General features: G+C 44.5%; 52 protein-coding genes and 1 other RNA gene (2 of these 53 running past the window's edge). 26 read left to right on the forward strand and 27 right to left on the reverse strand.

Going from position 1 to position 57,671, the window contains the following annotated elements; all coding sequences use genetic code 11:
- The 3 genes from ACHUFQ_RS02550 to ACHUFQ_RS02560 form a co-directional block, all read right to left on the reverse strand.
- Positions 1-879 carry the 5' portion of a sugar porter family MFS transporter gene (locus tag ACHUFQ_RS02550; protein ID WP_394172685.1) on the reverse strand. The gene continues 537 nt to the left of window position 1, outside the view, so 879 of the gene's 1,416 nt are visible here — the first part of the coding sequence; its start codon is at positions 877-879; the stop codon falls past the left edge of the window.
- A 220-nt stretch (positions 880-1,099) separates the two neighbouring features.
- The gene (locus ACHUFQ_RS02555) at positions 1,100-2,137 is read right to left on the reverse strand and encodes a LacI family DNA-binding transcriptional regulator (protein ID WP_394172687.1); all 1,038 of its coding nucleotides are present in this window, start codon (positions 2,135-2,137) and stop codon (positions 1,100-1,102) included.
- A 433-nt stretch (positions 2,138-2,570) separates the two neighbouring features.
- Positions 2,571-4,130, reverse strand: a complete 1,560-nt coding sequence (locus ACHUFQ_RS02560; RefSeq protein WP_394172688.1) for a sugar porter family MFS transporter — start codon at positions 4,128-4,130, stop codon at positions 2,571-2,573.
- Positions 4,131-4,576: 446 nt separating this feature from the next.
- On the opposite strand from ACHUFQ_RS02560, the gene xylB reads away from it, so the two are divergent.
- The 5 genes from xylB to ACHUFQ_RS02585 all read left to right on the forward strand — a co-directional run bounded on the left by xylB (position 4,577) and on the right by ACHUFQ_RS02585 (position 16,829).
- The gene (gene xylB / locus ACHUFQ_RS02565) at positions 4,577-6,055 is read left to right on the forward strand and encodes a xylulokinase (protein WP_394172689.1); all 1,479 of its coding nucleotides are present in this window, start codon (positions 4,577-4,579) and stop codon (positions 6,053-6,055) included.
- A gap of 54 nt (positions 6,056-6,109) precedes the next feature.
- A complete protein-coding gene (xylA, locus tag ACHUFQ_RS02570; protein ID WP_394172690.1) occupies positions 6,110-7,429 on the forward strand; it encodes a xylose isomerase in 1,320 nt (439 codons plus the stop codon).
- Between the two features lie 463 nt (positions 7,430-7,892).
- Positions 7,893-9,902, forward strand: coding sequence for a transketolase (gene tkt / locus ACHUFQ_RS02575; protein ID WP_394172691.1), 2,010 nt, complete (start codon positions 7,893-7,895; stop codon positions 9,900-9,902).
- 19 nt (positions 9,903-9,921) lie between these two features.
- On the forward strand, positions 9,922-11,562 hold the full coding sequence (pgi, locus tag ACHUFQ_RS02580; protein ID WP_394172692.1) for a glucose-6-phosphate isomerase: 1,641 nt from the start codon (positions 9,922-9,924) through the stop codon (positions 11,560-11,562).
- A gap of 179 nt (positions 11,563-11,741) precedes the next feature.
- Positions 11,742-16,829, forward strand: coding sequence for a PAS domain S-box protein (locus ACHUFQ_RS02585; RefSeq protein ID WP_394172693.1), 5,088 nt, complete (start codon positions 11,742-11,744; stop codon positions 16,827-16,829).
- Between the two features lie 166 nt (positions 16,830-16,995).
- Here ACHUFQ_RS02585 and rnpB read toward each other — a convergent pair.
- Positions 16,996-17,392, reverse strand: an RNA gene (rnpB, locus tag ACHUFQ_RS02590) — RNase P RNA component class A.
- 58 nt (positions 17,393-17,450) lie between these two features.
- A complete protein-coding gene (gene rsmI / locus ACHUFQ_RS02595) occupies positions 17,451-18,302 on the reverse strand; it encodes a 16S rRNA (cytidine(1402)-2'-O)-methyltransferase (protein ID WP_394172695.1) in 852 nt (283 codons plus the stop codon).
- Positions 18,303-18,661: 359 nt separating this feature from the next.
- Here rsmI and ACHUFQ_RS02600 point away from each other — a divergent pair, with 359 nt between their 5' ends.
- The 4 genes from ACHUFQ_RS02600 to ACHUFQ_RS02615 all read left to right on the forward strand — a co-directional run bounded on the left by ACHUFQ_RS02600 (position 18,662) and on the right by ACHUFQ_RS02615 (position 22,196).
- Complete coding sequence (locus ACHUFQ_RS02600; protein ID WP_394172696.1) at positions 18,662-20,599, forward strand: penicillin-binding protein activator; 1,938 nt, start codon at positions 18,662-18,664, stop codon at positions 20,597-20,599.
- On the forward strand, positions 20,562-20,966 hold the full coding sequence (locus ACHUFQ_RS02605; RefSeq protein ID WP_394172698.1) for a YraN family protein: 405 nt from the start codon (positions 20,562-20,564) through the stop codon (positions 20,964-20,966). The genes ACHUFQ_RS02600 and ACHUFQ_RS02605 overlap by 38 nt, the downstream gene beginning before the upstream one ends.
- A gap of 2 nt (positions 20,967-20,968) precedes the next feature.
- Entirely contained in the window at positions 20,969-21,559 is a 591-nt protein-coding gene (locus ACHUFQ_RS02610) for a phosphoheptose isomerase (protein ID WP_394172699.1), read from the forward strand.
- Between the two features lie 70 nt (positions 21,560-21,629).
- A complete protein-coding gene (locus tag ACHUFQ_RS02615; RefSeq protein WP_394172700.1) occupies positions 21,630-22,196 on the forward strand; it encodes a BON domain-containing protein in 567 nt (188 codons plus the stop codon).
- 86 nt (positions 22,197-22,282) lie between these two features.
- Here the strand turns inward: ACHUFQ_RS02615 and ACHUFQ_RS02620 are convergent, their stop codons facing one another.
- From ACHUFQ_RS02620 to zapE, 8 genes are all read right to left on the reverse strand, one after another.
- Entirely contained in the window at positions 22,283-22,684 is a 402-nt protein-coding gene (locus ACHUFQ_RS02620; protein ID WP_394172702.1) for a ClpXP protease specificity-enhancing factor, read from the reverse strand.
- Between the two features lie 30 nt (positions 22,685-22,714).
- On the reverse strand, positions 22,715-23,356 hold the full coding sequence (gene sspA / locus ACHUFQ_RS02625; RefSeq protein WP_394172704.1) for a stringent starvation protein SspA: 642 nt from the start codon (positions 23,354-23,356) through the stop codon (positions 22,715-22,717).
- Positions 23,357-23,498: 142 nt separating this feature from the next.
- Entirely contained in the window at positions 23,499-24,251 is a 753-nt protein-coding gene (locus ACHUFQ_RS02630) for a cytochrome c1 (protein WP_394172706.1), read from the reverse strand.
- 2 nt (positions 24,252-24,253) lie between these two features.
- Positions 24,254-25,516, reverse strand: a complete 1,263-nt coding sequence (locus ACHUFQ_RS02635) for a cytochrome b (RefSeq protein ID WP_394172707.1) — start codon at positions 25,514-25,516, stop codon at positions 24,254-24,256.
- Positions 25,516-26,106: a ubiquinol-cytochrome c reductase iron-sulfur subunit gene (gene petA / locus ACHUFQ_RS02640; RefSeq protein ID WP_394172709.1), complete on the reverse strand. Its 591-nt coding sequence runs from the start codon at positions 26,104-26,106 to the stop codon at positions 25,516-25,518. Before petA ends, ACHUFQ_RS02635 begins: the two co-directional genes overlap by 1 nt.
- A 486-nt stretch (positions 26,107-26,592) precedes the next feature.
- The gene (rpsI, locus tag ACHUFQ_RS02645; RefSeq protein WP_394172711.1) at positions 26,593-26,985 is read right to left on the reverse strand and encodes a 30S ribosomal protein S9; all 393 of its coding nucleotides are present in this window, start codon (positions 26,983-26,985) and stop codon (positions 26,593-26,595) included.
- Between the two features lie 3 nt (positions 26,986-26,988).
- The gene (rplM, locus tag ACHUFQ_RS02650) at positions 26,989-27,417 is read right to left on the reverse strand and encodes a 50S ribosomal protein L13 (RefSeq protein ID WP_136734097.1); all 429 of its coding nucleotides are present in this window, start codon (positions 27,415-27,417) and stop codon (positions 26,989-26,991) included.
- 256 nt (positions 27,418-27,673) lie between these two features.
- Complete coding sequence (gene zapE / locus ACHUFQ_RS02655; RefSeq protein ID WP_394172713.1) at positions 27,674-28,789, reverse strand: cell division protein ZapE; 1,116 nt, start codon at positions 28,787-28,789, stop codon at positions 27,674-27,676.
- A gap of 224 nt (positions 28,790-29,013) precedes the next feature.
- Here zapE and ACHUFQ_RS02660 point away from each other — a divergent pair, with 224 nt between their 5' ends.
- The 3 genes from ACHUFQ_RS02660 to ACHUFQ_RS02670 all read left to right on the forward strand — a co-directional run bounded on the left by ACHUFQ_RS02660 (position 29,014) and on the right by ACHUFQ_RS02670 (position 32,170).
- Positions 29,014-29,430, forward strand: a complete 417-nt coding sequence (locus tag ACHUFQ_RS02660; protein ID WP_394172714.1) for a YhcB family protein — start codon at positions 29,014-29,016, stop codon at positions 29,428-29,430.
- 187 nt (positions 29,431-29,617) lie between these two features.
- Positions 29,618-30,970 carry a Do family serine endopeptidase gene (locus ACHUFQ_RS02665; protein WP_394172716.1) on the forward strand — a complete coding sequence of 451 codons (1,353 nt, stop codon included), beginning with the start codon at positions 29,618-29,620 and terminating at the stop codon, positions 30,968-30,970.
- A gap of 138 nt (positions 30,971-31,108) precedes the next feature.
- Entirely contained in the window at positions 31,109-32,170 is a 1,062-nt protein-coding gene (locus ACHUFQ_RS02670) for a trypsin-like peptidase domain-containing protein (protein WP_394172717.1), read from the forward strand.
- A gap of 83 nt (positions 32,171-32,253) precedes the next feature.
- Here ACHUFQ_RS02670 and murA read toward each other — a convergent pair whose 3' ends face one another.
- The 8 genes from murA to ACHUFQ_RS02710 form a co-directional block, all read right to left on the reverse strand.
- Positions 32,254-33,519 (reverse strand): UDP-N-acetylglucosamine 1-carboxyvinyltransferase, encoded by a 1,266-nt coding sequence (gene murA / locus ACHUFQ_RS02675; RefSeq protein ID WP_394172719.1) that lies wholly within the window; start codon positions 33,517-33,519, stop codon positions 32,254-32,256.
- Positions 33,520-33,543: 24 nt separating this feature from the next.
- Complete coding sequence (locus ACHUFQ_RS02680; protein WP_394172721.1) at positions 33,544-33,801, reverse strand: BolA family protein; 258 nt, start codon at positions 33,799-33,801, stop codon at positions 33,544-33,546.
- A gap of 15 nt (positions 33,802-33,816) precedes the next feature.
- A complete protein-coding gene (locus ACHUFQ_RS02685; RefSeq protein ID WP_394172723.1) occupies positions 33,817-34,128 on the reverse strand; it encodes an STAS domain-containing protein in 312 nt (103 codons plus the stop codon).
- Positions 34,128-34,805: an ABC transporter substrate-binding protein gene (locus ACHUFQ_RS02690; RefSeq protein ID WP_394172724.1), complete on the reverse strand. Its 678-nt coding sequence runs from the start codon at positions 34,803-34,805 to the stop codon at positions 34,128-34,130. Before ACHUFQ_RS02690 ends, ACHUFQ_RS02685 begins: the two co-directional genes overlap by 1 nt.
- Before the next feature lie 9 nt (positions 34,806-34,814).
- Positions 34,815-35,291, reverse strand: a complete 477-nt coding sequence (mlaD, locus tag ACHUFQ_RS02695) for an outer membrane lipid asymmetry maintenance protein MlaD (protein WP_394172726.1) — start codon at positions 35,289-35,291, stop codon at positions 34,815-34,817.
- A 58-nt stretch (positions 35,292-35,349) separates the two neighbouring features.
- On the reverse strand, positions 35,350-36,129 hold the full coding sequence (mlaE, locus tag ACHUFQ_RS02700) for a lipid asymmetry maintenance ABC transporter permease subunit MlaE (RefSeq protein ID WP_394172728.1): 780 nt from the start codon (positions 36,127-36,129) through the stop codon (positions 35,350-35,352).
- Between the two features lie 2 nt (positions 36,130-36,131).
- On the reverse strand, positions 36,132-36,929 hold the full coding sequence (gene mlaF / locus ACHUFQ_RS02705) for a phospholipid ABC transporter ATP-binding protein MlaF (RefSeq protein ID WP_394172729.1): 798 nt from the start codon (positions 36,927-36,929) through the stop codon (positions 36,132-36,134).
- Positions 36,930-37,288: 359 nt separating this feature from the next.
- Entirely contained in the window at positions 37,289-38,050 is a 762-nt protein-coding gene (locus tag ACHUFQ_RS02710; protein ID WP_394172731.1) for an outer membrane protein OmpK, read from the reverse strand.
- 282 nt (positions 38,051-38,332) lie between these two features.
- Here ACHUFQ_RS02710 and ACHUFQ_RS02715 point away from each other — a divergent pair, with 282 nt between their 5' ends.
- The 13 genes from ACHUFQ_RS02715 to ACHUFQ_RS02775 all read left to right on the forward strand — a co-directional run bounded on the left by ACHUFQ_RS02715 (position 38,333) and on the right by ACHUFQ_RS02775 (position 48,080).
- A complete protein-coding gene (locus ACHUFQ_RS02715; RefSeq protein WP_394172733.1) occupies positions 38,333-39,310 on the forward strand; it encodes a calcium/sodium antiporter in 978 nt (325 codons plus the stop codon).
- A 24-nt stretch (positions 39,311-39,334) separates the two neighbouring features.
- A complete protein-coding gene (locus ACHUFQ_RS02720) occupies positions 39,335-40,309 on the forward strand; it encodes a KpsF/GutQ family sugar-phosphate isomerase (protein ID WP_394172735.1) in 975 nt (324 codons plus the stop codon).
- A 2-nt stretch (positions 40,310-40,311) separates the two neighbouring features.
- Positions 40,312-40,872, forward strand: coding sequence for a 3-deoxy-manno-octulosonate-8-phosphatase KdsC (kdsC, locus tag ACHUFQ_RS02725; RefSeq protein ID WP_394172736.1), 561 nt, complete (start codon positions 40,312-40,314; stop codon positions 40,870-40,872).
- The gene (lptC, locus tag ACHUFQ_RS02730) at positions 40,869-41,429 is read left to right on the forward strand and encodes an LPS export ABC transporter periplasmic protein LptC (protein ID WP_394172738.1); all 561 of its coding nucleotides are present in this window, start codon (positions 40,869-40,871) and stop codon (positions 41,427-41,429) included. The genes kdsC and lptC overlap by 4 nt, the downstream gene beginning before the upstream one ends.
- Before the next feature lie 19 nt (positions 41,430-41,448).
- Positions 41,449-41,997, forward strand: coding sequence for a lipopolysaccharide transport periplasmic protein LptA (gene lptA / locus ACHUFQ_RS02735; protein WP_394172740.1), 549 nt, complete (start codon positions 41,449-41,451; stop codon positions 41,995-41,997).
- A gap of 1 nt (position 41,998) precedes the next feature.
- Positions 41,999-42,727, forward strand: a complete 729-nt coding sequence (gene lptB / locus ACHUFQ_RS02740) for an LPS export ABC transporter ATP-binding protein (RefSeq protein WP_394172742.1) — start codon at positions 41,999-42,001, stop codon at positions 42,725-42,727.
- Between the two features lie 49 nt (positions 42,728-42,776).
- Positions 42,777-44,252: an RNA polymerase factor sigma-54 gene (locus ACHUFQ_RS02745; protein WP_394172744.1), complete on the forward strand. Its 1,476-nt coding sequence runs from the start codon at positions 42,777-42,779 to the stop codon at positions 44,250-44,252.
- A 28-nt stretch (positions 44,253-44,280) separates the two neighbouring features.
- On the forward strand, positions 44,281-44,568 hold the full coding sequence (hpf, locus tag ACHUFQ_RS02750; protein WP_394172746.1) for a ribosome hibernation promoting factor: 288 nt from the start codon (positions 44,281-44,283) through the stop codon (positions 44,566-44,568).
- Positions 44,569-44,581: 13 nt separating this feature from the next.
- Entirely contained in the window at positions 44,582-45,037 is a 456-nt protein-coding gene (ptsN, locus tag ACHUFQ_RS02755) for a PTS IIA-like nitrogen regulatory protein PtsN (protein ID WP_394172747.1), read from the forward strand.
- Positions 45,038-45,047: 10 nt separating this feature from the next.
- A complete protein-coding gene (gene rapZ / locus ACHUFQ_RS02760; protein ID WP_394172749.1) occupies positions 45,048-45,896 on the forward strand; it encodes an RNase adapter RapZ in 849 nt (282 codons plus the stop codon).
- The gene (locus tag ACHUFQ_RS02765) at positions 45,893-46,168 is read left to right on the forward strand and encodes an HPr family phosphocarrier protein (RefSeq protein ID WP_394172750.1); all 276 of its coding nucleotides are present in this window, start codon (positions 45,893-45,895) and stop codon (positions 46,166-46,168) included. Before rapZ ends, ACHUFQ_RS02765 begins: the two co-directional genes overlap by 4 nt.
- Before the next feature lie 169 nt (positions 46,169-46,337).
- Entirely contained in the window at positions 46,338-47,696 is a 1,359-nt protein-coding gene (gene mgtE, locus ACHUFQ_RS02770; RefSeq protein WP_394172752.1) for a magnesium transporter, read from the forward strand.
- A 120-nt stretch (positions 47,697-47,816) separates the two neighbouring features.
- Positions 47,817-48,080 carry a hypothetical protein gene (locus ACHUFQ_RS02775; RefSeq protein ID WP_394172753.1) on the forward strand — a complete coding sequence of 88 codons (264 nt, stop codon included), beginning with the start codon at positions 47,817-47,819 and terminating at the stop codon, positions 48,078-48,080.
- 9 nt (positions 48,081-48,089) lie between these two features.
- Here ACHUFQ_RS02775 and pmbA read toward each other — a convergent pair whose 3' ends face one another.
- Positions 48,090-49,433 carry a metalloprotease PmbA gene (gene pmbA, locus ACHUFQ_RS02780; RefSeq protein WP_394172754.1) on the reverse strand — a complete coding sequence of 448 codons (1,344 nt, stop codon included), beginning with the start codon at positions 49,431-49,433 and terminating at the stop codon, positions 48,090-48,092.
- A gap of 126 nt (positions 49,434-49,559) precedes the next feature.
- Here pmbA and yjgA point away from each other — a divergent pair, with 126 nt between their 5' ends.
- On the forward strand, positions 49,560-50,084 hold the full coding sequence (gene yjgA, locus ACHUFQ_RS02785) for a ribosome biogenesis factor YjgA (RefSeq protein ID WP_394172756.1): 525 nt from the start codon (positions 49,560-49,562) through the stop codon (positions 50,082-50,084).
- An 11-nt stretch (positions 50,085-50,095) separates the two neighbouring features.
- Here yjgA and ACHUFQ_RS02790 read toward each other — a convergent pair whose 3' ends face one another.
- The 5 genes from ACHUFQ_RS02790 to rng all read right to left on the reverse strand — a co-directional run.
- A complete protein-coding gene (locus tag ACHUFQ_RS02790; protein ID WP_394172758.1) occupies positions 50,096-50,425 on the reverse strand; it encodes a hypothetical protein in 330 nt (109 codons plus the stop codon).
- A gap of 221 nt (positions 50,426-50,646) precedes the next feature.
- Entirely contained in the window at positions 50,647-52,086 is a 1,440-nt protein-coding gene (gene tldD, locus ACHUFQ_RS02795) for a metalloprotease TldD (RefSeq protein ID WP_394172760.1), read from the reverse strand.
- Between the two features lie 455 nt (positions 52,087-52,541).
- Positions 52,542-53,450: a carbon-nitrogen hydrolase family protein gene (locus ACHUFQ_RS02800; RefSeq protein WP_394172762.1), complete on the reverse strand. Its 909-nt coding sequence runs from the start codon at positions 53,448-53,450 to the stop codon at positions 52,542-52,544.
- A gap of 2 nt (positions 53,451-53,452) precedes the next feature.
- A complete protein-coding gene (locus ACHUFQ_RS02805; RefSeq protein WP_394172764.1) occupies positions 53,453-57,403 on the reverse strand; it encodes a YhdP family protein in 3,951 nt (1,316 codons plus the stop codon).
- Positions 57,403-57,671 carry the 3' end of a ribonuclease G gene (gene rng, locus ACHUFQ_RS02810; RefSeq protein ID WP_394172765.1) on the reverse strand. It continues 1,204 nt past the right edge of the window, so only the last 269 of its 1,473 coding nucleotides appear in the window; the start codon falls outside the window, past its right edge; it ends in the stop codon at positions 57,403-57,405. Before rng ends, ACHUFQ_RS02805 begins: the two co-directional genes overlap by 1 nt.

Genomic DNA, 57,671 nt, shown 5'->3' on the forward strand with positions numbered 1-57,671 from the left:
TAAAACCGCACCATAATAGAAAACCACGTTGATCCCAACCAGTTGCTGAAACACCGCAAGACCAATACCGACCCACACCAGGGGTCTGATTTTTCCGGTCGCTTTATCGAGTAAGTCGGACATTGATGGCTTGTGATCAAAACTTTGTACCGAATCCCGAATGGTATTGAGATGACTTTTTCCTTCTTGCGCGCCATACAATTTAAACAAAACCTTTTCCGCTTCCACATAGCGTTGTTTAATGATCAGATAACGGGGACTTTCGGGAATGAACATCAGCAGTATTAAAAACGAACACGCCGGGATCAGCTCCATCCAGAACATCCAACGCCAGGCCTCAAAGCCAAGCCAGAATTCAGCAGTTGATTGACCAGCGGCACTGGCGATAAAGTAATTACTTACAAACGCTAAAAATAAACCGCTAATGATAGCCACTTGCTGGATCGTTGCCAGACTACCGCGAATGCGAGCCGGCGCAACTTCTGCGATATAAGCCGGAGCCAGAACACTCGCTCCACCAACCGCTAAACCGCCGATAATGCGAAACATGATAAACTCGCCGCTACTGGTTGAAACGCCCGAGCCATAAGCACTGATGATAAAGAAAATTGAAGCCACGACCAGAAGGCTTTTACGACCAAACAAATCCGCTAATTTTGCTGCAAAAAACGCCCCAACGGCGCAACCTATCAACATACTGGCAACATTGAAACCGGTGCCAACGCTATCGGAATTAAAGGCCTTTTGCAGTCCATCTACGGTTCCGTTGATAACGCCAGAGTCGAAACCAAACAAAAAGCCACCTATGGTAGCAACGCAGCTAATCAAAATAATAAAACCAATATTTTCCTGATGCTCAGTCGCGGATACTTGACTCACAATCGATTTCCTCAGTGCTAAGATAAACGATGACGTATTCAATAACTCACATTGACCTCCCCCAAAAAACGCGTAAGTGATTAGGCATGGGTTTGGCTAGGCTTTAGTTTAGTCGATTAGGGCTGATGTATTTTAAAAATGAAAAACAGAAAATTTTTGATCCTTACACAACGAATCAATAAATGGCGGTAATTGCATTGCCGAGCGTATTGGCAATAGATCAGGCTGTGATGTCTTGAGTCGAATCGCGTTCAATAATTGCAAAATCCAGTACATGGCGAAACTGTGCCTTATTTGCCAAGGATAAATCAGCAAATTTACCGGAACTTAGTAGATCAATTGCCAAGGCCGCCATTTCGTTAATTGGTTGACGAACCGTGGTTAAATGCGGCCAGATTGTTGATGCCAATTGCGTATCATCAAAGCCAACCACAGACAATTTTTTCGGTACATCAAGTTTAAATCGATTGGCCGCCGATAACACCGCAGCGGCCATATCATCATTACTGGCGAATATTGCTGTCGGCTTATCTTCCAGACTTAGGATGTTCATTGCCGCATCTAAACCCGATTTGTAATCAAAACGGCCTTGCTCGATATATTCCGGAGGCACATTAATTCGATGCGATCTCAACGCATCGAGATATCCCTGATAGCGCAGTCGGCTTACGCCCTGATCCGGGTGACCAATGATAAAACCGATTTTTCTATGACCTTGCTCGATTAAACGATTTGTGACTTCAAATGATGCCTGGTAATCGTCCATACAAATAAATGGAGAGGCGGTCAGATTGGTATCCGGCGCAATTCGGATAAACGGCAAATTAGCATCAATAATTACCTGTACAATTTCCTCGTTATCGCAGATTGGCGGTAGCAGTATCAAACCATCGACACGGGATACCTCAATCAGTTCCTTAATTGAATCCAGCGTTTTTTGATTGTAATCACTGCATTCATCAACAATCAAATGATAACCTTTTGCCCGGCAGCTCTTTAGTGCACTTAATAAAAACTGACTGGTGTAGGAACCACTGGGATTGTCATACAGTAATCCGAGAAAGAAGGATTTAGAACTCGCCAGCCGACGCGCCGATACATTCGGACGATAATTTAATTCTTTAACGACTTTCATTACCTTTTCACGGGTTTTGTCGCTGACTTTGGCATCTTGGTTTAATACGCGCGAAACCGTCATCATGGATACCTTGGCTTGCGCGGCAACGTCCTGAATTCTGGTTCGTTTTTTAATAGCCATATATCCTTCCTGAGCGGTAGATGCTCAATAAAATCGGGTTAACCGGCGGCAACAGAATGTTGTATAAAAAGAATTTGATGTTAACGCTCACAACACACTTCACCGTAAAATGACAAGATATACGTATTAAATCCAAACATCAATGAAAACAAAGGCAAGACGGCGACAATAACGCATTCTAATGTACGTTATCCATGTCGGAACATTCTCATTTCTAATGAGAATGTTAGCAACAGTATGTTACGTTTTAGATAGCGTAAATAACGATTTTTCCATTCCCCCGTCAGGTCACAAGCCATCTGACAATAGGGGGCTAACAAAAACGCCGGTGATGATCCAAAAACCTACCAGGCGCGACTTAGTACACAGGCGCGAGCAAATAGCCCGCAGCAAATTATCTACAGCCCGTATTTTTATCACATATCATTTTCCATCACACATGACTTGGCACCAATTCCCGTTCAATTTGTTCAAGCGATTTGTTTTTAGTCTCTGGCAGTAACCAAATCACCAGTACCAAACCAATGATGGCAAAAATGCCATACAGCATAAATGTCATCGCATTACCGAGATTGTTGATCTCCCAGGGTAATAACATCTGTACGGTAAAGCTAACACCTGAATTTATCAGCCCCATCGTTGCAATGGCAATGCCGCGCAGATGGTTCGGAAAAATTTCTGCCAGTAACACCCACATCACTGGCCCAAGGCTAATCGCAAACGACGCGACAAAACCAAGAATTCCGAATAGCACCAGCTCAGGTTGAATATTGATCGACTCCTGAATGAGTTGAGCCTGGTGGGTTTTGAATTCTCGCGACGATAAGCGACTTTGCAGCGCTTGCTTGAACACCAAATCATTCTCATATTTTACGCCAACCATGCCTGCAAACTTACCGGGCTCTAACTGCACCTGCTCGATCGCGCTGGTATCAAGTTCATACGTCGCATTCTTAAAACCATAAGATACGATACTCATGCTGATAAAAACTCCGAGTAGTCCGATAACCAATAAAGGTTTGCGGCCAACTTTATCAATCAACAACATCGCGACTATGGTAAACACGACATTGATCACGCCAACCCAGATGGCCTGGGCAAATGCGGCATTGGTGCCAACTCCGCTTTGTTCGAAAATGGATGGCGCATAAAAATAAATCGCGTTTACACCGGTAATTTGCTGGATCACCGCGATAACAATGCCAATGGTCAGTACCAAACGCATATTTTTCGAAAATAAATCTTTGAAGCCGGTCAATACACTCGCTTCTTTTTGATGAGACGTCTGCTCTATTTCAGTCATTTCGACTTCCATGGCTTCCACCCCATGCAAACTCGTTAAAATCTCCCGGGCCTGCGATTTTTGATCATTGAGTGCGAGAAACCTGGGGCTTTCCGGTATGAATGCTAACAGCACTAAGAACACCCCAGCAGGAATTAATTCAAGACCTAGCATCCAACGCCAGACATTGTCCGTGATCCCTAACGCTACCACCCAGTCGGCATTGCTTTGGGCTAAATTCAATAAAAAATAATTAGCAAAATAGGCAACGGATATTCCGATAACGATATTAAATTGATTGATAGAAATCATTCTACCGCGTTTGCCCGGATCTGAAATTTCGGCAATATAAATCGGTGCGATAATTAAGGATGCAAACGCAAATCCGCCAATGGTGCGGGCAACGACTAACATCCAATAACTGCTTGCAAACGCCGAAAAAAGTGCAGAAATAACATAAAGGAAAGCGATACTAACCAGAACTTTCTTGCGACCAATTCGGTCGCTGATAGTACCTGCGATTAACGATGCAATCGCCGCCCCCAGAGTTGGCGCACTTACCACAAAGCCTTGTTGCCATTCATTCAAATCAAATTCAATGGCAACAAAACTTACGACGCCGGAAATCACCGAAGCATCAAAACCAAATACGAATCCCCCGAGAGAAACAATGATGGCGATCATAAAGCTTGAAGATAATGTTTTAGACATGTTTAGATTCTTCTTTGGTAACGCTATCAATGAATATTCAATCAACCAATGGGGGCTAACTGTTAACTGATACGCGTATTTTTTTGTTGTAATTATGGGTCTTATCAAAATACATGACACGATTCTTATATCGTAAATTATTATTCTACTTCTCTTGGAACGAGTTCCGCCGGTAGATTATCTACCTATCATACCTGACTGTAACACCCGTTAACGCTAGACTGTCATGCTTTTAAACATTGTTAGAATACCACTTATGGTTAAAACATGCACCCGGCATTAACTGACCACATTCACTAACTTTTTCAGGTTTATGCCTTGGCCACATCGTAAATATTTTACCCGTTGCCTTGTTACGTTCCGGGATAAAACAAAAAATCCGCTATGGTATAACACCGACAAAAATGATAGCGTTAACATTTATTGTCCCTTACTGAGTTATCGATATGTATTTAGGTATTGATCTTGGTACCTCTGGCGTAAAAGTCGTGGTCCTTGATGAGCAAAAACGGTTAGTCGCCCAAGGCAGCGCACCATTAGAGGTTTCCTATCCGGCTCCTTTGCATTCGGAGCAAAACCCACAAGACTGGTGGCAAGCGACGAATGTTGCTATTCAACAAATAAAACGCCAGCAGCCTGATTTACTCGCCAAGGTAATCGCCGTTGGTCTGTCAGGACAAATGCATGGTGCAACATTGCTTGATGAAGATGACAACGTCATACGTCCCGCTATCCTCTGGAATGATGGCCGTAGTCAGCAACAATGCCGTCAGATAGAACAAATGGTACCTGACAGCCAAAATATTACCGGCAACATAGCAATGCCAGGATTTACCGCGCCAAAAATTCTCTGGCTGCAAGAGCATGAACCACAAGCTTATCAACGTATCGCTAAGGTCTTATTACCTAAAGATTATTTACGTTTCAAAATGACCGGTGACTACGCATCGGATATGTCAGATAGCGCCGGTACCTTGTGGTTAGATGTGGGCAATCGTTGTTGGTCTGATGAAATGCTGCAAGCCTGTGGTTTAAGCCAATCCCATATGCCGAAATTATTCGAAGGCAATCAATCCACTGGAACATTAACCGCCGAGATAGCCAAGGCGTGGGGAATGGCAGAAGTGCCGGTTGCCGCGGGTGGTGGTGATAATGCCGCTGGTGCCGCAGGAATTGGTGTAATTAATCCGGGAGACGCCTTTTTATCATTAGGTACCTCTGGTGTCTATTTTGTTGCCAACGAAACCTACAAACCCAATCCCGAAGGAGCCTTGCATACGTTTTGTCATTGCATTGACAATACCTGGCATCAAATGTCAGTCATTTTAAGCGCTGCCAGTTGTCTGAGTTGGGTTATTAAATTAACGGGCGCTGACAATGAAACCTCTTTTCTGGAGGAAATAAGCGAGCTGGATTTTAGCGAGCCGGGACAAGTTATGTTCCTTCCTTATTTAACGGGTGAAAGAACACCACATAACGACCCGGAAGCGAAAGGCGTATTTATTGGCTTAACGCAAAGCACCGACCGAGCAGAACTGGGCCGCGCCGTACTTGAGGGTGTCGCCTTTGCCTTTGCCGATGGGCAAAAATCGTTGCTTGATGCTGGTACGAAAATAAAGCAGGTATCAGTAATTGGCGGCGGTTCAAAGAGCCCTTTATGGGGCAAAATTTTAGCCAGCGTTTTAAATAAGACACTTACCTATCGCAAAGGTGGCGATGTAGGGCCGGCTTTTGGCGCGGCAAATTTAGCCCGTCTGGCGGTATCTAACGAAACTTCAGCATCGGTGTGCACGCCGGGGGAGATCATACAAACCATCGGGCCTGACGCGGTTATGTCAGCATTTTATGCCGAACAATGGCAGACCTATCAACAACTATATCGCAGTCTGAAATCCATTTTTCGGGATATAAAGCCGCACCTTTAATTAAACCTAACCATCATCCAATCAAATGACCAATTTTTTAGCCGGAGACCAATCATGAGCGAAAATTTTTTTACGAATGTCGAGAAGATTCAATACGAAGGGGAAAACAGTACCAATCCATTAGCGTTTCGCTATTACGATGAAAATCGCATCGTAATGGGCAAGAGCATGAAAGAACATCTGCGCTTTGCCGCCTGCTACTGGCACAATTTCTGCTGGCCGGGCTCAGATATTTTTGGCGCTGGCACATTCGATCGCCCTTGGATTACCCCGTTTGGTGATCAAATGGCCCATGCAGAACAAAAAGCGAAAGTTGCCTTTGAGTTTTTCGAAAAACTTGGGGTTCCTTACTTTTGTTTTCATGATACCGATATTGCTCCCGAAGGTGCAACGTTACAAGAAAGCCATGATAATGTATCGCGCATCGTTGATATTTTCGGTGAAGAGATGCAACGCACTGGTACTGGTCTACTATGGGGAACCGCGAATCTATTCTCTAACCCGCGTTTTTGTGCAGGTGGTTCCACCAACCCAGATCCTGAAGTCTTTGCCTATGCTGCCGCGCAGGTAAAACATGTACTTGAAGCAACCCATACCTTAGGTGGTGAAAATTATGTGTTATGGGGTGGTCGAGAAGGTTACGATACGCTGCTGAACACCGACTTAAAACGTGAAGGTGAACAATACGCGCGCTTTTTGAAAATGGTGATTGATCATAAACACAAAATTGGTTTTAAAGGTACTATTTTGATCGAACCAAAGCCTCAGGAACCGACCAAACATCAATATGATTATGACACCGCAACCGTGCATGGTTTTCTGCTTGAACATGGTTTACAGGACGAAGTCAAAGTCAATATTGAAGCCAACCATGCGACGCTTGCCGGTCACAGTTTCCACCATGAAATTGCGGTCGCCTGTGCTAAAGGTATCATGGGTAGTGTCGATGCCAACCGCGGTGATATGCAAAATGGTTGGGATACGGATCAATTCCCGAATGACGTCGCTGAATGCACCTTAGTCATGTATGAAATTCTCAAAGCCGGCGGTTTTGAAACCGGTGGATTTAACTTTGATACCAAGATTCGTCGCCAATCGACTGCACGTGACGACCTGTTCCATGGTCATATCGGCGGTATGGATACCATGGCAAAATCATTGCTTAATGCTGCGAAACTTATCGAGGATGCGCCGTTATCGGATTTTGTAGAACAACGTTATGGACACTGGAATGGCGAACTTGGTCAGAGCATCCTTAACGGCACCGCAGATTTAGAAAGTTTGTCGAAACTGGTACTGGAAAACAACATTAACCCTGAACCGGTATCCGGCCGCCAGGAATTATTAGAAAACATTGTTAACCGTTACGTTTAACTTGTTGTTTATTGGGGCAATTCCTGCCCCTTTATTTTTAATGATGTTGGCCTAACGGCAATCAACACGCCATACATGCACTCGAATAACAGCCCAACTACTATCAATTTCCACTGTAATAGCGAACAGTGATATTGTTGCTATCACTCACAAGTTGATTGTCGGCGTATGCGGATTATCCATCTATGTTGATTGTCCGTGTATGTAGATTAAGTTGCGAAATTCTATAATTTATACTCAGCAGGTTCCGCGTCAGAAATGTGGATTGACCGACTAAAAAAATCAATATTGCTTTTGGCATAGCGTTCGGTGCTATTTTATAACCGTTACAATAGTGACATAGGCCACCAACGTGCTAATATGCCGGCTTAGCTGGCATTCAACTGCTGGTATGATTGCTGAAAATACCCAATACATTTTATCTACAATATCAACTCAATACGTAAACTAAGGTAAGTAACAGATGACCTCGCGCAAACAATTAGCCAATGCAATCCGCGCCTTGAGCATGGATGCTGTACAACAAGCCAATTCTGGTCACCCAGGAGCGCCTATGGGAATGGCGGATATCGCTGAAGTGCTGTGGAACGATTTTTTAAAGCACAACCCAGCGAACCCGAATTTCCCAGATCGTGACCGATTTATTCTCTCCAATGGTCATGGCTCAATGCTAATTTATTCACTGTTACACCTTAGCGGTTATGACTTGCCAATTAATGAACTGAAAAATTTCCGTCAATTACACTCAAAAACCCCAGGGCACCCCGAATATGGTTATACCCCGGGTGTTGAAACCACCACCGGTCCATTAGGCGCAGGTATTGCTAATGCCGTAGGCATGGCCATTGCGGAAAAAACTCTGGCAGCACAGTTTAACCGTGCGGACCACGATATTGTTGATCACTTTACCTATTGTTTTATGGGCGACGGTTGTTTGATGGAAGGCATTTCCCATGAAGCCTGCTCGCTTGCCGGTACGTTAGGCCTAGGTAAGCTTATTGCCTTTTGGGATGACAACGGCATTTCAATCGATGGTGAAGTCGAAGGCTGGTTTACCGACAATACGCCCGAGCGTTTTAAAGCCTACGGCTGGCATGTTATTGCTGATGTCGATGGCCATGATCCTGAGCAAATCAGTGCAGCGATTAAAAACGCACAGTCCGTCACGGATAAGCCGACGCTTATTTGTACCAAAACCATTATTGGTTTCGGCTCGCCAAACAAGTCTGGTTCCCATGACTGTCACGGTGCCCCATTAGGCAAAGACGAAATTGCTGCCGCTCGCGAATTTCTTAACTGGCATGAACCAGAATTTGTCGTTCCTGATAACGTCTACCAAGGTTGGGATCATAAAGCTCAGGGTGCACAATCCGAACAAGACTGGCAGCAACGTTTTGCCGCATACCAACAAGCGCATCCCGAGCTTGCTCAAGAATTTAAGCGTCGCGTAATCGACAAACAGCTACCAACCGACTTTAGTGACAAAGCCGACGCCTTTATTGCCAAATGTCAGCAGGAAATGCCAAATATTGCCAGCCGTAAAGCATCGCAAAACAGCATTGAAGCTTTTGCGCCGTTATTACCTGAATTACTGGGTGGTAGCGCCGATTTAGCCGGTTCAAATTTAACCCTTTGGTCGGGTTCTAAAGGGATCGAAGCCAATGATGCTAGTGGTAACTACCTCTACTACGGTGTTCGTGAATTTGGCATGAGCGCCATTATGAACGGTATCTCCCTTCACGACGGGTTTATCAACTACGGCGCAACCTTCCTGATGTTTATGGAATATGCTCGTAATGCGGTGCGCATGTCAGCACTGATGGGAATTCAGAATATCTTTGTTTATACCCATGACTCTATCGGTCAGGGTGAAGATGGTCCGACTCACCAGCCAATTGAACAAATCGCCAACCTGAGAATGACCCCGAACCTGACAACCTGGCGCCCATGTGATGCAGCAGAATCTGCTGTCGCCTGGAAAGCAGCGATTGAAAATCAGAATGCGCCAAGTGCATTGGTGTTCTCACGTCAAGGGTTGACCCATCAGGCTCGTAATGATGAACAGCTGGCGAACATCAGCAAAGGTGGTTATATCCTGATTGATTGCGACGGCACCCCTGACATCATTTTGATCGCCACAGGCTCTGAAGTTGATTTAGCTGCGCAAAGTGTTAACGCATTGCAGGAGCATGGTGTGAAAGCACGCCTGGTCTCGATGCCAAGTACTTCAGTATTTGATAAGCAAGATAACGCCTACCAGCAACAGGTACTTCCCAATGATGTTATCAATGTACTGGCGGTAGAAGCCGCACACGTTGATTTCTGGTTCAAGTATGTTGGCCGATATGGTGACGTGGTTGGGATGACAACATTCGGAGAATCTGCGCCAGGTGGCGTTTTATTGGATCATTTTGGCTTTAACCTTGATAACGTGGTTAACAAAGCCAAACAATTAATCGAACGCAATCAATAAGGGACGAGGAGCACAGCGAATGGTAGTTAGAACTCAACTTTCAGGATGGCAAGCGGTTGAACAACAAGCTGAGAAAATGAAGTCTCAGCATATGAAAGATTTATTCGCCAACGATAAAGAGCGATTCCAGAAATTCTCTTTGTCTTTGCCTTCCATGCTATTTGATTATTCAAAGAATCTTGTGGATGAAACCACCATGCAGGCGTTATTTCAGCTCGCTCGTGAATGTGAGCTGGAGGCCTGGCGGGAAAAAATGTATAGCGGTGAACGCATCAACATTACCGAAGATCGTTCGGTATTGCATGTTGCCCTGCGTAATCGCAGTGATCAGCCATTACTTCTTGATGGTATTGATGTTCGAGCTCAGGTTAAGGCTGAACTGAATAAAATGCAGGCCTTTACCGAAACCGTGCGTAGTGGTAAATGGTTGGGGTATACCGGGAAATCGATTACCGATATCGTTAGCATCGGTGTAGGTGGTTCGAACCTGGGACCACAAATGACCACAGAAGCCCTGAAAAGTTATGGGGACGGTACATTAAATGTGCATTATGTGTCGAATGTTGACGGCAATCAGATAGCGGATGTCCTGGCACCATTAAACCCGGAAACCGTGTTGTTTGTGGTTTCCAGTAAAACCTTTACCACCTCAGAAACCATGACCAATGCCAATACCGCGGTTAATTGGTTGCTGGCACGCGCAGAAGATAAATCCGCAATCGCTAAACATTTTGTTGCGGTTTCAACCAACACCGCTAAGGTTACCGAATTTGGTATCCGTGAAGATAATATTTTCGATATGTGGGATTGGGTAGGTGGCCGATTTTCATTATGGTCTGCCATTGGCTTACCCATTGCGCTTTATCTCGGTTTTGAGCAGTTTATCGAATTACTAGACGGTGCTTATATCGTTGATCAGCATTTCGAAACTGCGCCTCTGGAACAAAATGTACCTGTGATAATGGCGTTACTAAGTTTATGGAATTGCAGCTTTTTAGGCGCACAATCCCAGGCGATTTTACCTTACGATCAGCCGTTACACCGCTTAACAGCCTATTTGCAGCAAGCAGAAATGGAAAGTAATGGTAAGCATGTCAACATGTCTGGCGATGTGGTGCCCTACCCAACCGTTCCCACTATCTGGGGAGAGATTGGTATTAATGGTCAACATGCTTTTTACCAATACCTGCACCAAAGCAACAATATTGTCCCTGCGGACTTTATTGGCTCGATAGAAAGTGTTGCCAATGTTGAAGGTCATCACGATATTTTGATGGCAAACTTTTTTGCCCAATCTGAAGCCATGATGGCAGGTGTTAGCGAAGAACAAATAAGAGCGGATCTGGCCAGCAAAGGTCATGACTCAGCGTATATCGATAAAGTCGCTCCCCATAAAGTCCATGCAGGAAATCGTCCAACCAATACCATTTTAATGGACAAGTTAACCCCAAAAACCATGGGGATGCTTGTCGCGTTATACGAACACAAAATATTCACTCAGGGGATACTGTTGGATATTTGTTCTTTCGACCAATGGGGCGTAGAACTTGGTAAAGGATTAGCGAATCAGATACATAGCGAAATAACCAGCAATCAGGTCAGTGACCACCATGATTGTTCAACTGCATCTCTGGTTCGATATTACAACGATAATAAATAGCGATAGTCATTGACCTACCGTTGAAACCGTTAACCGGTTACAATCAGCCCGACATTTGTCGGGCTTTTGCTTTTATTTAGCCGATAAAAAACAAAGTGATGCTAAAAATCGCGCCGCCCTTCATCTCCGGGTTGAACTGCTATTATTAATAGCAATAGCGAGCCACATTACGAATCATTTTGACAGAATCCCTGATTGCCATCATTGTTCTTCTCATTGCTATTTTGGCACTGGTAATCAATAGCCTGAGAAAACATGTAAAACAATTGCAAAAACCCGTTCTGGATGACACCCAATCCCGACGACTGGTTCTTGGGGCAATAGTCATATTTGTGGTAATTATTGTTACCATCATAGTATTTGGTCTGCAGCGCATCAAAATGCAAACCAACGAGCAAGTGGGTAAAGCGCTTCGGGCCATGGTGGAAACAACCGAAACCGCACTGGAAAGTTGGTATGAAGGCCGTAAAACCTTACTGCGCTACATGGCTGATAATCCTGAGATGGTGCGCCAAACCGAGCAACTTCTTAGTATTGAACGCAACTACCTGCAAGGCAGCCTGCCGTTAAAAACCATTCGTGAATTTTACCGTGAGTTACCTAATGACTATTATGGGTCGTTGGGATTTTTTATCATTTCCAAAGATTACATCAACTATGGATCAATGCGAAATGAAAACCTTGGCCAGGAAAATATTATCTATAAACAACGGCCTGAGTATCTTAATCGGGTATTCCAAGGACAAACGATTTTAATCCCCCCGATAATTTCCGACGTTCCTTTACACAAAGTGCAACGTGGTGCCGGATCACACAATACCACCATGTTCGTCGCCAGCCCTATATTTAATGAGCAAGGCGATATTATCGCCGCTCTGGCTCTGCGACTCGACCCTTTTAAAGAACTCGTGGGGATCACTCAAATTGGTTACCTTGGTACGTCTGGCGAAACCTACTTGATAGACAATCGGTCGGTATTGATTTCGTCGTCCAGATTTGAAAAACAACTTGCCGATCTCAATTTACTACAGCAAGGCCAGGCCAGTATTTTAAATCTGAAAATTCTGGATCCGATGCGCGAACTCTCTAAAGATAAACCCTTTAATGCCGTGCGCGATGAATTGCTTCCCACCTTTAGCGCCCGTCAGGCACTCGACAAACAGGAAGGCTACTCAACCGATGGTTATCGAGACTATCGTGGTCAACTAGTTATCGGAGCGTGGAACTGGAACGAAGAGCTCAACCTTGGCATCATTTCTGAAATTGACTATCAGGAAATTCAGGCGGGCCACGACGCGCTAAGAAACACCGTCACAGCAGTCTTGATAAGTATTCTTGTATTGTTCACCTTATTAGGTAATTTTTCATTACGGATCATGCGCACCATGAATCTGCGACTCAACGAAGCGAATACCCGATTAGAGCAACGCGTTGAGGAGCGAACACGGGATTTGACCGATAGAGAAAGGCGATTATTCGATATATACGAGCATTCACCAATTGCCTACGCCACCATCGACCCAAGTGGACATTTTGATAAACATAACCAAGTATTTGCTGAATTAACCGGGTATTCTCGCCGGGCATTCGATAGCCTAGATTTCTGGCAGTTAATTCCCAATGGCAGGGAAAATCAGGATGCTCAGGCATTATTGATTAATGCTCAGAAAAGTCCCCAAAAAGACATTAGCCTTACCATTATTGACTATCATGGTCGGGAAAAACAGGTTTCCGCGTCAGCCACATTTACCAAAGAGAATCACGAAATCCGATTATCGCTTTTGGATATCAGCGGGCGAGTGCAGGCTCTTAGAAAAGTCGCTTCAAATGAGCAGCAGATCCGATCCATTGTCAGTAATTTGCCTGGTGCTGTATTTCGTTTTGAAATGGAGGGTGAAGACTGGAAAGAGCGGGGGCAACTCAAATTTCTCAGTGATAAAATTGAACCCTTAACCGGTTACCCAAAGGAGACATTTTTAGATCCAAATCCCAAATTATTACTGTCTGAGTTAATCGTCAAAGAAGACAGGATAAGGGTGGTAAAACAATTTGCCGATGCTGCGTTTAATCAATTGCCGCTACTGACCACCTTTAACATGAAAGATAGATACGGAAATGGGCGAGTGATCCAGGTTCGCGCAAATGGCAATAGTGATGAGTTTAGTAAAAAAGTCTACTTTGATGGCGCTCTGCTTGATATTACCCAGCAGGAAAGTCTCAAAGCTGAATTGGAGGAAAGTGAGAACCGCTTCGCGACGATTTTAGACAGTGTTGCCGATGGGGTCGTCGTTATCGACCGCAAAGGTACTATTCAAAACTTCAGCCGTTCTGCGGAAATGATCTTTGGTTACAATCGAGAAGAGGTCGTAGGAAAACCCGTTGCGATCCTACAACCCGACGAAATGGGCGATACTCACGACATATTTTTGGCTCATTATCGAAGTCAAAAGGGATCGGATGTGGTCAATCATGTGCGACAACTCACCGCACAACGAAAAAATAAAGAAGTGTTCCCCATGGAGATTGCGGTACGGGAAGCGGTTCTGGACCATCAAAAAGTGTTTATTGGCATATTGCGGGATATTACTGAACGAAATCGCCAGCAGCAGCGGTTGATTGCCAGTGAAGAAAGACTGGATAGTGCAACCCATGGCGCGAAAATTGGATTATGGGAGCTGTACCCACAGAAAGGATCGGCATTAATTAACTCAGTTTGGGCAACCATGCTTGGTTACGAGCCTTTAGATATTCTTGAAAGTGATAGTAAATGGTCGAAGCTCAAAGGCGGCTATGAGACATGGATGAGCTTGTTCTTAGTGGAGGACCAGCAATTATTAAAACAGCTGGTTCGCGACTATATGGGCCAGAAAATAGTTGAACACAGCAACGAAATCAGAATGCGCTGCAAAGATGGTAGTTATAAATGGATCCTGACGATGGGCCGGGTGATTGAGACTGACAACCATAATGTTCCCACTCGTATTTCCGGCGTTCACATCGACATAAATGATCGAAAGAAACTCGAACTTAATTACGAATCGGCAAAAGAAGTGGCGGAAAATGCCAATCGGGCTAAATCCAATTTTCTCGCCAATATGTCCCATGAAATTCGCACGCCTATGAATGCGATCATTGGCATGTCTCATTTAGCGTTAAGCACAGAACTGGACTCACAACAGCGGGGATACATCGACAAAGTGCATCGTTCCGCCGAGTCGTTACTTGGTATTATCAACGACATTCTTGATTTTTCTAAAATCGAAGCGGGCAAACTCGACGTCGAAATGAGTAACTTTGGATTAACTGAGGTCCTTGAAGATCTAGTAAATTTTGTCGGTATTAAGGCTGAAGAAAAACATCTGGAATTACTCTTCGATATTCAAAGCGATTTACCAACAGCACTGATTGGTGACTCTTTGCGCCTCACTCAGGTGCTCATCAACTTGACCAACAATGCGGTAAAGTTTACCCATGATGGGGAAGTGCTGCTGCAGGTATCGTCGCTACGTACGACCAACACAGATGTCGAAATTAACTTTGCGGTGAGTGATACCGGTATTGGCATGAGTGAAGAGCAACAGGCGGACCTTTTTAAGCCTTTTACTCAAGCTGACGCGTCGACAACCCGAGTGCATGGTGGCACAGGATTAGGCCTGGCGATATCGAAAAAACTCATAAACCTGATGGGCGGTGAAATTTCGGTACAAAGTAAGCTAGGCAAAGGTAGTACTTTTTCATTTACGATTAAATTCAAGCGACAACTGAATACTCCGAATAAAGTATTGACTAAAGTTGCCAAAATCCATCACATCCTGGTGGTTGATGACAACGCCCATGCCCGCGATATCTTTACCCGCATTCTGCAATCGATGGGATATCGATACAAAGTGGTTGGCAGTGCCAAAGATGCATTAGCACTCATTAATAAACATGATGAGTCAGACCCCTTTCAGTTATTGTTAATTGACTGGCAAATGCCGGTATTAGATGGTGTAGCAATGGCTCGGATTGTTTTAACTGAGTTGAAGCTAAAAAATCCGCCTTTAGTCTTTATGGTAACTGCGTTCGGACGAGAAGAATTGAGTCTGCAACTGAATGATTTAGTCGTAGATGAAATTCTCACCAAACCGGTGACTCGCAATAAACTGCAACAGGCTATTGTTCAGATAAGTGGTGAGCGAAAACCAAGCAATCTGCAGTTTTCAACCCCAAAACTAAAAATGAAAGCGGCAATAAAGCAGCTCAAAGGGGCGAGAATACTGGCGGTTGAAGATAACGAAGTTAACCAACAACTGATCAGCGCCTTGTTGACGAAAAATGATATTGATTGTGATATCGCTGAGAATGGTCTCATCGCTATAGATATGCTTGAACCCGATCGATACGACGGGATCTTGATGGACTGTCAGATGCCCGTCATGGACGGATATTCGGCAACCCGTAAAATCCGCGAGCTTGAGGAGTACAAAGATATACCCATCCTGGCGATGACCGCGAATGCAATGGCTGGCGACAAAGAAAAAGCCTTACAAGCCGGTATGAACGACCACATTGCCAAACCGATTAACGTCGAAACCATGTTTCAGATAATGGCCAACTGGATCAATACCGATAAACGCCAACCTGCTCAACCATCGAATCTACCAATTGTCAGCAACGTCAAGACTTCGCTCCCACCTAAAATGATTACCATAAACGTTAATGATGGTTTGCGACGGGCTATGAATAATAGCTTACTTTATCAAAAGCTATTGCTCGGTTTCAGCAAAAGTCAGCAAGGGTTTAAAGCTAAATTTCGAGCCGCAATTGAACATAATGATGTTGACGAAGCCGTATATCTCGCTCACACCTTAAAAGGCTTAGCAGGTAATATTGGCGCGTTTGATGTGCAGCAAAATGCCGAAGTGTTAGAGCAACAAGCCAGATCCGGGAATTTGAGTTTTGCCACAATGCAGCAGGTTACCAGGCCGCTTGAAATGGCTATCAATGAGATCAATGTAAAAGTCCCTGAGTTAGATAGCCCATCCGAACTCGAGGAAAATCAATCACGGGAAGAAAAGGTCGACGAGAAATGCATCGACGAATTAATGCGCATGCTTGCCGATTATGATACTGCCACGACAGACTTTATCACCACCCATCGAACAAATTTACGTTCAATACTTGGTGCCAGCCTATTTACGCAGTTGACCCGTTCGATTGAACGTTATGATTATGAAACCGCATTGCAAGATTTGCAGACATTTATCCAAGAGCAAGCAAAGTAGCAAGCCCTTGAATGTGTCACTGAGTGAGCAATACTTTAATGTGATTGGTATTAGCGCCTTTATATATGCGTCATGGTCCATGACATGAAGAATGCCTTAATGGTAAAAAGCATTAAGGCTTTAAAAACAAAAAACCCGCGTTATTGCTAACGCGGGTTTGTGGTATTTATTGAGCTGGCCGTATAAGCCGGGTTCTGTTCTTCAATCATCGAAATGAAAAAGTGACAATCATTCGTCTAGGCTATAAATCGCTCTATAGCTCAAGCAACCTACCCGGTTCTCGCGCGAGCCACGCATTAATTCCGAAGAATCGTAGAACCCTATTTGGTCTTGCTCCGGGTGGAGTTTACCCTGCTGCCAGCTGTTACCAGTGGCCCGGTGCGCTCTTACCGCACCCTTTCACCCTTACCGGTATCTAAAAGATACTTAGGCGGTCTTCTCTCTGCTGCACTTGTCGTAGGCTTGCGCCCCCCAGACGTTATCTGGCACCCTGCTCTTTGGAGCCCGGACTTTCCTCCCCCACCTAACCTAAGTTACGCGGCAGCGATTGTCTGGCCAACTCGGGCGGCATTGTACCCATTCCATCCGGGCAATACAAATCAAAACCTAGTCTGGCATTTATTAATTTTTTTGTTCCAAGGTCAACGCGTATAAGTCGTTCTTTTTCAGCCCAAATATTTCAGCGGTAACCGCACAAGCTTTTTTCGGTTTCATTTCTTGCAATAGCAGTGCTAACGTTTTTCTGGCAATTGGCGGAATCTCGGTTGATAACGCTTTCTTGCCTTCAATCATCAAAACCAATTCGCCTTTTTCCTGATTGGAATCCGTCTGCAACCAACGCAGTAATTCTGCAGCCTTGTCGCCATAGATGGTTTCAAAGGTTTTGGTGATCTCCCGGGCTATTACCACGTAACGCTCCGGGCCTAGCGTGTTGACGATATCCTCAACAGTGTCGACAATACGACGGGGGGCGTCATAGAACACCATAGTACGGGGTTCATCTTTTAATGCATCCAACGTACTGGTTCTGGCTCCCCGTTTAGAGGGTAAAAAGCCCTCAAAGGTAAATCTGTCTGTGGGTAATCCGGCAACGCATAAGGCAGCGATAGCTGCGCAAGCACCAGGGACGGGGACAATATTAAGCTGCTCGGCTCGACAATGGCGTACCAGATGAAATCCAGGATCCGAGATTAGTGGTGTACCAGCATCGCTTATCAGTGCCACGGATTGCCCGGCCTTCAACCATTCACTGATTTGTTCCTGACGTTGACGCTCGTTATGATCATGTAAAGAAATCGTCCGATTGGAAATACTGAAGTGTTGTAATAAACGAGCACTGTGCCGGGTATCTTCACAAGCGATCACATCAACCTGACCAAGAATTTCAATCGCTCTTTGCGTGATATCAAGAAGGTTTCCTATTGGCGTCGCAACCACATATAACGTGCCCGGTTGAACTATTTGTTGAGTCATAATTTGCCTGTTTACCTGCTCCGAAGCGTTAGCCCGGAGATTGAATTGACAGAGTTATGCCGTGTACAGAAAAATCATTTGTCTCTGCCACGAAAACACTCCGGAGTCCGTTATCGCTTATATATTATTAAGCCCAGCCATGCCTTTTACAAAGGCGCGCCGGCAATCGGATTACACCTTGTAACATCTATCGGTTGCCCTATTGACGCTGGGCGGTTTATTATAATGTTAATTACAACAATTATCTGCTGAATGTTCACTGATATGTAAGACCAAAACTGGTTTACTATCATTTTGACATGACAGTAAAGGATAATAAGAATCCTAGCCCCCTTACGCTAAAGCGAAAACCAGACTTTATGAACGTTAAATCCCTGCTGTTTTTTGGCATTGTAATTTTGATACTCAATGGCTGTGCAACTCCTGAATCAAAAAAGGCTCCTAAACAAGCCCAAGAGACACAGCAACAATTAGAAAGCGTTGAGGAAAAACCTATCTCGGTTGACGAACTTTTCGTTCAGGCCAAAAATGAAAACAACGAAGGCGCAATCATTTTACTGCTCCAGGCTGGTCAAAAGCTATTGCTTCAACAACAACCGGAGAAATCTCTGTTTTTGTCTCAACAGCTAAGCAATTTGCCATTAAACCAAATCCAATCTAATTACAATCTGCTGAATATGGCAGAAGCGAGTTTGATGTTAGATGATCCGACGTTGTGTCTTTCGTTATTGGCACAGATAAAAGCTTCCAGTACCGCCAAGCGCAAGCTGCGCTTAACCGCCGATGCGTTATTAGCACAAGGCAAGCTGCCGCAGGCTGTTATCGCCTATTTACAACAATACGATAACTACCCCAGCGATAATGTCGATGAACTTGGTGAGCTGGAAACATTGATTGGCCAGCTTATGCCATGGCAAATCGATTACCTGAAAACGCAAAACCCTCCAGGTTTAGCCGGCTGGCTTGAACTGTCCCAAATTCTCGCCATGGTGACACCTGAAAATGATCAATCCGATACACTAGTCCGCTGGCAACAACGTTTCGGTTCGCATATGGCAATGCCCCTGGTAGAAGTAAAGCGTCACCCCCAAGTGCAAATAGAGGCAGCCAGCAGACAACAAACACAGGTAAACGGTTCAACAGATCCCGAAAATTCGCTTGGCATGACAGATAACACCAATACTGTCGTTATAACTGGCGTAAACCCAGCCATCAGAGACATTGAAAACATAACCGTCATTATCCCGCTTTCCGGTCGCGAAGCGAGTATTGGCGAAGCGATTCAACGTGGTTTAATCGCGGCCTACCAACAAAATGACAACAGCCGGGCGTTAACGTTTATCGACAGCAATAATGCCTCGATGACAGATATTGTCGAGGGTCTGATGTTAACACCGCCTGATTTTGTCGTCGGTCCGTTGCTCAAGCAAAATGTCGATGCTTATATTGCCACTGAACAGGTATTAATGCCGCACACCTGGCCTACCTTGTTGTTAAATTTACCTGAACAACAACGATTAGGTGAACAACACTATGTATTCTCAATGCGTCCGGAAGATGAAGCAAAACAAGCGGCTTTTACCTTGTACCATAAAGGCTACCAGCACCCGGTAATACTAAGCCAGGATTCCAACTTAGGAAAACGTCTGGCTGATACATTTCAGACACAGTGGTATCAGCAAAGCGGTAACACACCTCAGGTGATTTATTACCAAACCAGCAAAGAAATGGAACAAGCGGTTAAAAACGCTCTGGATGTGAATCTTTCCAAAGAGAGAATTTTCTTGATGCGTAATCGCATGAATGAAAATTTAGAAGCAGAGCCACGCAATCGTCGCGATATCGATATGATCTATATTTTCGCAGATGCCGATGATGCCCGACTGCTTAAGCCCTATGTGGATGTCAATATCAGTCCGTTCTCAAAAGCAATCCCAATATTTGCAAGTTCTCGTAGCCATAACATCAATCGTGATAACAATACCAGTCGAGATCTCAATGGACTCACGTTTACAGAAATTCCCTGGCTGTTACCTAATCAAGCCAGAAATCCAATGCTTGTCGAGCAAGCAAAACAATTATGGCCTACCAAAACAAGTACCATGCAGCGTCTGTACGCGATGGGCATTGACAGTATGAACCTGGTGGATAAGGTCCAAAATATGGCTATAAACCCTGCTCAACGTCACGATGGCGAAACAGGTACGTTACAAATGGATAGCGACAGGATTATTAGCCGTTCCCTGTATTGGGGTAAATATGGTTTTAGAAACGTTTCGTCGACTTCGATGCAGTAACTTTGCCCGGAAACCCGTTGCTGTTGCGATGGAATATCGCGCGCGACAATACTTAACAGCCCAAGGGCTAACCTTCATCAAAGCAAATTATCATAGTAAATTTGGTGAAATCGATTTAATTTTTAAGGATCATGGATGCTGGGTATTTGTTGAAGTGAAATATCGCTATCAACGTCAATATGGCGATGCAGCGGAGCAGGTTGTAAAGTCTAAGCAACGGAAAATCATTCGCACTGCGCAAGTTTTTCTGCAAAAACATGGACTGAACGAGTACAATACTTGCAGTCGTTTCGATGTGATAAGCCTGACAGGCTTAGCCATCAACCCTAGAATATCCTGGCTGAAACATGCCTTTTTTGGAGTTTGATTATGTTAGAACGAGTTAAAGACAATTTCCGCGAAAGTATAGAAACCAAAATTGCGGCCAGTGAAGAATTACCTGCTGCAATTGAAAAAGGTGGTATGGTGATGGTGGAATGTCTTTTGGCTGGGCAAAAAATTCTATCCTGCGGTAACGGTGGCTCCGCGGGTGATGCACAACACTTCTCTTCTGAATTGTTAAACCGTTATGAAACTGAGCGCCCCAGTTTACCGGCAATCGCGTTAACGACAGACAGTTCAACCCTAACTTCAATAGCCAACGACTACAGCTATGAAGAAGTGTTCTCCAAGCAGGTAAGAGCGCTTGGCAACGGTGGCGATATTCTATTGGCAATTTCTACCTCAGGAAATTCCAAAAACGTCATCAAAGCGATTGAAGCAGCGGTGGCAAGGGATATGAAAATTATTGCTCTGACGGGTAAAGATGGCGGTGAAATTGCCGGTTTACTTGGCGAAAATGATGTAGAAATTCGGGTTCCATCAAGCAGAACGGCACGAATTCAGGAAGTACACTTGCTTGCGATACACTGTTTATGCGAAATTATTGATACGACGTTATTTCCCCAGGCCCAAAGCTAAAGGGAAAGAGCCATAACCATTGCTTTTATTCACCTAAAAGCGCCAACAACAATCAAAGAAAAAGAATATTATGTTAAAGCAGCTTATTTTAATTTCTGCCATGGTCTGCACTTTGCAAGGTTGTGCTGTGGCTCTTGTAGGTGCAGCCGCTGGCGGCGCTATAGCTTATAATGACCGTCGCACCCTAGGGGCTCAGGTTGATGACCAGGCCATTGAGGTTAAAGCTTACGGCCGGGTTCGCAGTGAGCCTTTACTGGAAGAAGCGACTAACGTAAAATTTACCAGTGTCAATGGTCACTTACTGATCGTCGGTCAAGCACCGACTCAGACCCTTAAAGATCAGATCATTGGTTTGGTGAGTGACATCCCAGGCGTGCGTAAACTGCATAACCAAATCCGGGTCGGTAAATTGTTAAACATTACCAGCAAAGGTGCGGATTCCTGGCTTACAACGAAAGTAAAAACCGAGTTAATGCTGGATGAGCGTGTCGATGCCTCTGCAATCAAAGTTGTCACCGAAGACTCAGAAGTCTTTTTAATGGGCTTAGTAAACCAGCAGGAAAGCCAAATTGCCGTGGATATTGTCCGCAATGTTTATGGGGTCGCTAAGGTTTATCGGGCATTCGAACATCAATAAATTCAACACATAAAAAAACGGGTTATAAACCCGTTTTTTTATGATAAATGCACATGAGCAGCGTAAACGCCGAGTTTCATTATCTATTATTTGACGATCGATAATGTTGGTTTACCCTTTTTCGGTGGCTTAACATCTTCTTCAACGTCAACAGTCACTTCTTCTGGTAGCTCTTCTGGGTAATTAACTTCAAACGACGTACCCACACCATTTTCGCGAGCGTAGATGGCAGCAACGGCTTCATAGGGAACGACAAGGTGCTCTAATTTACCGCCAAAGCGAGCGTTGAACTCAATAGCATCAGGCCCCATAGCGAAGCCACCAACACTGACCGGCGCAATATTAAGTACTATCTGGCCTTCCGTTACATAGCCAACCGGTACCTGAACATCTGGATAATATGCGTCCACCGCGATATACGGGGTAAGATCATTATCCACTATCCACTCAAAAAAAGCCCTAATCAAATAGGGCTTATTAGATGACATCTCAATATTCATACGACGACAGATTCTACATTAAGCCGGGTGGCCGAATCGTAACTCTCGTTCCGCTTCCGTTAATGAAGCTTGGAAAGACTCACGATCAAACAATCGTAACATGTAAGATTTTAACTCTTTACTGCCCTGGCCCGAAAGCTCAATTCCGAAAGCAGGAAGACGCCATAACAACGGCGCTAAGTAACAATCGACCAAGCTAAATTCTTCACTCATGAAATACGGTGCTTCATTTAATATTGGTGCAATCGACAGCAAGCTCTCACGTAATTCATTGCGTGCAGACTCTGCCTGAGCTGCTGAACCCTTTAAGATTTTCTCAGCCAGGGTATACCAATCGTTTTCGATGCGATGCATCATCAACCGGCTACGACCACGAGATACCGGGTAAACCGGCATCAACGGTGGATGAGGGAATCGCTCATCCAAATATTCCATAATGATCTTGGCTTCATAAAGCGCCAGTTCACGATCAATAAGAGTTGGGACAGTACCATAAGGATTTAAATCGATTAAATCTTCAGGTAGGTTATCCATGTCCACCAAGTGGATATCCACACCGACGCCTTTCTCAGCCAACACGATACGTGTCTGATGACTGTACATATCATCGGCGTGTGAAAACAAAGTCATGACAGAGCGTTTGTTTGCGGCTACAGCCATATATCCTCCAAAAATATTCTTATTAAAAAGTATCGGTTAAAAACTGACCGGATACGACAAAGGGGCTGAAACTAATATCCCTATCTCGATATTAGTATAGCCCCTGAATTTTGCTCTGGCTTAAACTGCCAGGCGCAATAATTTAGTGAACGTCACGCCAGTATTCTTTCTTAAGCAGATAACTCAAGATAAATAGAATAACTAAGAAGCCCATCACCCAGTAACCTAAACGAATACGATCAACCTTTGATGGCTCACCGGTATATTCCAAAAAGTTAGCAAGATCGCGAACCATTTTGTCGTATTCCGCCGGTGTCATTGTCCCTTCCTGAACCAGAACCAAATCGTCACTTGTTAATGGACGTTGCTCGGTTGATGGAAGTGCCAGCATCGCTTTTGCATCGTCGCTCAATTCCTGAACGCCCTGCAAATTTTGGAAAACATGCGGCATACCCACGTCTTTAAAGGCAATGTTATTTACCCCAAAAGGACGTGAAGGGTCGAGATAAAAACCACGTAAATAGGTATAGATCCAGTCCGCACCTTTACGAGAACGAGCAACCAGCGTCAGATCCGGTGGCGCTGCGCCAAACCAGGCTGCAGCTTCTGCCTCAGGCATATTGTTGGTGATGTGATCGCCCGGCTTTTCACCAGTGAACATCAATGTCTCGATGCCTTCTTTTTCATCAATATCCAGGTCAGCAAACGTACGGTTGTAACGTTGATATTTTAACGAATGACAACCTAAACAATAGTTCATAAAGGTTTCAGCGCCACTGCGTAACGATGCCTTATCGGTAATATCATTATTTGCTTTATCTAGCGGAATTCCGCCACCAGCGGCAAACGCCATTGCAGGGAAAACACATAGTAGAGTGAATAATATCTTTTTCATTATTAAGACATCCTTTCCGGTACTGGCTTGGTATCTTCGTTTTTCGAATAGAACCAAAGTGCAATGAAGAAGCCAAAATAACCCAATGATGCAATTCGACCGACCAAGTTGGCTAAATCAGATGCTGGCATAGTACCTAAGACACCAAGAATCACAAAACAGATAGCAAATTGGGTTAAGTTTAGCAGGTGCCATTTACTACGATAACGGATTGAACGCACGGTACCACGGTCAAACCACGGTAGAGCAAATAACATACCGATCGCAGCAAACATGCCGAGCATTCCAAGCAGCTTATCTGGAATAACACGCAAAATGGTATAGAACGGACCGAAGTACCAAACCGGAACGATATGCTCAGGGGTTTTCAGGCCATTCGCCGGTTCAAAGTTCGGCGCTTCGAGGAAGTAACCGCCGCCTTCTGGGGCGAAGAACATTACCCAGCAGAACAACAATAAGAAGCCAACGACGCCCATAATGTCTTTAACCGAGTAATACGGGTGGAAAGGCACCGCATCAACGATGTCATACTTTTGAGTATAACTTTCGTGATATTTAAACGGGCTTTGCTCAGACTCTGGAACACTGCCTTTAGGCTTTTTAATGTCCGTACCTTCCGGGTTATTCGACCCGACTTCGTGCAATGCCAGAATGTGAAGGAAGACCAGAACAACGAGCACTAACGGCAACGCAATAACGTGCAATGCGAAGAAACGGTTTAAGGTAGCGCCTGAGATGACATAGTCACCACGGATCCAGGTCGTTAAATCTTCACCAATAACCGGAATTGCGCCAAACAGGGAAATGATTACCTGTGCACCCCAGTAGGACATATTACCCCAAGGTAACAAGTAACCCATGAATGCTTCAGCCATAAGCACCAAGAAGATCAACATACCGAAGATCCACAATAATTCACGTGGCTTTTGGTAAGAACCGTACATTAATCCACGGAACATGTGCAGGTATACGACGACAAAAAACGCCGACGCACCGGTAGAATGCATATAACGCAATAACCAACCGTAATCCACATCTCGCATGATGTATTCGACAGACGCAAATGCACCATCACCTGATGGCTCATAATTCATTGTTAACCAGATGCCGGTCACGATCTGATTCACCAGCACCAACATGGCTAAAGAGCCAAAGAAGTACCAGAAATTGAAATTTTTAGGAGCCGGATACTGACCCACGTGTTTATTCCACGCTTCGGTAACCGGTAATCGCTTGTCTATCCAAGCCATAAAATTAGCAAACATTATGCGTCTCCCTTACCAACACCAATAATTAGGGTGTTGTCATCTAAGAATGAATGCTCAGGAACCACAAGGTTTAATGGCGCTGGCACACCGGAGAATACCCGACCGGCCATATCAAACTTGGAGCCATGACATGGACAGAAGAAACCATAATCAACGCCTTCAACCTGTTCAGCGAAATCACCCTTCTTGTATGAAGGTGCACAACCTAAGTGGGTACAGACGCCTTCCGCAACCAGATACTCTGGATTAATGGAGCGATACTGATTTTGCGCGTATTCTGGCTGCTGCGCTTCGTTAGATTGCGGATCACTTAGCTGATCTTCGTGACCACCAAGTGCATCGATCACGTCCTGGCCACGACGTACAATATAAACCGGCTTACCGCGGTAATTTGTACGTATCAACTGGCCAGTAGCAATTTTACTGATATTAACTTCCACAGGGGCACCGGCGGCTTTTGCTTTCGCGCTCGGGTTCCAGGAAGCAATGAAAGGCACAGCTGCACCAACAACACCTGCTCCGCCTACTACCGATGTAGCGACTGTCAGAAAGCGTCGACGGCCGTTATTCACGGGCGCATTGCTCATTCCATCTCTCCATTATTAACTAGACAATAAATTTTAAGTTTTTATTTCGTTCCCGTTTACCATGACTAACGCAACAAGAGCGCTTTCACAGTCATTCAGGGACTAAAAAATTTTGCCTATGATAATGAAATACCCGTTTTTTTACAAGGCAAAACAATTCTCAGAGGCGAGAAACACGAAAATAAAAAGCCGGGTTAATATCGATGTTATCCGTGTTTGGAAAACAAAAGTCGAACTTTTTACTCAATGAAGTCAGCCGGCTCAGCTTTCCAAACGTAAATATCGACTAAGTTATCGATAAGATTCGTTTGCAAATGCCTTTAAAGTTTCGCCTTTACAAACAGTTAGAGGTTAGGTTATGCATAGAGGTGGCTAGTGGACAAGATTGAAATTGATTGGTATCAAGGTGCATTGCATTTCAACAAAGGTAAATTTTAGACATAAAAAAAGCCGGTAATAACCGGCTTTTTTGAGTACGTAGTAAAATTAACGTTTTGAGAATTGTGGACGTTTACGCGCTTTGTGTAAACCAACTTTCTTACGTTCAACTTTACGAGCATCACGAGTAACGAAACCAGCTTTACGTAGGTCGCTACGTAACGTTTCGTCAAACTGCATAAGTGCACGAGTGATACCGTGACGGATAGCACCGGCTTGACCAGAGATACCACCACCAACAACAGTGATGTTTAGGTCAAACTTTTCAATCATGTCAACTAGCTCAAGTGGCTGACGAACAACCATGCGAGCCGTTTCACGACCAAAATACTCAGAGATATCTTTCTTGTTAATAGTGATGGTACCGTTACCAGCTTTCAAGAACACACGAGCAGTAGAGCTCTTGCGACGACCAGTACCGTAATATTGATTATCAGCCATTGCTTAAAGCTCCAAAACTTTAGGTTGTTGTGCCGCATGCTTGTGCTCAGGACCAGCATACACTTTTAATTTACGATACATGTCACGACCTAGAGGGCCTTTAGGTAACATGCCTTTTACTGCAAACTCAATTGCACGCTCAGGCGCTTTCTCGATTAGCTTTTCAAAGCTAATTTGTTTTAAACCGCCCGGGAATTCAGTGTGCGAGTAGTAAATTTTACCTTTCGCTTTGTTACCAGTAACGTGTACTTTCTCAGCGTTAACAACAACGATGTAATCGCCAGTGTCAGCGTGAGGAGTATATTCTGGCTTGTGCTTACCACGTAAACGACGAGCAATCTCAGTAGCGATACGACCTAAAGTTTTACCTTCAGCGTCCACTACAAACCATTCGCGTTGAACGCTTTCTGGCTTAGCTACAAAAGTTTTCATTAAAAAAACCCATTAATTAAAAAGTTACATTAAATGGCAGAAAATTATCTACCGGTTAATAAAGACTTCGCTATTACCCCTTCGAGTATCGAGTCTGATGCCTGAAAACAGGCGTTGTAACGTTGGGAGGCGCGAATTATAGTGAAATTTGAGAAAAAGATCACGTATAAATTTCAATCAAAGCTAAAAAACTTAAAATGTGAGGAAATAAGCTTCGCTGCTGGGGGGTGGAAGTCAAGTGCTTTACTCCACCTTATTAAGGGATATGTTCCGCCGCTAGATAATCTACAGACTGCATTTCCTGTAATCGGCTGAGGCAACGTTTAAACTCAAAGGCTAACGTGCCTTCACCATACAAATCGTCCATTGCGGCTTGCGCCGAAATAATCAGTTTGACTTTACGTTCATAAAATTCATCCACTAAGGCAATAAAGCGACGGGCTGCATCATCATTTGCCTGGCCCATGATCTTAACATCCGCCAGTATTACGGTGTGATATAAGCGCGAAATCTCCATGTAATCGGTTTGACTGCGAGCAGTTTCGCATAATTCATGAAAATCAAAATAGACGATACCATCGGCTTCTCTGATCGTGGTTAGCTGACGATTGTTGATCTCGATAACCTTACCTTGCTCCCCTTGCTCCGGGGCGAGCTGGGTAAAATATTGCTGCAGATTTCGGGCCGCAGTAGTATCTATTGGGTAATGGTATAAGTTCGCTTGTTGCAATGTTCGCAAGCGATAATCGACACCACTATCAACATTGACCACTTCTGTATGTTCGTTAATTAATTTAATCGCTGGCAGAAAACGAGCTCGTTGTAAGCCATTACGATAAAGATCATCAGGAATAATATTTGAAGTTGCCACTAAGGTTACGTTGTTGGCAAACAGGTATTCAAACAAGGTGCCTAGGATCATTGCGTCGGTAATATCGGAAACGAAAAACTCGTCAAAGCAAATTATCCGAGTTTCTGATGCAAACTTATCGGCAATAATTTTTAACGGCTCGGCCTGACCAGACAAGGCTTTCATTTCCTGATGTACGCGGTGCATAAACCGATGAAAATGAACACGCATTTTGTCGTCAAAAGGCAGACAATCGTAGAAAGTGTCGACCAAATAGGTTTTACCACGACCAACGCCGCCCCAGAAATACAAGCCTTTTACCGGTGACGTCTTATCTTTGCTGTAAACTTTTTTCCAGCCCGACCAGACTTTTTTAAAGCCACTAACGGCGACAGGTTGCACCATCAAGTCGTCATATAGACGCTGCAAATGCTTAATGGCATTCTCCTGTGCAGCATCGAAGCTAAAATCGTCTCGTTGCAAATCCTGTTGGTATTTTTGTATCGGTGTAAGCTGAAGCATAATCATCTGCAGGGCTGGTTTTACCAGCCGTGTTTGCTAAATAAGTTAATGTACTGAACGCAATTTGCGGCTATTATAAAAGAATATAAGAACAAGTGGCACTGTTGTTTTCATACCAACCTTTTGAACCTTAGCTTTGTGTAACAATGTGGATGGGTTTGCGAAAAAACGTTTGGTATTGCCAGCAACGCCCACCACTCATATCGCAATTATAAGGGTAAAATATGGATATCATTATTTCGCTAAGTATCTTTGTCGCAGGTTTAGTTATCGGTGTTATCGCAACGCGATTAATGTCTAGTGCCAGTCAGGAAAATCAACGTTTAGAGAAAGAAGTCGAAGAAAGTCGCTCTTCATTAGAGTCCTATCAACAGGATGTCGCGGTGCACCTGAAAAGTTCCATGGAGTTGCTGGGGCAAATGAATGAAGCCTGTACCAAAGCGATGTTACAAATGGAAAAAAGTACTGATTTATTAAATAAAGTCAATCAGGAAACAAACGGTATGCCTTTCTTCAGCGCCGAAACAGAAGCTGAACTTAAAGCGGTTGCCAGTATGCAACGTCGTAAAAAGAAAGTGGCAAATCTTACCGAAGCCCCGCGTGATTATTCAGCGGATCCTAGCGGTCTATTTGACAAATAAAAACAATTCGTTACATTTAGGTTCGGCTCAAATTTGAACTTTAAACTGAGCCATGAGTCTTTAAATCCATGGGGCAACTAATTCCCATGTATTTTACTAATAAATAATAATGAGCGTTTGGAATTCAGGTTCGAATTCCTGCGCTGTTGTTGCAATTTTTGCAGTGAATTTTGGAGTCTCTTAACCTATGAAAAAATTCTTGTCTATAACTTCGATGGCACTTGTTGTTGGCACGTTGTCGTTATCAAGTCCCGTGAGTGTAGCAGCCCTGCCACAATTTTTTGAAGATGAACCTATGCCTAGCCTGGCGCCTATGTTGGAAGAAACAACACCGGCGGTAGTCAGTATATCCGTTGCCGGTACGCAGGAGGTTCAGCAGCAGATTCCCGATGCTTTTAAATTCTTTTTCGGTCAACGCCGCGGACAGCAACCGCAGGAGCGACCATTTCGGGGGCTTGGCTCAGGTGTGATCATTGATGCTAAAAAAGGCTATATCGTAACCAACAATCATGTCGTCGAAGAAGCCGATGAAATCCAGGTGAACTTGAAAGATGGTCGCCAATTTGAAGCAAAAAAAATCGGCAGTGATGCGGCCAGTGATATTGCATTGTTGCAGATAAAAGCCGAAAACCTGATCGAGATTAAGCTTGCAGATTCCGATGACCTTCGGGTGGGTGATTTTGCCGTAGCTATTGGCAGTCCGTTTGGCCTGGGTCAGACCGTAACCTCAGGTATCGTTTCGGCACTCGGGCGTAGTGGCTTAAACATCGAAAACTTTGAAGATTTTATCCAAACCGATGCCGCAATAAATTCCGGAAACTCCGGTGGTGCTCTGGTAAACCTAAAAGGTGAACTAATCGGTATTAACACCGCGATATTAGGACCTAATGGCGGAAACGTCGGCATTGGTTTTGCCATTCCGTCGAATATGATGCGCAACCTGACCAATCAGATTATTGAGTTTGGTGAAGTGCGCCGGGGTGTACTTGGCGTTACAGGAAACAGCATCAATGCCGAATTAGCCAAAGCTATGGATTTGGATACCAATCAAGGTGGCTTTATTAGCCAGGTTGCCCCAGATTCCGCAGCAGAAAAAGCAGGCATCAAAGCCGGTGACATTGTTATCGCAGTTAATGGTAAAAAAGTGAAAACCTTTAACGAACTGCGCGGCAAAATAGGCTCTATCGGTGCTGGCAAAGAAGTTGAACTTACGATCCTGCGTGATGGCCGCAAGAAAGACGTTACGGCCAAACTCAAACCCGCAGCTGACGCCAACATTGCCGCGGCAACGATGCACCCAATGTTACAAGGCGCGCAATTTAGCAGCGCAGACAACAATCAGGGTGTTAAGGTTACAGAGTTAGCGGCCAATTCGCCTGCCCAGGCCGTAGGTTTGAAAAAAGGCGATACCATCATTGGTGTCAATCGTAAAAAAGTAAACAATCTGGCGCAATTGCGAAGTGCCCTTGAAGGTGTAAATGGGGTCGTCGCTCTAAATATTGTGCGCGGCAATAACGAGCTGTATTTAATGATACGCTAAGCATTTACTAATGTTCGAAGGTATAAGGCTGCCCAAGTGATCTGCTTGGGTAGCCTTTGACTTGCACAGCAGCACTACTATCCCCGAAAAATAAATGCTACTCTTTAGCGTATATCGATAACAACTCTCTGAAATCTTTTGAAAATAGTACCTGTTCTCACTTACATACTGCGTGCTACCAGTTATGGTTTGCTAACCGCTGTGGTGCTCTTAATTCTGGTACCCGAACTGCGCTCTGATTCGTCTTCATCGTTCAATATATTTAAACCCGTTAATGAAAAGCCAAAACCGGTTTCCTATGCAAATGCGGTTGCTAAAGCGGCGCCAGCCGTTGTCAATATTTATAGCGAAAGTATCGAAACGAATCCCAGATATCGTAGTCGTTCTTTGCAACGAATTAAACTAGGCTCTGGAGTGATCATGGATAGTCGAGGTTACATTTTGACTAACTATCATGTGGTACTCAATGCGGATTTGATCACTGTCGTATTGCAAAATCAAACCGAACTCACTGCAGAAGTTATCGGTAGCGACGAGCTTACCGATTTAGCCGTATTAAAAGTACAGGCAAATAACTTACCAGTAATCCCGATGGATGACACCTTAACGCCTTTTGTCGGTGACGTGGTGTTGGCCATTGGCAATCCGTTAAACCTTGGGCAAACCATTACTCAAGGCATTATTTCAGCTACCGGCCGCAGTGGACTCAGCAGCACCAGTTATCGCGAATTTTTGCAGATGGATGCCGCTATCAACGATGGTAATTCTGGTGGTGCGCTGGTTAACTCTAATGGTGACCTGGTCGGTATCACGACTGCTCAGTTCAAACGACTGAACCCGCAGATTAATATTCAGGGGATATTTTTTGCGATCCCCTACAAACTGGCGAAGAAAGTCATGTTGGAGCTAATCAGCAATGGCCGAGTCGTTCGTGGATGGTTAGGGATCAGCTCACAACGTTATAACTGGCAGTTAAAAGGATTTGTTGTCGATGACATTACTCCGGGCAGCCCTGCCCAGTTAGCCGGCCTGCAAAAAGACGATGTGGTATACAAAATCGATGGGACTGCTATCGTCAGTATTAATCAGGCCCTGGATATCGTTGCAGAAACCAGACCGGGCACTGTGCTTAACTTTTCGGTTATCCGAAACAAAAAGGCCATCGAAGTTCCGGTAACAATTGTTGAACTGAATCGTTGAGTTGGATCATTATTATGCTAGGCAAGATCAAAAAAGGCGTATTCTATAAGAATACGCCTTTTGTTTAGGGGTCACGTATACGATTACGCAGGTTTATCGAAACGGGTAATATCTGCGCCAAGTTTTTGTAACTTGTCTTCGATATGCTGATAGCCTCGATCTATATGATAGATGCGATCAACGATGGTCTCGCCTTGAGCCACCAAGCCAGCAATCACTAAACTTGCTGATGCACGTAAATCCGTGGCCATCACCTGAGCACCGTTTAACGTATCAACGCCAACTGAAATTGCGGTGTTGCCTTCCAGTTTCATATCGGCTCCCATACGCTGCAACTCAGGCACATGCATAAACCGATTTTCGAAAATCGTTTCTGTGGTCGTTGCCGTACCTTCAGCAATCGCATTTAAGGTAACAAACTGTGCTTGCATATCCGTTGGAAAAGCTGGGTGCGGTGCTGTGCGGATATTTACCGCCTGTGGACGTCCAGTCATTTCCAATTCAATCCAGTCATCACCGGTTGTTACGTTTGCGCCTGCTTCCAGCAGTTTACTGATTACCGCTTCTAATGCACTTGGATCTGTATTCAAACAACGGATTTTTCCACCAGTAACGGCTGCTGCCACTAAAAAAGTTCCGGTTTCAATACGATCAGGCATTACTGGATAATCCGCACCCTTTAAAGACTCAACACCTTCAATGGTCAGGGTATCTGTACCTGCGCCGGAGATTTTCGCTCCCATTAAATTCAAGAAGTTTGCTAAATCAACGATTTCAGGTTCGCGGGCTGCATTTTCCAGAACTGTTGTACCTTCCGCTAACGCTGCAGCCATCATCAGATTTTCTGTGCCAGTAACACTTACTGCATCCATAAAGAACCTTGCACCTTGCAAGCGTCCTTCTTTGCGAGCAATGATATAGCCATTTTCAACGCTAATATCGGCACCCATGGCTTTTAAGCCCTGAATGTGTAGGTCTACCGGTCGAGCGCCAATAGCACAGCCACCTGGCAGAGAAACCTCAGCATGACCAAATCTTGCCAGTAACGGCCCCAAAACCAGTATCGACGCACGCATGGTTTTCACGAGCTCATAAGGCGCTAGGCAATTATTGATTCCGCTGGCGTCAATAGACACACTATTGTCCGAAGACCAATCAACACTCGCCCCTAATTCGGCTAAAAGCTTAAGGGTGGTATTAATATCATTAAGACGAGGAACGTTGCTAACCTGCAAAGGAGTTTCCGCAAGGATAGTGGCAAATAAAATGGGTAAAGCGGCATTTTTTGCGCCTGATATGGTAACGTCCCCATGTAATTCGTTACCGCTGTGAATTCGAAATGCTTGCACAGTAATTCTTCTTTTCAGGTTAACTTATGACGGTAGTATAAATTTCTTTTCCCGCTGCCATTGGCTGTTGGTAAAAGTTTTTATACTGACGGCGTGGATTTGGCCCTGGTTGATGGCCTCGGTTAAGGGGGCGTATACAGTTTGCTGCTTTTTAACCCTGCTCATTTCTTCAAACGAATCAGATACGGCGATAATGCTGCATTGTGAACCATCAAAGGTCACACGCAAATCATCCAGGGTTAAAGCATCATTTAAAATTTTTTCGATATCGGCGGCTTGCAATGTCCTTCTCCAATATTAATTCTTAACAATCGGCAATAGCTGCTCGACACGGCTTAGTCTGGCGAGTTTAACCAATTCTTCGGGGGGATTGGAATAGCTAATTTCAAATTGTTTTTCCCCCGCTAATTCTATGAGCGCCAACAACCATCCAATACCCGCAGTGTCAACCTTCTTTAAGGCTTTAAGATCAACACGTTGTTGATTGGACACTAGAATTGAAAGAAAGTTTTTCTGTTGTTTTCCGACAATAGATTTTCTGGTTAGCTCACCGGACAATTCAACTTTTTTCGGGTCAATCCGAGCAATGGTAAGCGCAGCGCTGGTCATTACTTATCAATTCCTATTTCTTTCATCACGTCGTCTTTACCATTTTTCTTAAAGACGATGTCGCGTTTACTTTTTTCACGGAGCATTTCAGTTACCTGCGGCACCCCATTTTGCGCCAAAATACTGCGTAACTCTTTTTGTTTTGCGTCCAGTAAACTTACGCCTTCAGCAACCAAATCAAACGCCTGCCATTCGTTGGTTTTGGTGTTTTTGCGAACCTTAAACTTCAGATTGATTGGCGGCCGGTTGCCGTCAATTACATCTACTCCCACCATAACAATTTTTTCTTTATCAAAATCTTTGGCTGGCTCAAATTCAATTTTTTGATTGTCATATAAGGTGAACACCTGGGCATAAGAGGTGATCAAATACTCGCGAAAGGCCACCACAAATTCTTGAATTTCTTCTCGACTTGCGTCTTTTCGATAGTTGCCAAGCACTTTCAATGCCGCATATTGATAAAAGACATACGGCATTAACTCTTCACGAACGATGCCCTTTAACAAGTTTGGATTTGCTTTAATCTGCTGCTCTTCCCGGGCAAAGCGATCAAATGTTATCTGCGAGACTTCTTTAATCATCACATATGGATCTTCCATGCTTACATCAGATGCAAATACATTACTGCAAAATAATAACGTACCGAAAAATACCGCTTTCATTGAAATGGATTTCATTATGACCCCTTAATCGTCGCTTCCCTGACTAAATAAAAATTGACCAATCATCTCTTCTAACACTAAGGCAGACTTAGTATCTTCAATATAATCACCCGGTTCTAATGTGCCAATGCCTAAGTCTTCATCGATAAACCCAGGTTCTAATCCGAGATACTGTTCTCCTAACAACCCTGCCGTTAAAATTGACAGCGATGACGCTTCGGAAAAACCTTCATATTGGGAATAAATACTTAAAGTGACAATTGGCATAAAGTCATCATCATCCAGTGCTATTTTTTCGACCCGACCAACAATCACGCCACCAACTTTAATCGGTGAACGTACTTTCAAACCACCGATATTGTCGAATTTAGCATATAGATTATAGGTTTGACCATTTCCTTGAATTCCGGCATCAGCCACTTTCAGTGCCAACATTAAAATCGCTGCGATGCCAATCGCAACAAAAATACCAACCATTAATTCAATTTTCTTAGACACCATGTCAATTCACCAATTTTCCTAATTTACGTCAGGCCTAAGCCAAATAATCACTCTAAGTTTAGCTAGTAAACATTAGCGCGGTTAAAATAAAGTCCAGTCCAAGCACCAATAAAGAAGCCTGCACCACCGTTGCCGTAGTCGCTCTACTGATACCTTCAGACGTCGGCACACAATCATAGCCTTTGTAAACGGCAATCCAGGTAACCACAAAAGCAAAGACTATCGATTTAATCACACCGTTGAGAACGTCTTGTTGCCAGTCAACCTGTGCCTGCATTACAGACCAAAACGTGCCGCTATCAACACCCAGCCAGTCTACCCCCACCAAGTGAGCACCCAAGATACCAACGGCGGAAAATATCGCTGCTAACAATGGCAGACTAATAAAGCCCGCCCAAAATCTAGGGGCAATAATTTGCCGTAGTGGGTCGACCGCCATCATTTCAAGACTGCTTAATTGTTCTGTCGCCTTCATCAGGCCAATTTCAGCCGTAAGCGCGGAACCGGCTCGACCAGCAAATAATAAAGCCGCCACAACCGGGCCTAACTCTCGCAATAACGATAACGCCACCATAGGTCCAAGGCTTGCTTCAGCGCCATAGCCCACCAAAATAGTATATCCCTGTAGCGCCAAAACCATGCCTATAAAGGTACCGGATACGACTATGATAACCAGTGATAATACGCCCACGGAATAAAGCTGTGTCATTAACAAAGGCAAGCCTTTTCGGGGGGAAGGCCAATGCAATAAAGCGGAAAACAACATTAACATTGCTCGCCCAAGACCTGCGACTAAAGCAATGGTGTTGCGACCTAATCGCTGAAAATAATCTAACATCCTTATTTTCCTATTAACTGCTTGGCATACGGTTGCGCGGGGTAATGAAAGGGCACCGGACCATCATCTTCCCCTTTAATGAACTGTTGCACCAAAGGCGATTGCTGTTGGCGAATTTCTTCTGCTGTGCCTTCACCAATGATTCTCTGTTCAGCAATTATATAAATGTAATCGGCAATACTCATCACCTCTTTAACATCATGAGAAACGACAACGGACGTTAACCCCAGAGCGTCATTGAGGTCGCGGATAAGACGCACGATGACGCCCATTGATATCGGGTCTTGGCCCGCAAAGGGCTCGTCATACATAATCAATTCTGGATCCAGCGCGATCGCTCTGGCTAAGGCGGCGCGGCGCGCCATACCGCCGGACAATTCAGATGGTTTTAACTTCATGGCTCCACGCAAGCCAACAACTTCCAACTTCATCATCACCATTTTGGCGACGATGTCTTCAGGAAGTTTGCTATGTTCACGAATTGGAAAAGCGACATTATCGAATACTGTCATATCGGTAAAGAGTGCACCGGATTGAAACAGCATACTCATGCGTTTACGGGTTTCATAAAGATCGCTGCGTGAAAGTTGGTGAATATTCTCGCCAGCAAACTCGATACTACCGCTCGAAGGTGTTAATTGGCCACCAATAAGCTTTAGCAAGGTTGTCTTACCGATTCCGCTTGGCCCCATAATCGCCGTAACTTTGCCTTTCGGGATCGTCAAATTTATGCCGTTGTAAATACAGCGTTGATCGCGATAAAACGCCAAGTCTTTAATATTTACCAGATTATCCGTCATAAGGTACTGAGATTCATTCTCATTTTCCGTTTTATAAGCTAAAGAATTCTACCTGAGGTAGGCCTGTGTTGCAGCTATATTTCGTAATTAATTGTTAATACTATAGTTCGTTAAATTCGAATCATTAGATCACGATTGCACAAACTATCTTTCAAAACTTTAAAGAAAATGCGCAACATATCGCTTCGCAATTATCGATTATGCTTAATTTAGGTGGCAAAAATTTCCGATTTGGTTTGTTCGAATGTGGCAATGATTACCGCGTTTTTCAGCCCCAGCCCCTGGCAGTTAACGCGTTAATGGAAAAATTCAGGGGGAAGTGAACGTAGCTGATGAAATGACTAAATAATAGGTAACCGTTAAAAATGAGCACCAATCCGCCAGATTATCGCATCGCCATAATCGTCAACTCCCAGCTTATTGGAAAAGTATCGGTACTGGACACCGACATAGACGTGTTTAGAAAGATCATACCAAAGTGCAATGGCACCATTTAAGCCCGTGTCACCATTTTGATAATTGGCATACTCATCATTGCGGGCAAATTCAAATTCATTCCAGTTGGTGTACATAAAATCCGCTGAACCTATCGAGAAAAAGCCACCAAGATTCCATCCCAGCATACCGCCATTAAAGCCAGAGATGTTATCGCCGAAAGGGTCATTGAACGGTGATGTGACATGATGAAAACCCAAAAACGGTTTAAACCAGAAAGTCTTTGAAGCGATACCAAGGTAACCAAGGCCTAATAAGCGGTTTTGTTCATCAACATAGCCGCCGGATTCCGAATAATCATAAACCTGGCCATACACCGTCCAATTGTCCGCTACCCGATAGTGTGCACTTACCTTGAAAGCCTGAGAGCGAACGTCTGCTGATTTATCCAGCTTTTCTGCTTCCATAAAGCCATAGGCTTCCCCCCAATCAAAGGTTACACCAGCTTCGATTCCCCAGGTTACATGATCATCTCTATCTTCACTAACATCTATGCCATTGTAGCCTTGTGTGCCTTGTTTCCAGGACAGGTAGTCAAAATAGGTATTGGCAAAACCGAATTGATAGTCGGCATGTACCGCGCTAGAAAGCAGAACAGACGTTAGCAAAAGTAGGATTCTTAACATGTCACACCCAAAACAAGGTTATTTTTTCTCACATCTGCAGCATCAATGCGAGGTTCTTTATGATGTTGAAGTCGCCGGCATTTTCAATAGGCGATAATTTGGTACAACAGGTTAGAGTAATAGTAGCCCTATTTATGAACATTCAGGCTAGAACCAACGACTTAGAGGTTAAATTTCGTACATTTTGTCGTTCCCATATGATTTTTGTACTTTTTATCGGGATAAGACTTTTCATTTCCATCCTGACAAGCGACAATTTACCCAGCGAATATGGAGTACTGAATGTTCACAGAAATACTAATTTTAATTGTCTCTTTGATTTTTTTGGTCTGGAGTGCCGATAAATTTGTTTATGGTGCGGCAGCCGTAGCCAGAAACCTTGGCATAGCCCCGATGATTATCGGTTTGACCATCGTTGCCATGGGCTCTTCTGCGCCAGAGATGGTCGTTGCAGCAACCGCAGCCTTGCAAGGCGCTCCGAATACTGCCATTGGCAATGCAATCGGTTCTAATATCACCAATATTGCATTAGTTTTAGGCATAACCGCAATCTTCAAACCTCTTCTCGTCCAATCTTCAACAATTAAACGAGAAATCCCGCTGCTATTGATTGTCACATTTATCGCCAGCGTTATGCTTTATAACCTGCAATTTAGCTTTGCCGAAGGTGTAGCTTTGTTAATCGGTTTTATTCTATTTATCACGGTTTTGATTGTTATTTCGCTGCGGCAAAGTAAAGAAGAGCGGGAAAAGGATCCTATGCTCAGCGAAGCAGTCTCAGAAATTCCCGAAGATGTCAGTACATCAGCAGCCATTATCTGGTTATTGGTGGGTATGGCGTTGTTACCCCTTAGCGCAAATTTTCTGGTGGAGTCTGCCACCGCGATTGCCAAAGATTTTGGGGTGAGCGATTTGGTCATCGGCCTTACCATTATTGCCATAGGAACGAGTTTGCCCGAACTGGCTGCTAGTGTTGTAAGTATTATCAAAAAAGAAGATGATTTAGCCCTGGGTAATATTATAGGCTCCAACATATTCAATATCCTTGCGGTATTGGCTATCCCGGGATTACTGGCTCCAGGGCCAGTTGATGCTCAGGTGGCAAGCCGGGATGTTCCCTACATGATGGGACTTACCCTGCTGTTGTTCTTCCTTTGCTTTAGCTTACGAGGTAAATTTAGTATTCGTCGCATCGAAGGCGGTATACTTGTTGTGGCGTTTATATTCTATCAATATCTGATTTTCTCTCAGATGGTGTAGATTATGAGGCAAAAAGGAACCGATATGACCTCACTCAAAGATTTTAAAAAACTGGCGAAACAGGTTATCGATATCGAACAACAAGCGATCGCGAATCTGGAACAATACATTGACGATAACTTTGCCAGCGCCTGCCAGATGATATTTAACGCAACCGGACGCGTTATTGTTATTGGTATGGGTAAATCTGGCCACATTGGTGGGAAAATCGCTGCAACCCTGGCAAGCACAGGGACACCAGCGTTTTTTGTGCACCCTGGTGAGGCCAGTCACGGTGATTTAGGCATGATTACCAGCGAAGATGTTGTGTTGGCGATCTCCAATTCTGGTCGCACTAACGAAGTCCTGGCGATCATGCCGGTTTTAAAGCGAATTGGCTGTCAAATTATCGCCATGACATCGGATATCACATCGACCCTGGCGACATTGAGTGATATCCATATCTGCATTAATGTCCCCAAGGAAGCCTGCCCTTTAGGTCTGGCACCGACTTCAAGCACCACGGCAACGTTGGTAATGGGGGATGCCCTTGCCGTAGCATTGCTAAATGCCAAAGGGTTTAGCGCGGATGATTTTGCGTTATCTCACCCAGGTGGCAGCTTAGGCAAGAAACTCTTGCTGCGTTTAGAAGATATAATGCACCGCAACGAACGCTTGCCTGTGGTGTCAAAAGACGCCACGATAAAAGATGCGCTACTGGAAATGTCTGAAAAAGGACTTGGCATGACTGCGATAGTCAATAACCAGGGTCAGTTGTGCGGACTCTTTACCGATGGCGATCTCAGACGTATCCTCGACACTGAAGTTAACATACATCGGGGCAGTATCGGTCAGGTAATGACGGCAAACCCTATTGTTGCTAACCCTACCATGCTAGCCGCACAAGCATTGAAATTAATGGAAGATAAAAGCATAAACGGGCTCATTATCGTCGACGAAAATCAAATACCAATCGGAGCGATGAACATGCATGATATTTTAAAAGCAGGAGTGCTATAACCATGAGTAACCCCCAAACCACTACGTTGTATGGTGACGTCGATAGCGCATTATTAGAAATTGCGAGTAATATTAAACTATTGGTCTGTGACATTGATGGCGTATTTTCTGACGGTCGAATCTACCTGGGCAATGATGGCGAAGAATTGAAAACCTTTAACACCAAGGATGGCTTTGGAATTAAGGCGTTGCAAAGAGCCGGTGTTGAAGTGGCGATTATTACCGGACGACGCTCCAATATTGTGACAAATCGAATGACCAGCTTAGGTGTAAAACACATGGTTCAGGGCGAAGAAGATAAACTACCGGCAATGAAAACGATTATGCAAACCTGTGGTGTCGATTTTCATCAGGTCGCCTATATTGGCGATGATGTACCGGACTTGCCTTGTATTCAAAAAGCAGCATTAGGCGTTGCCGTTCAGGACGCCCACCCATTGGTTTCTCGCAACGCTAATTACATTACGTTTTTGCCCGGCGGAAGCGGTGCGGTTCGTGAATTATGCGATCTTATTATGCAGGCAAAAGGCGTAACTGCATCTGTAGTAGGAAAAAGTCAATGACACGCTTGCATGCCATTTCAACCGTTATATTCGTTGTCGCCCTTGGTGTATACGGATATATGCAATGGCAGAATGCGAATATGCTCGATGCGTTAATGGCATCAGACGAAGAAAAACCAGAATTTATCGCTAACGATTTACAAACCAGTAAATTTGATCAGGATGGTAATTTAAGCCACACCATTTATGCTGAGCAAATGAGTCATTATAGCGGCGCTGCAGAAACGATTTTTAAGCATCCTTCTTATACCTTATATCCAAATGATGGCACCAGTGCTTGGAATATTTCAGCAAATGAAGGTAAGTTAATCGCTAATAAAGAGCTGATTCTGGAGCGCAGAGTGCGGGCAGTTGCCGAGCAAACCGATAACTTTATTTCAGAAATTCATTCAAAAGCGTTACAGTTAGATTTAATAGAAAACACAATACGTACCGATCAAACCATAATGATCAAAGGCCGAGACTTTACCATGTACGGTTCCGGGCTATTCGTCGATATCGACACTACCAAGATGACAATAAATGAACATGTGCAAACCATCTATAAAAACCCATAAATCATTGGCTTGCCTATTAGTGAGCCTTTCTTTATGGCTACCTACTGCAACCGCGGCACAATCTGATTTCGAGCAGGAAGTAGTCATTCAGGCCAAGCGTCAGGCAAGTGATTTGAAAAATAAAATTGCCAGCTACCTTGATGATGTAAAAATTACCCAGGGGAGTCTGACGATTACCGCCGATGTCGTACAGGTGATTAACGATCCAAAAACCCAGGGGAAGAGTTATCAAGCTAAAGGCAAACCAGCATATTTTAGCCAACGCCTTGATGATGGTAAGTTGGTAGAGATTCAAGCCCAGGAAATCACCTACACACCACTTAACAATACGTTAGTGATAAAGGGAAATGCTAAGGTCAGTCAGGAAGGCAGTCAGGTGCAAGGCGATATTATTACCTATAACATGGTAACCGAACAGTTAACCGCTGAAAGTCTTGATGATAGTGATATCGTGACGACGATTATTCAACCGCAGAAAAAAGCAGATAAAAATTCAGACGCTGAAAACAACGATCCGCAAAACGACACGGAAGAACAACCAGAACCTGAGCAAGGCAAGGAGCAATAATTTGGCGAACAGACTTGAAGCCCGTCATCTGGCCAAATCCTATAAAAACCGTAAGGTTGTAAAAGATGTTAGTTTGGGCGTAAGTGCCGGACAGGTTGTCGGTTTACTAGGCCCGAACGGCGCCGGAAAAACCACATCATTTTATATGATCGTTGGTCTGGTACCCAGTGATTCGGGCACCGTCACTCTTGATGATGAAGATCTGACGTTACTGCCTATGCATGAACGTGCGCGTCAGGGTATTGGTTATTTGCCCCAGGAAGCGTCAATATTCCGAAAACTTTCAGTTCGTGACAATATTATGGCCATTTTACAAACCCGTAAAGACTTGGATCATGAAGGCCGCGAAGAAAAACTGGCAAGTCTGGTTGAAGAGTTTAATATAGGCCATATTGTTGATAATACAGGACAAAGCCTGTCTGGTGGAGAGCGACGCCGAGTCGAAATTGCTCGTGCATTAGCCGCCGATCCACATTTTATTTTACTGGACGAACCTTTCGCCGGGGTTGATCCGATATCGGTGAGTGATATCAAAAAAATCATTTTACACCTTAAACAACGTGGTATCGGGGTATTAATAACCGATCACAATGTGCGTGAAACGCTTGACGTTTGTGAGCACGCCTACATTGTTAGCCGTGGCGAGCTTATTGCCGAAGGAAGTGCTGAACAGGTATTGAGTAATCAGCAAGTCCGTGATGTCTATCTAGGTGAGAAATTCACGCTATAGTTAAATACGGAAGACAACAATTTTGATAACTGGAAGTAAGTAAACGCTGATGCGACCAAGTCTTCAGCTCCGTATGGGGCAACACTTAACCATGACGCCGCAATTGCAACAAGCGATAAAGCTGTTGCAACTATCGACGCTTGATTTACAACAGGAAATTCAGGAAGCCCTGGACAGTAATCCTTTATTGGAAGTAGACGATCCTACCCTAAACGGCAATGATGATATTAAGGCAGATAATAACCTTGAAGCCATAGAATCTGCCGGCAATGAAGTGCAGGCCAGTAGCAGTGACGAAATATCCACCAGCGATGCATTACAAACCGAGAATATCCCCGAAGAGTTATCAACAGATTCACAATGGGAAGATTCCTACAGCGCTTCAGTATCTTCGAGTATTTCTCATGGCGCTGACGATAGCTACGTGTTTCAGGGAGAAACGAAAGATACGATTCAGGACCATTTGCTATGGCAAATGGAGCTGACCCCATTTTCAGAAACGGATCAGTCGATCGCCATTGCTATTATTGATGCGATTGATGATAAAGGCTACCTCACCATCAGTGCAGAAGACGTTTTAGAAAGTCTGGGCAATGACGACGTTGAATTAGATGAAGTAGAAGCCGTATTAAAACGCATCAATATGTTCGATCCTATCGGTGTAGGCGCGCGTTCTATTGCCGAATGCCTGCTAATACAGCTAAATCAATTTGCCGAAGATACGCCTTACCTCAAAGAAGCAAAAATCTTAATTGAGCGCCATATCGATTTATTAGCAATTCGTGATTTTCGGCAAATCATGCGTAAAACTCGCCTAAAGGAACCGCAATTAAAAGAAGCGATGCGCTTAATTCACTCTCTGAATCCTCGCCCCGGTGATGTCATTAATGAAAGTGATGACCAATATGTCATCCCCGATGTCAGCGTCTTTAAAAAAGGTGGCCGCTGGGTCGTCGAACTAAATGCCGACAGTGCGCCAAAATTAGCGATTAATGACCAATATGCGGCGCTTGCCCGCTCTTCATCAAGCAGTGACAGTCAGTTTATCCGTTCCCACTTACAAGAAGCTAAGTGGTTTATTAAAAGTCTTGAAAGTCGTAATGAGACGTTACTGAAAGTATCCAATTGTATCGTCCAGCAGCAACAGGCTTTCTTTGAATACGGACCTGAGGCTATGCGACCTATGGTTCTCAATGATATTGCCGAAGCCGTCGACATGCACGAATCGACGATTTCCCGTGTCACTACGCAAAAATATATGCACACGCCCCGGGGAATTTTTGAATTAAAATATTTCTTTTCCAGCCATGTCAGTACTGAGAATGGCGGTGAGTGTTCATCCACAGCGATCAGAGCACTGATCAAGAAAATGGTGGATGCAGAAATACCAAGTAAGCCACTTAGCGATAGTAAAATTGCAGATTTGCTCGCCGACCAAGGCATCAATGTTGCACGGAGAACTATCGCAAAATACCGGGAATCATTGGCTATCCCACCCTCTAACCAGAGGAAAAGCTTACTTTAACAGCCAAACGCGTTCTGAGGAGCCAAAAATGCAAATTAATTTGTCAGGTCATCATGTTGAGATTACGGACTCTTTAAAAGGATTTGTGGATACTAAATTTGAAAAGCTAGAGCGACACTTTGATCACATAAACAACGTCTATGTGGTGCTGACGGTTGAGAAACTGCAGCAAATCGCCGAAGCCACTGTCAATATAAATGGCGGTGAAATTCATGCCTCCTCGGAACATCAGGACATGTATGCAGCAATTGATGGTCTAATCGACAAACTGGATCGTCAGGTGATTAAGCATAAAGAGAAAATATCCCAACATTAGCTACCATGTATCAATGAAATTAGAACAATTATTATCTCCGGACTGCACCGTATGTGCAGTACCGGGTACCAGTAAAAAGGGTGTGCTACAACAGATTAGTCGAATTGCGGCCAATGCGTTTAAAAATGCCACAGAAAAAGAGCTGCTCAATGCGCTGGTTGCCCGGGAAAAGCTTTCCAGCACCGGTATCGGTAAAGGTATCGCGATTCCCCATGGCCGACTTTTAGATCACCAACAGATTATTGCGGTATTAATCACCACCGAACAACCGGTGTCTTTTGATGCGATAGACGACCAACCGGTCGATATTTTTTTCGCATTATTCGTACCCGAAGATCATTGTCAGCAGCATTTACAAACCCTGGCTGCGATTGCGGCATTTTTAGGCGACAAGACAAACGCCAAACGGTTGCGTAAATGTAAAAGTTCCGAGCAGCTGTTTGAGATAGCTACGGCCTCACAAGACTAAGGAAAGTCCTATGAAACTTATCATTGTCAGCGGCCGTTCAGGATCAGGTAAATCCGTCGCATTGCGCGTGCTCGAAGATCTTGGTTATTACTGTGTCGATAACATCCCGGTAAATTTACTGCCCGCATTAACCCACACCGTGATTAACGACTATGACAAAGTCGCAGTGTCACTCGATGTTCGAAACCTGCCTAATAATCCAGAAGATGCCCGGGAAATTATCAATTACCTGCCCAATACCGTAGAGCTTAATGTGCTTTACCTGGATGCCGATGACGATGAATTAATTCGCCGTTATAGTGAAACCCGTCGATTGCACCCGTTAATCAAAAAAGATATGGCTCTGGATCAGGCTATCAAAATGGAAAAGACTCTGCTTGAGCCCGTCGCAGAGCGCACCGACCTTTACATCGACACCTCCATGCTAACGCCTCATCAATTAGCCGATATCGTTCGTGAACGTGTGTTAGGCTCAAAAACCGGCAGTATGGTCATTGTGTTTGAGTCCTTTGGCTTTAAAAATGGTGTGCCCAATGATGCCGATTTTGTTTTTGATGGCCGTTTTTTACCCAATCCGTTCTGGGAGCAGGAATTAAAACATAAAACCGGCACCGATCAGGAAGTACAGGATTTTTTCGCCAGTCAGCCCATCGTTACCAAATTTATCTGGCAAATTAATAGCTTCCTGATGACCTGGCTACCTCACCTGGAGCGCAATAACCGTACCTATCTGACTATCGCAATTGGTTGCACGGGCGGCCAGCACCGCAGCGTTTACATCGCGGAAACATTGGCCAAACATTTCGACAAACAAGAAAATGACGTGCAGATCCGTCACCGGGATCTTGATAACACATGAGTAAAGTTCAACAAAAAGTCACCATAGTTAATAAACTTGGGTTGCACGCTCGAGCGGCCACCAAACTGGCAAAACTTACCCAAAAATTTAATGCCGCCATTACCTTACAACTAGATGAGAAGCACGCCCAGGCAGATTCCATAATGGCGTTAATGTTATTGACCGGCAGTCAGGGAAAAGAAGTGCTGGTTAGTGCCGACGGTGACGATGCCGAATCGGCATTAGAAGCGGTTTGCCAGTTATTCAGTGACCGATTCGACGAACCCGAGTAAGCATCGTTCAAAACCGAGATTAGGGGAGATAATTTTCCTCTGACCAGGTGATAAAAAAGCTGAACATTTTATTAACATAAGATACACTTGCGAATAATTCTTAAAGGTTTTCGGCCAGTTACCTATTGGTAAGAAAACTAACTGCTTTAACCGCGGCTCAGGGTGATTCATGCCGGAAACTTCAGAGCAAGATTTTAGTCAACAACGTTTTTCGGAAATTAATACCGCATTACAAAGCGGTATGTTTGTATATGTCCGCAAAATGTTCCAGACTATGCCCGCGTACGATATAGCTCTGCTGCTGGAATCCTCAACGTCAAAATCCCGTAACCTTTTATGGCAACTTGTTGATCCTGATTTACACGGTGAAATCCTCGAAGAGCTATCGGAAGAGGTACGTAAAGGCATACTGAAAAGTATGGACCCTGAAAAGGTCGCTGCGGTTGCCGAGGGTATGGATATTGATGATTTGGCTGAGGTTTTACGTACCCTGCCGGATGCCGTATATCAAGAAGTTCTGGGATCGATGGATTCTCAAGACAGGGCCCGGGTAGAGCAAGCGCTGTCTTACGAAGAAGATACCGCCGGCGGTATCATGAATACCGATACCATAACCTTGCGCCCGGATGTCACCATCGACGTGATACTTCGCTATCTGCGTCTGAAGGGGGAACTGCCTGAAGCGACCGATTCCTTTTATGTCGTATCCCGCAATGATAAGTTTATTGGTTCGGTGTCATTAGCGGATCTTGTTACCGCTCGCCCGGAACAGACCATAGCAGAAATCACCGATTACAATACCATCCCGGTTCAGGTAAACATGCCTGATACCGAAGTGGCTACCTTATTTGAACGTTATGACTGGTTTTCGGCGCCGGTACTTGATGAAGACGGTCATCTGCTTGGTCGTATCACCATCGATGATGTGATTGATATCATTCGTGAAGATGCTGAGCACTCCATGTTGAGTATGGCCGGTTTAGATGATGAAGCAGATACCTTTGCGCCGGTTTTAAAAAGTACCCGACAACGCTCCGTTTGGTTAGGTGTCAATATGGTTACTGCATTATTGGCCGTAGCCGTGTCTTCAATGTTTGAAGGCATTTTGTCACAAATGGCAATTTTGGCGGTTTTGAACACCTTAGTGCCGAGTATGGGGGGTGTCGCCGGTGGTCAAACATTAACCCTGGTTATCCGCGGTATGGCATTAGGTCATATCGGCGATAGTAATGCCCGCAGTATCTTTACCAAAGAGCTGGCTATCGGCTTTTTAAATGGTTTGATTTGGGCAATTCTGGTCGCGGGTATCGTCGCTATCTGGAAACAGGATCTTGTGCTGGGAGGGATTATTGCGTTTGCAATGCTGATGAATCTGACTGCCGCAGGTATCGCCGGAGTATCAGTGCCAATTCTGTTAAAGCGGATGAACATTGATCCTGCGCTGGCCGGTAGCGTGATTTTAACGACCGTTACCGATGTGGTTGGTATTTTTGCATTCCTTGGCACCGCAACCTTACTGCTAAGCTAGTCTGGCGTAAAACTTCATATTCGAGCAAAGCATTGTGTGTCTTTTAAACGCTCATCCACAGTAATAGGACATAGCGATTTGCACACTCACCTATCGGAATTCATATAAGAGGTATAATTTATGGCGTTGTGGTTGTCTGTAACGATACTGTGTCTAGGGGCAGTAGGTCTGATGTTATTTATCGTAGGTTCGCTGTTTAGCGCTATCCATGCGCTAGGGAAAAAACATTACGTCTTTGGCTGGCTAAATTTTTTATTTTTCCCAGCCATCATTTATTGCGCAATCTATTGGCGTCAAGCCCTGTACCCGGCAAAACTTGTTTTCTCAGGCTTAGCCTTGTTATCCATTACCGGCGTGTTAATTTTTATTTCCGAGACGGTTTAAAGGGGCAAGCTATTGCCCCGAAACCTGCATCTGTTCAATAAGCACTGAGCCGGTGCATATACTGCCTCGTCGATCATAGTCATTGCCGGTGGCAACCAGGCCTTTAAACATATCCTTGAGATTCCCGGCAATCGTCACCTCGGCAACCGGGAAAGCAATTTCACCGTTTTCGACCCAAAATCCAGCCGCGCCACGGGAGTAATCGCCATTGACGATATTTACGCCCTGCCCCATCAACTCGGTAACCAGTAACCCTGTGCCCAGTTGCTTCAACATGGCATCAAAGTCTCCAGCATTTGCTGAAATTTGCCAATTATGAATGCCTCCCGCATGGCCGTTGGTTTGGCGTTGTAATTTTCGTGCCGAATAACTGGTTAACAGGAAGTTTTGCAATACGCCTTTTTCGATAATATCCATATCGACAGTTTTTACCCCTTCGGAATCAAAACTGCTACTGGCAAGGCCTTTCAATATATGTGGGCGTTCGACAATGTTTAGATGCTCAGGAAATACCGCCTGCCCCAGAGCTTCCAGTAGAAACGAAGATTTACGGTATAAATTACCGCCGCTTATCGCCGCAATCAGATGCCCAAACAAACCATTAGCTATGTCCGCACGAAATAGCACTGGGACTTTTTGAGTGGCAATCTTTTGCGTGCCAAGGCGGCTGATGGTTTCTTTCGCTGCCATCAATCCTACCTGCTCAGGCTTCCACAGATTTTGATAATCCCGACTGACGCTATAGGCATAGTCCCGTTGCATTTCTTCGCCCTGGCTGGCGATTAACATACAGCTTAACGAGTGACGACTGCTCGGGTAGCCCACAAGTTGTCCATGACTATTGCCGTAAACCTTAAAGCCTTCATAACTGGCAAAGTTTGCGCCATCAGAATTTGTTAAACGCGGATCAGATTGCAGTGCTGTCAATTCGGTTTCTCGGGCGATCTCAATCGCTTGCTCAGCCGTAAACGTGTGCGGATGATATAAATCTAAGTCTTTCGGCTGATATTCCAAAAGGTCGGCGTCGGCCAATCCCGAATAGGGATCCACCGATGTATATTTGGCTATTTCAATCGCAGCTTTAACCGCTTGCTCAAGGGCTGATTCAGACAGATCGGCGGTCGATGCCGAGCCTTTTCTCCCTTGCTGGTACACGGTGATCCCTAGTGCGCCATCGTTGGTAAACTCAACAGTTTCCACTTCACCAAACCGAGTTGCCACGCTTAAGCCTTGTTGCTTGCTCATTGATGCTTCGGCCGAATCGGCACCAAGTTGTTTGGCTTTTGCCAATACGTCGGCGAGTCGTTGTTTTACCTGTTGCATCTGTTCGGTCAGGATTTTCACGTCTGACATGATTGAATTCCAAAAAATTTATCTTAATGCTTGCATGCAAGCTTACCATAGAGATCAACTGGATGATGAATAAAGTGGTGGTTATGATGTATAATTTTGCCATTAATCCCCGGTAAGCAATGATCAATGAGCAAACACAAAGATATCGACGAGCAACCAGATGAAGAAATCATCTATGTCAGTAAATCCGAATTAAAACGCGATATGAGAGAACTGCAGGAGTTTTCTATAAAACTCGCCAAGTTAAGCGTTAAGCAACGCAATATGTTACCGCTTAATGAAGAAATCATGGAAGCGCTGGCATTGGCCGATAGAATTCGCAATAAGCACGATGCATTTCATCGCAACATTCAGTTTATTGCCAAACAGCTACACGGTGATAACGAGGAAGAAGTGAAACTTGCTTATGACAAGATCACCAACAAGCACTCTCAGGAGCTTCTAAGAGTCACTAAGCTCGAAGAAATCCGTGAACAACTCATCACCGGTGATAACGAAGTCATTGAAAACCTTATCGCTGAACATGACGGTTTTGAGCGACAGCGCTTACGTCAGCTTATTCGTCAAGCGGCAAAAGAAGTAAAATCTGGTAAACCTGGTAAGAGTTTTAAGGAATTGTATAAATACTTGTCGGAGAATATTCCGGTATAAATCTAGCTAACCTAACTGGAAGGAACAACGCATTTTTGCATTCGTCTTTTGTTTTCATTAACGGCAGACACCGATGTCAGATTTTCTGGGATTTGCGATAAAATGCGTTGTTTACATAAATCTTCGAAGGCGTCGGCAGTATCCATGCAATGGTAGTAATCAATACTGTCCGTGTATCCATTTGAGCGCTCACGACACAATGCATTGACCAAAGCCATGGCTTCGTCTAACACATCATTGGACGGGTATTGAAAGTCAGGCTCAGAAGAATTAAAAATCATTCCCTGTTTTAGCAATACTGCAGAGACGATGATTATCAAACCAAGCAGTAATTTTTTCATAGCCTCCATCCTTATCGCACTTGAAATTGGGCATACTTCCTTTGCCCAATACCTACCACCCGACGATAGCGCAATTTTTAAGCAATAACAATAACCTAGTTTGTACTCACTATCTGTTTGTAAAGCTTTATACCAATCCCATTAAGTTTGTGCACAACTCAGAGTTAGCAATAATTTAATGGGATTGGTATTAGTAGGTAAGAAATCCGGCGAAAGGTGCCTTAATTAGTACCACCTATGGTTAACTCATCCACTTTAAGAGTTGGCTGACCAACGCCTACCGGTACACTTTGACCGTCTTTACCGCAAACCCCGACGCCATGATCCAGTTCAAGATCATTGGCAACCATACTGACTTTTTTCATTGCTTCAGGTCCAGAGCCTATCAAGGTAACGCCTTTTACCGGAGCCGTAATTTTACCATTTTCAATCAGGTAAGCTTCCGCCGTCGTAAAGACAAACTTACCGCTGGTAATATCTACCTGCCCGCCAGCAAAATTCGGTGCATAAATCCCTTTTTCTACCGATGCAATGATATCTTCCTTGCTATGTGGGCCATTGAGCATGTATGTATTGGTCATTCGTGGCATTGGTAAATGCGCATAGGACTCGCGACGACCATTTCCGGTAGGGTTTACCCCCATCAGTCTGGCATTTTGCTTGTCCTGCATATAGCCTTTCAAAATACCGTTTTCAATCAACAGGTTATATTGTCCCGGCGTTCCTTCATCATCGATACTTATGGAGCCACGACGATTTTCCATCGTACCGTCATCAACAACAGTACATAATTGGGATGCGACCTGCTGGCCAACTTTACCAGAAAACGCTGATGAACCTTTGCGATTGAAATCGCCTTCTAGACCATGGCCTACGGCTTCATGTAACAAAACGCCTGGCCATCCTGCGCCGAGTACAACCGGAAGCGTTCCTGCCGGTGCATCAATAGCTTGTAGATTCACTAAGGCCTGACGCACTGCCTCTTTGGCATAAAACTGAAAACGAGGTTGGCTATTGACCACGTCAAAAAAGTAATCGTAGCCGAATCGGCCACCGCCGCCACTGCTGCCGCGCTCGCGCTGACCATGTTCTTCGACAAGTACCGAACAGTTAAGACGTACCAGAGGACGGATATCTGTTGCGTAGGTACCATCACTGGCGGCAACCAAAACCTTCTCGTAGACGCCTGATAGACTCGCGATCACCTGTTTCACCCGTGAATCGGCTTGTCTTGCACACGCTTCAATGTCATGCAACAAGGTGATTTTCTGTTCCTGGCTAAGACTTCCTAAAGGGTTATCTGCACCATAAAAGTTATGGCGTTGCTGTTGCGAGAATGCTTTAGTTGTAAAACTTTGACTTTCGGAGGTGATCCCACGGGCTGCACCAGCGGCACGATTTAATGCGGTTAAATTGATATCGTCGGAATAGGCAAATCCGGTTTTTTCACCGCTGATTGCCCTGACCCCAACACCACGTTCGATGTTAAACGAACCTTCCTTAACAATACCGTCTTCTAAAACCCAGGATTCATGATTGGACGATTGAAAATACAGATCTGCATAATCAATTTGCTTTTGACAGATAAAGCCTAACGTGGCTTGCAAATCATCTGGGGTTAATTCACTGCTGTGCAGTAGTTCTTGCTCTACAAGGTTCATAAATAGGATAAATCGTTAAATAATCAAAGACGAAAGATATACCCTGTATCTTACACCGTCTGATATTTTTTCGCTCAGTTAATTGTCAGGCTTGCTATACCAATCACATTAAATTATTGCTCACTCAGTGAGAGTTTAAAGGCTTTTAGACAAGGCTTTGGTTGCAGAGATTGGTTATTCCATTGTCAAAATCAGTGACGCAGGATAAACGCCTTTAAAACTCACCCGTAGGGAGTTTACCAGAGGCCCATTTACGGCCCTATATTTCATTAATATAGAATGACTATATCAATAAAATCTATGTTGTAACTGAACCTCTGCCCTAACTCTGAGTTGTGCACAAACTTAATGTGATTGGTATTAGGATCGAATAACGCGGTAAAGATAGTAGATTATCGCCCCACACAGCTGACAGTAGCGCTGTTCACGAGATAGGAAATGACTCAATTAGCGATTTATTTTAGCGCGGATTTATCATAAGCATTGAACTGCAGCGAAAACCGATTATGCTCATTTACCTCAATGCTGGCACGAACTTGTTGCAGTAGTTGTTTATCAAACTGAGTCGTGACCAAACCACTTAACTGCTCCCTGGTGTCGATAATCTGACACTCGCCCCAAGGATTCACCACCATGGCATGACCAAAGGTTTCCCTGCCATTGGCGTGAAGCCCCTGTTGTGCTGCCGCCACCATGTAGACCTGATTTTCTATGGCTCGAGCTTGCAATAAAGGCTGCCAATGGGCTTGCCCGGTTACCTGCGTAAAGGCACTTGGTAAACAAATCACCTCCGCCCCTTGTTGACGCATGGCACGAAACAATTCCGGAAACCTTAAATCATAACAAATCGCAAAACCGACCTTAACTCCGTTAATATCCACACAGGTGATTTTCTCGCCCGGGTCGGTGTAACGAGATTCTTGATAACTACGGGTATTATCGTCAACACGGACATCAAACAGATGAAGTTTCTGGTAATCGGCAAGCAGTGTTCCATCGGGCGAAAATAACAGACTACTCGCATGAAAGCGTGTCCCCTGAGCACTTTGGGTGGGAATCGAGCCCGCTAACAAATAACATCGATGCTTTTTCGCAAGCTGAGCCAGAGCTGACTGCATCGTCCCTGGGCTTAAATCAAATAACGATTCGGCCAGCTGTAACTGTTCCTGATCAGAGCCACCAAAATACAGACAGCATTCTGGAAGCACAACCAGATGGGTATCATCGCCGTTAAAATTATCGCTGTCAGATTCGTTTAGCTTATGGCAGGCATTAACTGGATGAGCCGTTAGAATTCGGTCTATTTCCGCCAGGTTGGCATCGATATCCGGGCGCGAAGTCATCTGTAATGCCGACAACCACATGCTTATGGTGCCCCTTTGTCGTTTTTCTTTTTATCTTTTTTGGTCGACTGTTTGTCCTCTGGCAGCGTAACAATGGACTCTTGTTCTGCTGTCGCCGGAGATACAATTTTTAACGTCGGTTTGCGATCATCGGCTTTCATTTTCCGACTGCGACGCTCGACTTCATTGAATACCGGTTCATCGATGGTACCGGTGAGTTCGAAGTTAATTACCGAGATCACTTCCGATTTCTGCAAAACTTCATCAACAACCATGGCTCCAATCCCAGCGGCCGGGTTAATAGCAAATGCAAGAATAATGGGAATTGATGATGTTATTTTAGGCGCAAACGACATTTTATAATCCAGACTTTCGTCAATCAGGTTGGTATTGCCTGTAATCGTGACGTTGCCTGCCACCCCATCCATACGCAAATTATCGGTGAATAACACGCCATCGTTAAGAATAAAGTCGCCTTTAATGTCGTTATAAAACATACCCTTGGCGAAAACGTCGCGAAAATCCAGAGCAAGCTTGCGCACTAACGTCTGAATACTGAACAATGCCAGCAAACGCGCACCTTTATCATCAACATCTGCCAAATAGCCATCATCTAACCGAGCACTGACTTTGCCATGCAGGCTGTCCAATTCGAAGTTCTGTGGTCCACCCTGCCAGTTAAAGGTAAAAGTAGACGCTAGTCCGCTATCGCGAATTTCGGAACCAAAGCCCAATTGCTCCAATTCATCGCCAATATCATTGGCGGTAAACGTCCCCTGGATATCGGTTAGATTGGCTTCATCATTAACCAACCATTGCCCAGATAAATTCAAATTAAAGCCCTTGCGAGCCGCGCTAAAGGATTCCAGAGTAGCAACATTAGTACCACCCTTAATCAAAGAAAACGTTACCTTGCCAAGATCCAGGTTTTGATACTTACAGCTAGAGCAGGAAAATAGAATTTTTGGCATATCCGCTGGTAGGAAACTCATTTCGGTTACCGCATCTTCTATGATCGCAATTTCCTCTTCTACCTCCTGCTGCGTTTTAGGAACATTTTCCATCAGGTGAATAAAGTCAGCATCGATTTCTAGCCCTTGCCTGGCAAAATCATGATGGAATTTCACTCGACTACGCGCTTCATCGGAATTTAGCTGCAGTAACCACCAATCTGTTTTGTCGACAAGATTAAAAGAAACATCGGTAAGGTCTTGTCTGAAAAATTTTAATCGGGCGATATTCCCGCGAATACGCTCCGGCGCCTGAATAAAGCTCGGCGCTACTGAAGATGCGCCTCCATTCGGTATACTGGTTAAAATATCACTGACCAGAGAATACCAGGGCTGCAGTTCAATCTCTTGCAGATCGGTGGTGATGTGAAAGCCCTCTAACGGCAAAAACATTTTTTCCCGGCCGAGAATCAAATGTGACCGTTTAAATCGCACCTGTTGATGCAGTAACTCACCAAAAAAGTTAAGTTCATCACCAAGTCTTACCTCAATATTGGAGTTATTTGCTCGCCCATTAGCGGTTGCGCGTAACGTAAGTGCGGTACCGGTCGCTTTACGATAAGGAGCTGGCAGAGCAAGACTTGCAGCCTCAAGATCAGAGTCAATGGTTAGCTTATAGCTAAACTCCCCTTCTGAGGGCATAAACAACGCCAAATCACCTTGCCAGTTCACAGGGCCGCTAATATAAGGTTGCAACGGTTCGGGGATTTCCCCTTGATAATGCGCTTCCTGCCAATTGCCGGTAAGCCCTAAATCAACCTGATAAAAATCGTCTTCAATGCGCCCGTCTACATCAATATTCATTGGCAGATCGCGCCACAGCATTTGCAGGTTATCCGCCTTGATAGCGGAGTTTTCAAAATTTAACTGGCCCTTGATATGACGAAATGCCATGTCTGGCGCCGCTAACTTAGCACTTAGATCGGTAAAGTTCACTTCGCCTTTGGCGATCGCTTTGCTCGTTTGCGTTAATGGTAAATCTAACGAAAACCAGCCTGTCACATCTCCCTGAGGGTCAATAAAGGTCAAGGTCTCACCGACACTTTTTTTAAGAGGGCTGTTCAGCATAAGTTGTTTCAGGCGCTCACCATTGGTCGCTACCGGAGTGCGTACCGTTAACAGGCCGGCCTTACTCTTTAGTTCCGGAATCGCTACTTTTACATTTCGGGTAGGGATCCCTTGCAAACGTCCATCATGAGCAGTGATCAACATGGAATTATTGGTGAAATTCAGATTCGCCTTGAGCTGTTCGATGGCAGGCCAGTCTTGCTGAAACTGATATTTACTTTGTTCAATATCGGCATCAACGACAAAGATTCCGGAATTATCGGTAAATGGAAAGTCCTGCAATGCGCCATTAAATATAACGCTCGCCCGGGTTATATTACCGTAGAAAATAGACTGATTAAGATAACTCACCAAATTTGGTGACATTTTTTTCAAAGGCAGATAATACTTAGCACGACTAACATCACCATTGTTAACCGTCACACCTAATGCCATTGACATGGGTTCATCGACAGGATTGAACAACGTCATTTTTCCATCGAGATTTAATTCATCGGAATCCAGATTTATCTCATCAGCCTCAAAACGCCATTGTTTGTCGGAAAATTCGAAGTGGATATCTGCATTGAGTTCGGTCACCGGCATTGGTCTGGCAAAATGTTCACCAAAATCCAGTTCGCTATCACTACTGGTAACACTGGCAAATACCTGGTTATTTACCATCTGCACCCTTGAGTGAAAATTCTCAATCCCTGGAATTGCGCCAACATTTTTCCAACTGAAATCCTGCATTTTCATCGACGCCAACGTATAACGAGGCCTGACCTGGTAATGCAGCTGCTCAATATCTCCCTGTATGCGCAACTGCTTTAGCAAATCATACTGTTCAAAAAGGCCTTCAGTGAGCGGTAATAACTGGCCCCATTCAGATAACGATATACGCGGCAGATAAGCGTGTTGTATGCCTTTTTGCTGCAATATAGCAAGTTGCAATGGCGTAAATTTCTGTTCATTAAGGGTGAGATTTAAAGGCGAAGTCTGTAGACGGTAGTTATTACCAAGACCGATGCGCTGCCAGTCAATTCGGCCATGTTCCAAACGCAATTGTAGAGGATCCGCTCCCTGATTCCACGATACCGTATTAGTGCCCAGGCGCAGGCGCATATTCGTTACCTGCCCTTGTTCAATGTCAAACCAAGATCGAAAATTGATGTTAGATTCTAATTCATTGCCCCGTTCGCCTAAAAACGCATCCAGAAATGGCGCAATGTTAAGATTATTCGCCTGCAGATACATCTGACCTGCTAATCCCAAGTCGGTGCCAGAGGTAAGATTTACCAGCAGTTTTGCAGAATTGTCGGTGACCCCCTGTAAGTGGATATTACCAACACCCCGATGACGATCACCTTGGTTTAACCATGCCATCTGTGCGATTTCGAAAGTGTGTTGCTGCTCACCTTTATCGACGACAAACAAGCTGTTTTCAACCGTGAACCGACTGGTCTTTTTAAGAAATAGATCGAGAATTGACTGCACATCGGTGTTTGATTGCTGGTCCTGATTTTCCATTAATTGCTGGGGATTAACTTTCAGGGTCGCACCGATCAGGTGGAAATTTTTGGCGATAACCGCCCGCTGTTTAACGCTATTGATGATATCCAGAGACACTTCGATTTGTTGTATCTGAATATCAAGCGCTTGCTCCTGCGACACATTAACATCACTGACCACCAGCGCAGGACCAAAATTTTTCCAGCCAGCGGATAGCTCGCCAATACGAATCTCGCCGTCGTATAGCTCATTGACATATTCTTCAAGGCTGGCTTTGTACGTAGGTGCATAAGGCAAAAATAAACGGGCAGCCGAAAACAGTACTGCAAAGAGTACCAATAGCACCGCCAATGTTTTATAAAGACGGTTCAGCCAGATGTTTAGCCATCGCTTGACGCCTTTCACTACATCATCACCACATCGAATTGTTCCTGGTTATACATAGTTTCTGCCTGAACTTTGATTTGTTTGCCGATAAACACTTCAAGCTCAGCCAAATGATGATACTCATCTTCATTTAATGATTCGCTTACCGCCGGTGCGGCATAAACAATGAACTGATCAGCCTCATAAGCCCGGTTTACCCGAACAATCTCACGTAAGATTTCAAAACAGACCGTCTCAACGGTTTTCATATTACCGCGACCATCACAAACCGGACAATGGGAACACA

The organism is Thalassotalea litorea, from assembly GCF_043642205.1.
GTDB lineage: Bacteria > Pseudomonadota > Gammaproteobacteria > Enterobacterales > Alteromonadaceae > Thalassotalea_A > Thalassotalea_A litorea.

Excerpts from the sequence above, each read along its gene's own strand:
- ACHUFQ_RS02555 (WP_394172687.1), bottom strand. The coding sequence starts at position 2,137 with ATGGCTATTAAAAAACGAACCAGAATTCAGGACGTTGCCGCGCAAGCC.
- ACHUFQ_RS02560 (WP_394172688.1), bottom strand. The coding sequence starts at position 4,130 with ATGTCTAAAACATTATCTTCAAGCTTTATGATCGCCATCATTGTTTCT.
- xylB (WP_394172689.1), top strand. The coding sequence starts at position 4,577 with ATGTATTTAGGTATTGATCTTGGTACCTCTGGCGTAAAAGTCGTGGTC.
- xylA (WP_394172690.1), top strand. The coding sequence starts at position 6,110 with ATGAGCGAAAATTTTTTTACGAATGTCGAGAAGATTCAATACGAAGGG.
- tkt (WP_394172691.1), top strand. The coding sequence starts at position 7,893 with ATGACCTCGCGCAAACAATTAGCCAATGCAATCCGCGCCTTGAGCATG.
- pgi (WP_394172692.1), top strand. The coding sequence starts at position 9,922 with ATGGTAGTTAGAACTCAACTTTCAGGATGGCAAGCGGTTGAACAACAA.
- rsmI (WP_394172695.1), bottom strand. The coding sequence starts at position 18,302 with ATGACTCAACAAATAGTTCAACCGGGCACGTTATATGTGGTTGCGACG.
- ACHUFQ_RS02600 (WP_394172696.1), top strand. The coding sequence starts at position 18,662 with ATGAACGTTAAATCCCTGCTGTTTTTTGGCATTGTAATTTTGATACTC.
- ACHUFQ_RS02605 (WP_394172698.1), top strand. The coding sequence starts at position 20,562 with ATGGTTTTAGAAACGTTTCGTCGACTTCGATGCAGTAACTTTGCCCGG.
- ACHUFQ_RS02610 (WP_394172699.1), top strand. The coding sequence starts at position 20,969 with ATGTTAGAACGAGTTAAAGACAATTTCCGCGAAAGTATAGAAACCAAA.
- ACHUFQ_RS02615 (WP_394172700.1), top strand. The coding sequence starts at position 21,630 with ATGTTAAAGCAGCTTATTTTAATTTCTGCCATGGTCTGCACTTTGCAA.
- ACHUFQ_RS02620 (WP_394172702.1), bottom strand. The coding sequence starts at position 22,684 with ATGTCATCTAATAAGCCCTATTTGATTAGGGCTTTTTTTGAGTGGATA.
- sspA (WP_394172704.1), bottom strand. The coding sequence starts at position 23,356 with ATGGCTGTAGCCGCAAACAAACGCTCTGTCATGACTTTGTTTTCACAC.
- ACHUFQ_RS02630 (WP_394172706.1), bottom strand. The coding sequence starts at position 24,251 with ATGAAAAAGATATTATTCACTCTACTATGTGTTTTCCCTGCAATGGCG.
- ACHUFQ_RS02635 (WP_394172707.1), bottom strand. The coding sequence starts at position 25,516 with ATGTTTGCTAATTTTATGGCTTGGATAGACAAGCGATTACCGGTTACC.
- petA (WP_394172709.1), bottom strand. The coding sequence starts at position 26,106 with ATGAGCAATGCGCCCGTGAATAACGGCCGTCGACGCTTTCTGACAGTC.
- rpsI (WP_394172711.1), bottom strand. The coding sequence starts at position 26,985 with ATGGCTGATAATCAATATTACGGTACTGGTCGTCGCAAGAGCTCTACT.
- rplM (WP_136734097.1), bottom strand. The coding sequence starts at position 27,417 with ATGAAAACTTTTGTAGCTAAGCCAGAAAGCGTTCAACGCGAATGGTTT.
- zapE (WP_394172713.1), bottom strand. The coding sequence starts at position 28,789 with ATGCTTCAGCTTACACCGATACAAAAATACCAACAGGATTTGCAACGA.
- ACHUFQ_RS02660 (WP_394172714.1), top strand. The coding sequence starts at position 29,014 with ATGGATATCATTATTTCGCTAAGTATCTTTGTCGCAGGTTTAGTTATC.
- ACHUFQ_RS02665 (WP_394172716.1), top strand. The coding sequence starts at position 29,618 with ATGAAAAAATTCTTGTCTATAACTTCGATGGCACTTGTTGTTGGCACG.
- ACHUFQ_RS02685 (WP_394172723.1), bottom strand. The coding sequence starts at position 34,128 with ATGACCAGCGCTGCGCTTACCATTGCTCGGATTGACCCGAAAAAAGTT.
- ACHUFQ_RS02690 (WP_394172724.1), bottom strand. The coding sequence starts at position 34,805 with ATGAAATCCATTTCAATGAAAGCGGTATTTTTCGGTACGTTATTATTT.
- mlaD (WP_394172726.1), bottom strand. The coding sequence starts at position 35,291 with ATGGTGTCTAAGAAAATTGAATTAATGGTTGGTATTTTTGTTGCGATT.
- mlaE (WP_394172728.1), bottom strand. The coding sequence starts at position 36,129 with ATGTTAGATTATTTTCAGCGATTAGGTCGCAACACCATTGCTTTAGTC.
- mlaF (WP_394172729.1), bottom strand. The coding sequence starts at position 36,929 with ATGACGGATAATCTGGTAAATATTAAAGACTTGGCGTTTTATCGCGAT.
- ACHUFQ_RS02710 (WP_394172731.1), bottom strand. The coding sequence starts at position 38,050 with ATGTTAAGAATCCTACTTTTGCTAACGTCTGTTCTGCTTTCTAGCGCG.
- ACHUFQ_RS02715 (WP_394172733.1), top strand. The coding sequence starts at position 38,333 with ATGTTCACAGAAATACTAATTTTAATTGTCTCTTTGATTTTTTTGGTC.
- ACHUFQ_RS02720 (WP_394172735.1), top strand. The coding sequence starts at position 39,335 with ATGACCTCACTCAAAGATTTTAAAAAACTGGCGAAACAGGTTATCGAT.
- kdsC (WP_394172736.1), top strand. The coding sequence starts at position 40,312 with ATGAGTAACCCCCAAACCACTACGTTGTATGGTGACGTCGATAGCGCA.
- lptC (WP_394172738.1), top strand. The coding sequence starts at position 40,869 with ATGACACGCTTGCATGCCATTTCAACCGTTATATTCGTTGTCGCCCTT.
- ACHUFQ_RS02745 (WP_394172744.1), top strand. The coding sequence starts at position 42,777 with ATGCGACCAAGTCTTCAGCTCCGTATGGGGCAACACTTAACCATGACG.
- hpf (WP_394172746.1), top strand. The coding sequence starts at position 44,281 with ATGCAAATTAATTTGTCAGGTCATCATGTTGAGATTACGGACTCTTTA.
- ptsN (WP_394172747.1), top strand. The coding sequence starts at position 44,582 with ATGAAATTAGAACAATTATTATCTCCGGACTGCACCGTATGTGCAGTA.
- rapZ (WP_394172749.1), top strand. The coding sequence starts at position 45,048 with ATGAAACTTATCATTGTCAGCGGCCGTTCAGGATCAGGTAAATCCGTC.
- ACHUFQ_RS02765 (WP_394172750.1), top strand. The coding sequence starts at position 45,893 with ATGAGTAAAGTTCAACAAAAAGTCACCATAGTTAATAAACTTGGGTTG.
- mgtE (WP_394172752.1), top strand. The coding sequence starts at position 46,338 with ATGCCGGAAACTTCAGAGCAAGATTTTAGTCAACAACGTTTTTCGGAA.
- ACHUFQ_RS02775 (WP_394172753.1), top strand. The coding sequence starts at position 47,817 with ATGGCGTTGTGGTTGTCTGTAACGATACTGTGTCTAGGGGCAGTAGGT.
- pmbA (WP_394172754.1), bottom strand. The coding sequence starts at position 49,433 with ATGTCAGACGTGAAAATCCTGACCGAACAGATGCAACAGGTAAAACAA.
- yjgA (WP_394172756.1), top strand. The coding sequence starts at position 49,560 with ATGAGCAAACACAAAGATATCGACGAGCAACCAGATGAAGAAATCATC.
- ACHUFQ_RS02790 (WP_394172758.1), bottom strand. The coding sequence starts at position 50,425 with ATGAAAAAATTACTGCTTGGTTTGATAATCATCGTCTCTGCAGTATTG.
- tldD (WP_394172760.1), bottom strand. The coding sequence starts at position 52,086 with ATGAACCTTGTAGAGCAAGAACTACTGCACAGCAGTGAATTAACCCCA.
- ACHUFQ_RS02800 (WP_394172762.1), bottom strand. The coding sequence starts at position 53,450 with ATGTGGTTGTCGGCATTACAGATGACTTCGCGCCCGGATATCGATGCC.